Origin of the sequence: Streptomyces bambusae, assembly GCF_020532645.1 — a bacterium.
Classification (GTDB): Bacteria; Actinomycetota; Actinomycetes; order Streptomycetales; family Streptomycetaceae; genus Streptomyces; species Streptomyces bambusae.
In genome coordinates this window covers 1-56,770 of record NZ_JAJAUZ010000036.1, presented here as the reverse complement: position 1 = coordinate 56,770, position 56,770 = coordinate 1, and the positions used below count along the sequence as shown (strand labels likewise).

The 56,770-nt window shown below is 72.6% G+C and carries 49 protein-coding genes, 1 tRNA gene and 1 pseudogene (1 of these 51 cut by a window edge); 25 read left to right on the top strand and 26 right to left on the bottom strand.

All coding sequences use genetic code 11. From position 1 onward, the window contains the following. Together LG634_RS23665 and lgt are read left to right on the top strand one after the other, a co-directional pair. On the top strand, positions 1 to 253 hold the end of the coding sequence (locus LG634_RS23665; RefSeq protein WP_226736007.1) for a DsbA family protein. 530 nt of this gene lie to the left of the window's left edge; 253 of the gene's 783 nt are visible here — the last part of the coding sequence; the start codon falls outside the window, past its left edge; it ends in the stop codon at positions 251 to 253. 98 nt (positions 254 to 351) lie between these two features. Then, a pseudogene (gene lgt / locus LG634_RS23660) lies at positions 352 to 1,401 on the top strand (prolipoprotein diacylglyceryl transferase); the annotation flags it as partial. Positions 1,402 to 1,910: 509 nt separating this feature from the next. Here the strand turns inward: lgt and LG634_RS23655 are convergent. Genes LG634_RS23655 through LG634_RS23625 form a run of 7 tightly spaced genes read right to left on the bottom strand, consistent with a single transcriptional unit; the run spans position 1,911 to position 9,964 of the window. Continuing rightward, positions 1,911 to 2,732 carry an HpcH/HpaI aldolase/citrate lyase family protein gene (locus LG634_RS23655; protein ID WP_226736005.1) on the bottom strand — a complete coding sequence of 274 codons (822 nt, stop codon included), beginning with the start codon at positions 2,730 to 2,732 and terminating at the stop codon, positions 1,911 to 1,913. After that, a complete protein-coding gene (locus tag LG634_RS23650; RefSeq protein ID WP_226736003.1) occupies positions 2,729 to 3,952 on the bottom strand; it encodes a CaiB/BaiF CoA transferase family protein in 1,224 nt (407 codons plus the stop codon). The genes LG634_RS23655 and LG634_RS23650 overlap by 4 nt, the downstream gene beginning before the upstream one ends. Before the next feature lie 59 nt (positions 3,953 to 4,011). Then, entirely contained in the window at positions 4,012 to 4,965 is a 954-nt protein-coding gene (rbsK, locus tag LG634_RS23645) for a ribokinase (RefSeq protein WP_226736002.1), read from the bottom strand. Next, a complete protein-coding gene (locus tag LG634_RS23640) occupies positions 4,962 to 6,413 on the bottom strand; it encodes an ADP-ribosylglycohydrolase family protein (protein WP_226736000.1) in 1,452 nt (483 codons plus the stop codon). The genes rbsK and LG634_RS23640 overlap by 4 nt, the downstream gene beginning before the upstream one ends. After that, positions 6,410 to 7,555: an ADP-ribosylglycohydrolase family protein gene (locus LG634_RS23635; RefSeq protein ID WP_226735998.1), complete on the bottom strand. Its 1,146-nt coding sequence runs from the start codon at positions 7,553 to 7,555 to the stop codon at positions 6,410 to 6,412. Before LG634_RS23635 ends, LG634_RS23640 begins: the two co-directional genes overlap by 4 nt. A gap of 7 nt (positions 7,556 to 7,562) precedes the next feature. After that, positions 7,563 to 8,981 (bottom strand): ADP-ribosylglycohydrolase family protein, encoded by a 1,419-nt coding sequence (locus tag LG634_RS23630; RefSeq protein WP_226735996.1) that lies wholly within the window; start codon positions 8,979 to 8,981, stop codon positions 7,563 to 7,565. Continuing rightward, positions 8,978 to 9,964 carry an ADP-ribosylglycohydrolase family protein gene (locus tag LG634_RS23625; protein ID WP_226736062.1) on the bottom strand — a complete coding sequence of 329 codons (987 nt, stop codon included), beginning with the start codon at positions 9,962 to 9,964 and terminating at the stop codon, positions 8,978 to 8,980. Before LG634_RS23625 ends, LG634_RS23630 begins: the two co-directional genes overlap by 4 nt. Before the next feature lie 237 nt (positions 9,965 to 10,201). Between LG634_RS23625 and LG634_RS23620 the strand changes: the two genes are divergently transcribed. From LG634_RS23620 to LG634_RS23600, 5 genes are all read left to right on the top strand, one after another. Continuing rightward, complete coding sequence (locus tag LG634_RS23620; RefSeq protein ID WP_226735994.1) at positions 10,202 to 10,933, top strand: VIT1/CCC1 transporter family protein; 732 nt, start codon at positions 10,202 to 10,204, stop codon at positions 10,931 to 10,933. 455 nt (positions 10,934 to 11,388) lie between these two features. Beyond that, entirely contained in the window at positions 11,389 to 16,011 is a 4,623-nt protein-coding gene (gltB, locus tag LG634_RS23615) for a glutamate synthase large subunit (protein WP_226735993.1), read from the top strand. Further along, the gene (locus LG634_RS23610) at positions 16,004 to 17,467 is read left to right on the top strand and encodes a glutamate synthase subunit beta (RefSeq protein ID WP_226735991.1); all 1,464 of its coding nucleotides are present in this window, start codon (positions 16,004 to 16,006) and stop codon (positions 17,465 to 17,467) included. Before gltB ends, LG634_RS23610 begins: the two co-directional genes overlap by 8 nt. A gap of 262 nt (positions 17,468 to 17,729) precedes the next feature. Beyond that, on the top strand, positions 17,730 to 18,569 hold the full coding sequence (locus LG634_RS23605) for a helix-turn-helix domain-containing protein (protein WP_226735989.1): 840 nt from the start codon (positions 17,730 to 17,732) through the stop codon (positions 18,567 to 18,569). After that, positions 18,554 to 18,751, top strand: coding sequence for a DUF397 domain-containing protein (locus LG634_RS23600; RefSeq protein ID WP_226735987.1), 198 nt, complete (start codon positions 18,554 to 18,556; stop codon positions 18,749 to 18,751). The genes LG634_RS23605 and LG634_RS23600 overlap by 16 nt, the downstream gene beginning before the upstream one ends. On the opposite strand, the gene LG634_RS23595 is transcribed toward LG634_RS23600, so the two are convergent. The 3 genes from LG634_RS23595 to LG634_RS23585 all read right to left on the bottom strand — a co-directional run bounded on the left by LG634_RS23595 (position 18,735) and on the right by LG634_RS23585 (position 20,765). Continuing rightward, positions 18,735 to 19,277, bottom strand: coding sequence for a GntR family transcriptional regulator (locus LG634_RS23595; protein ID WP_226735985.1), 543 nt, complete (start codon positions 19,275 to 19,277; stop codon positions 18,735 to 18,737). The genes LG634_RS23600 and LG634_RS23595 overlap by 17 nt on opposite strands. A gap of 73 nt (positions 19,278 to 19,350) precedes the next feature. Then, a complete protein-coding gene (locus tag LG634_RS23590; RefSeq protein ID WP_226735983.1) occupies positions 19,351 to 19,860 on the bottom strand; it encodes a pyridoxamine 5'-phosphate oxidase family protein in 510 nt (169 codons plus the stop codon). A gap of 305 nt (positions 19,861 to 20,165) precedes the next feature. Beyond that, entirely contained in the window at positions 20,166 to 20,765 is a 600-nt protein-coding gene (locus LG634_RS23585; protein ID WP_226735981.1) for a PadR family transcriptional regulator, read from the bottom strand. A 101-nt stretch (positions 20,766 to 20,866) separates the two neighbouring features. Between LG634_RS23585 and LG634_RS23580 the strand changes: the two genes are divergently transcribed. Further along, positions 20,867 to 21,607, top strand: coding sequence for an SDR family NAD(P)-dependent oxidoreductase (locus LG634_RS23580; protein WP_226735979.1), 741 nt, complete (start codon positions 20,867 to 20,869; stop codon positions 21,605 to 21,607). A 111-nt stretch (positions 21,608 to 21,718) separates the two neighbouring features. After that, a complete protein-coding gene (locus LG634_RS23575; protein WP_226735977.1) occupies positions 21,719 to 22,723 on the top strand; it encodes a terpene synthase family protein in 1,005 nt (334 codons plus the stop codon). On the opposite strand, the gene LG634_RS23570 is transcribed toward LG634_RS23575, so the two are convergent. From LG634_RS23570 to LG634_RS23555, 4 genes are all read right to left on the bottom strand, one after another. Then, positions 22,705 to 23,211, bottom strand: coding sequence for an HIT family protein (locus LG634_RS23570; protein WP_226735975.1), 507 nt, complete (start codon positions 23,209 to 23,211; stop codon positions 22,705 to 22,707). The two genes, LG634_RS23575 and LG634_RS23570, sit on opposite strands and share 19 nt — an antisense overlap. Next, complete coding sequence (locus LG634_RS23565) at positions 23,208 to 23,954, bottom strand: class I SAM-dependent methyltransferase (protein ID WP_226735973.1); 747 nt, start codon at positions 23,952 to 23,954, stop codon at positions 23,208 to 23,210. Before LG634_RS23565 ends, LG634_RS23570 begins: the two co-directional genes overlap by 4 nt. Positions 23,955 to 24,240: 286 nt before the next feature. Beyond that, positions 24,241 to 25,224, bottom strand: coding sequence for an acyl-CoA dehydrogenase family protein (locus LG634_RS23560; RefSeq protein ID WP_226735971.1), 984 nt, complete (start codon positions 25,222 to 25,224; stop codon positions 24,241 to 24,243). Then, a complete protein-coding gene (locus LG634_RS23555; protein WP_226735969.1) occupies positions 25,224 to 26,369 on the bottom strand; it encodes an acyl-CoA dehydrogenase family protein in 1,146 nt (381 codons plus the stop codon). The genes LG634_RS23560 and LG634_RS23555 overlap by 1 nt, the downstream gene beginning before the upstream one ends. Positions 26,370 to 26,503: 134 nt before the next feature. Here LG634_RS23555 and LG634_RS23550 point away from each other — a divergent pair, with 134 nt between their 5' ends. From LG634_RS23550 to LG634_RS23530, 5 genes are all read left to right on the top strand, one after another. Next, positions 26,504 to 27,331 carry an SDR family oxidoreductase gene (locus LG634_RS23550; protein ID WP_226735967.1) on the top strand — a complete coding sequence of 276 codons (828 nt, stop codon included), beginning with the start codon at positions 26,504 to 26,506 and terminating at the stop codon, positions 27,329 to 27,331. Positions 27,332 to 27,346: 15 nt separating this feature from the next. Then, a complete protein-coding gene (locus tag LG634_RS23545; protein WP_226735965.1) occupies positions 27,347 to 27,958 on the top strand; it encodes a TetR/AcrR family transcriptional regulator in 612 nt (203 codons plus the stop codon). A gap of 106 nt (positions 27,959 to 28,064) precedes the next feature. Beyond that, positions 28,065 to 29,222 carry an acetyl-CoA C-acetyltransferase gene (locus LG634_RS23540; protein ID WP_226735963.1) on the top strand — a complete coding sequence of 386 codons (1,158 nt, stop codon included), beginning with the start codon at positions 28,065 to 28,067 and terminating at the stop codon, positions 29,220 to 29,222. Between the two features lie 196 nt (positions 29,223 to 29,418). Continuing rightward, a complete protein-coding gene (locus tag LG634_RS23535; RefSeq protein WP_226735961.1) occupies positions 29,419 to 29,622 on the top strand; it encodes a cold-shock protein in 204 nt (67 codons plus the stop codon). A gap of 90 nt (positions 29,623 to 29,712) precedes the next feature. Further along, positions 29,713 to 31,227, top strand: coding sequence for a DEAD/DEAH box helicase (locus LG634_RS23530; RefSeq protein WP_226735959.1), 1,515 nt, complete (start codon positions 29,713 to 29,715; stop codon positions 31,225 to 31,227). A 116-nt stretch (positions 31,228 to 31,343) separates the two neighbouring features. Here the strand turns inward: LG634_RS23530 and LG634_RS23525 are convergent, their stop codons facing one another. The 5 genes from LG634_RS23525 to LG634_RS23505 are packed head-to-tail and all read right to left on the bottom strand — an operon-like array spanning position 31,344 to position 35,767. Continuing rightward, on the bottom strand, positions 31,344 to 32,285 hold the full coding sequence (locus tag LG634_RS23525; protein ID WP_226735958.1) for a tyrosine-protein phosphatase: 942 nt from the start codon (positions 32,283 to 32,285) through the stop codon (positions 31,344 to 31,346). Next, the gene (locus LG634_RS23520; protein ID WP_226735956.1) at positions 32,282 to 33,400 is read right to left on the bottom strand and encodes an NAD(P)H-dependent flavin oxidoreductase; all 1,119 of its coding nucleotides are present in this window, start codon (positions 33,398 to 33,400) and stop codon (positions 32,282 to 32,284) included. Before LG634_RS23520 ends, LG634_RS23525 begins: the two co-directional genes overlap by 4 nt. Next, positions 33,400 to 34,173 (bottom strand): CoA-transferase subunit beta, encoded by a 774-nt coding sequence (locus LG634_RS23515; RefSeq protein WP_226735954.1) that lies wholly within the window; start codon positions 34,171 to 34,173, stop codon positions 33,400 to 33,402. Before LG634_RS23515 ends, LG634_RS23520 begins: the two co-directional genes overlap by 1 nt. After that, positions 34,170 to 35,021 (bottom strand): CoA transferase subunit A, encoded by an 852-nt coding sequence (locus tag LG634_RS23510; RefSeq protein ID WP_226735952.1) that lies wholly within the window; start codon positions 35,019 to 35,021, stop codon positions 34,170 to 34,172. The genes LG634_RS23515 and LG634_RS23510 overlap by 4 nt, the downstream gene beginning before the upstream one ends. Continuing rightward, positions 35,018 to 35,767: an enoyl-CoA hydratase family protein gene (locus LG634_RS23505; RefSeq protein WP_226735950.1), complete on the bottom strand. Its 750-nt coding sequence runs from the start codon at positions 35,765 to 35,767 to the stop codon at positions 35,018 to 35,020. Before LG634_RS23505 ends, LG634_RS23510 begins: the two co-directional genes overlap by 4 nt. A 55-nt stretch (positions 35,768 to 35,822) precedes the next feature. Here LG634_RS23505 and LG634_RS23500 point away from each other — a divergent pair, with 55 nt between their 5' ends. The 7 genes from LG634_RS23500 (at position 35,823) to LG634_RS23470 (ending at position 45,161) form a co-directional block, all read left to right on the top strand. Beyond that, entirely contained in the window at positions 35,823 to 36,656 is an 834-nt protein-coding gene (locus LG634_RS23500) for an SDR family oxidoreductase (protein WP_226735948.1), read from the top strand. A 1-nt stretch (position 36,657) separates the two neighbouring features. Further along, a complete protein-coding gene (locus LG634_RS23495; RefSeq protein ID WP_226735946.1) occupies positions 36,658 to 37,569 on the top strand; it encodes an SDR family oxidoreductase in 912 nt (303 codons plus the stop codon). A 285-nt stretch (positions 37,570 to 37,854) separates the two neighbouring features. Next, a complete protein-coding gene (locus LG634_RS23490) occupies positions 37,855 to 38,649 on the top strand; it encodes a serine protease (RefSeq protein WP_226735944.1) in 795 nt (264 codons plus the stop codon). 197 nt (positions 38,650 to 38,846) lie between these two features. After that, complete coding sequence (locus LG634_RS23485) at positions 38,847 to 39,158, top strand: chorismate mutase (RefSeq protein ID WP_226735942.1); 312 nt, start codon at positions 38,847 to 38,849, stop codon at positions 39,156 to 39,158. A 93-nt stretch (positions 39,159 to 39,251) separates the two neighbouring features. Beyond that, positions 39,252 to 41,759, top strand: a complete 2,508-nt coding sequence (gene pepN, locus LG634_RS23480; protein ID WP_226735941.1) for an aminopeptidase N — start codon at positions 39,252 to 39,254, stop codon at positions 41,757 to 41,759. A 595-nt stretch (positions 41,760 to 42,354) separates the two neighbouring features. After that, positions 42,355 to 43,752: a pyridoxal phosphate-dependent decarboxylase family protein gene (locus LG634_RS23475; RefSeq protein WP_226735939.1), complete on the top strand. Its 1,398-nt coding sequence runs from the start codon at positions 42,355 to 42,357 to the stop codon at positions 43,750 to 43,752. After that, positions 43,749 to 45,161, top strand: coding sequence for a lysine N(6)-hydroxylase/L-ornithine N(5)-oxygenase family protein (locus LG634_RS23470; RefSeq protein WP_226735938.1), 1,413 nt, complete (start codon positions 43,749 to 43,751; stop codon positions 45,159 to 45,161). The genes LG634_RS23475 and LG634_RS23470 overlap by 4 nt, the downstream gene beginning before the upstream one ends. Before the next feature lie 27 nt (positions 45,162 to 45,188). On the opposite strand, the gene LG634_RS23465 is transcribed toward LG634_RS23470, so the two are convergent. Further along, a complete protein-coding gene (locus LG634_RS23465) occupies positions 45,189 to 46,985 on the bottom strand; it encodes a bifunctional metallophosphatase/5'-nucleotidase (RefSeq protein WP_226736060.1) in 1,797 nt (598 codons plus the stop codon). A gap of 178 nt (positions 46,986 to 47,163) precedes the next feature. Here LG634_RS23465 and LG634_RS23460 point away from each other — a divergent pair, with 178 nt between their 5' ends. The 3 genes from LG634_RS23460 to LG634_RS23450 all read left to right on the top strand — a co-directional run bounded on the left by LG634_RS23460 (position 47,164) and on the right by LG634_RS23450 (position 50,455). Continuing rightward, positions 47,164 to 47,871 (top strand): SIMPL domain-containing protein, encoded by a 708-nt coding sequence (locus LG634_RS23460; RefSeq protein WP_226735936.1) that lies wholly within the window; start codon positions 47,164 to 47,166, stop codon positions 47,869 to 47,871. 144 nt (positions 47,872 to 48,015) lie between these two features. After that, positions 48,016 to 49,443: a pyruvate kinase gene (pyk, locus tag LG634_RS23455; protein WP_226735934.1), complete on the top strand. Its 1,428-nt coding sequence runs from the start codon at positions 48,016 to 48,018 to the stop codon at positions 49,441 to 49,443. A 199-nt stretch (positions 49,444 to 49,642) separates the two neighbouring features. Further along, the gene (locus tag LG634_RS23450; protein WP_226735932.1) at positions 49,643 to 50,455 is read left to right on the top strand and encodes a glutamate ABC transporter substrate-binding protein; all 813 of its coding nucleotides are present in this window, start codon (positions 49,643 to 49,645) and stop codon (positions 50,453 to 50,455) included. Positions 50,456 to 50,461: 6 nt separating this feature from the next. Here LG634_RS23450 and LG634_RS23445 read toward each other — a convergent pair whose 3' ends face one another. Both LG634_RS23445 and LG634_RS23440 read right to left on the bottom strand, forming a co-directional pair. After that, positions 50,462 to 51,205 (bottom strand): helix-turn-helix domain-containing protein, encoded by a 744-nt coding sequence (locus LG634_RS23445; RefSeq protein ID WP_226735931.1) that lies wholly within the window; start codon positions 51,203 to 51,205, stop codon positions 50,462 to 50,464. A gap of 108 nt (positions 51,206 to 51,313) precedes the next feature. Beyond that, positions 51,314 to 51,388, bottom strand: a tRNA-Leu gene (locus LG634_RS23440). 121 nt (positions 51,389 to 51,509) lie between these two features. On the opposite strand from LG634_RS23440, the gene LG634_RS23435 reads away from it, so the two are divergent. After that, positions 51,510 to 52,142: an ANTAR domain-containing response regulator gene (locus LG634_RS23435; protein ID WP_226736058.1), complete on the top strand. Its 633-nt coding sequence runs from the start codon at positions 51,510 to 51,512 to the stop codon at positions 52,140 to 52,142. Between the two features lie 68 nt (positions 52,143 to 52,210). Here the strand turns inward: LG634_RS23435 and LG634_RS23430 are convergent, their stop codons facing one another. The 4 genes from LG634_RS23430 to LG634_RS23415 are packed head-to-tail and all read right to left on the bottom strand — an operon-like array spanning position 52,211 to position 56,674. Next, on the bottom strand, positions 52,211 to 52,927 hold the full coding sequence (locus tag LG634_RS23430; RefSeq protein WP_226735929.1) for an ABC transporter ATP-binding protein: 717 nt from the start codon (positions 52,925 to 52,927) through the stop codon (positions 52,211 to 52,213). Next, positions 52,924 to 54,021, bottom strand: a complete 1,098-nt coding sequence (locus LG634_RS23425) for an ABC transporter ATP-binding protein (protein ID WP_226736056.1) — start codon at positions 54,019 to 54,021, stop codon at positions 52,924 to 52,926. The genes LG634_RS23430 and LG634_RS23425 overlap by 4 nt, the downstream gene beginning before the upstream one ends. Positions 54,022 to 54,026: 5 nt before the next feature. Next, positions 54,027 to 55,736, bottom strand: coding sequence for a branched-chain amino acid ABC transporter permease (locus LG634_RS23420; RefSeq protein WP_226736054.1), 1,710 nt, complete (start codon positions 55,734 to 55,736; stop codon positions 54,027 to 54,029). 5 nt (positions 55,737 to 55,741) lie between these two features. Then, the gene (locus tag LG634_RS23415; protein WP_226735927.1) at positions 55,742 to 56,674 is read right to left on the bottom strand and encodes a branched-chain amino acid ABC transporter permease; all 933 of its coding nucleotides are present in this window, start codon (positions 56,672 to 56,674) and stop codon (positions 55,742 to 55,744) included. Between the last annotated feature and the right edge of the window lie 96 nt (positions 56,675 to 56,770).

The following is a 56,770-nucleotide window of genomic DNA, read 5'->3' as shown; positions in this document are numbered from 1 at the left end:
CTACGGGAAGGAAGCGCGGCTGCTGAAGCTCGCGGAGAAGGTGCCCGGGCTGAAGACGCCCGCCTTCACCAAGTGCGTCAAGGGCGGCACCCACAACTCCTGGGTCGCCAAGTCGTACGGCGCGTTCCGCGACGGGCAGTTCCGCGGCACCCCCACCGTGCAGCTCGACGGCACGGACATCTTCGCCGACCAGGCCAATCCGCTCACCCCGGAGAAGCTGAAGGCCAAGGTGGAGGCCGGCGCCAAGGGCTGAGCCCCGCCGCGGGCGTGCGCGCCCTGTGTGGATTTGGTTTCACCTTGCCGGGCGGGCTTGCCCTCGCCACGGTCCGGCAAGGTACCGTCGGTGCTGCCATGGAACTTGCCTTCATCCCCAGCCCGTCGACCGGTGTGGTCCACCTCGGACCGATTCCGCTGCGCGGCTACGCGTTCTGCATCATCATCGGCGTCTTCGTCGCCGTCTGGCTCGGCAACAGGCGCTGGATCGCGCGCGGCGGCAAGCCGGGCACGGTCGCCGACATCGCCGTCTGGGCGGTGCCCTTCGGCCTCGTCGGCGGACGCCTCTACCACGTGATCACCGACTACCAGCTGTACTTCAGCGAGGGTGAGAACTGGGTCGACGCCTTCAAGATCTGGGAGGGCGGCCTCGGCATCTGGGGCGCCATCGCCCTCGGGGCGGTCGGCGCCTGGATCGGCTGCCGCCGCCGCGGCATCCCGCTGCCGGCCTGGGCCGACGCGCTGGCCCCCGGCATCGCGCTGGCGCAGGCGATCGGCCGCTGGGGCAACTGGTTCAACCAGGAGCTGTACGGCCGCGCCACCGACGTGCCGTGGGCGCTGGAGATCAGCGAGGGCCCGAACCGGGTCGCCGGCACGTACCACCCCACCTTCCTGTACGAGTCCCTGTGGTGCGTGGGCGTCGCCCTCCTGGTCATCTGGGCCGACCGCCGCTTCAAGCTGGGGCACGGGCGGGCGTTCGCGCTGTACGTCGCGGCCTACTGCGTGGGCCGCGGCTGGATCGAGTACATGCGCGTCGACGAGGCCCACCACATCCTGGGCCTGCGCCTGAACGTGTGGACCGCGATCGTCGTCTTCCTCCTGGCGGTCACCTACTTCGTCCTCTCCGCCCGCCTGCGGCCGGGCCGCGAGGCGGTCGTGGAGCCGGGGGCTGCGGCCGTGGGCGCGGGTGCCGGTGCCGGTGACGTGGAGGTGACTGGGGACGAGGCCGGGTCCGCCGAGGGCGGCGCGTCTGCCGAGGACGGCGGGTCCGCCAAGGGTGGTGCCTCTGCCACGGATGGTGCCTCCGCCAAGGGTGGTGCCTCCGCCAAGGGCGGTGCCTCCGCCACGGATGGTGCCTCCGCCGAGGACGGTGCCTCCCCCAAGGACGGGGAGTCGGTCAAGGCCGGCGCCTCCGCCGAGGCCGGGAAGCCGGCGAAGGTCGCTGCGGCCGCCAAGGGTGGCGCGCAGGCCGAGGGCGGCGCGGCCGCTGAGCCGGCTGTGCCGGGGCAGCCCGCCGAGGGCGACGCCGGAGCGGAGCCGGGCAAGGTCGCGCTGGGCAAGAAGGACGCTCCGGCGGAGGCCGAGAAGTCCTGACGTCCGTCGGACACCGAAGAGGCCGGGCACCCGTGGGGTGCCCGGCCTCTCGCTTTCCCGGAGCCCGCCCTTTCCCCACCCCGTCCCTTCCCGAACCGGGGCTCCGCCCCGGACCCCGTGCCTCAGCCTCCCCCAGCCCCCAGGGGGCTGGAGGCGCCCCCTGGGGAGGCCGGACCTGCCCCGCAGAATCCTGCCCGCGGGCAAAGTCCGGACAGGGGCAAACTCCAGCCCGTCCGGCGTTTGAGGACCGGGGTCCGGGGCGGAGCCCCGATCTCTGAGCCCCGCCGGCGATTGAGGCGCGGGGTCGGGGGCGGAGCCACCGGTCAGCGGTGGCGGGCGGAGAGGGAGAGGACGCGGTGGGCGGCGGCCACGACCGCGGGGTCGACGAAGCGGCCGTCGGGCAGCGCGGACGCACCCGGCGCCGCACGCGCCCGGTCGACGACGGCGCGGGCCGCGTCGACCTCCGCAGCAGAGGGCAGGTAGGCGCGTTCGATGACCGGCAACTGCCGGGGGTGGATCGCGGCCCGTCCCAGAAACCCCAGGACCCGCCCCCGCAGGCAGGACGCCGCCAGCCCGTCGAGGTCGTGGACGTGCGGGTACACCGACTGCGCGGGCGACGGCAGCCCCGCCGCCCGAGCCGCCACCACCACCCGCGACCGCGCCCACCCCAGCCCCTCCTCCGCCAGAACCCCCAGCTCCGCCCCCAGATCCGCCTCGCCCAGCGCCAGCCCCCGTACCGCCGGATGCGCCCGCGCGATCTCGTACGCCCGCTCGATCCCGAGCGCCGATTCCAGCAGCGGGTACAGGCCGGTGCCCCCGGTGCGGTCGGCGACCCGGACCACCTCGCCCGGGTCCGATACCTTCGGCAGCCGCAGCCCGGACACCCCGCGCAGCCCCGACAGCGCCCGGAGGTCCGCCTCCGCCCAAGGAGAGTCCAGCGCGTTCACCCGTACGTGCACCGGCACCGCCGGCCGGGCGGCGAGCAGCTCGGCGGTCGCGGAACGCGCGTACTCCTTGCGGTCCTCGGCGACCGCGTCCTCCAGGTCCACGATCACTACGTCCGCCCCGGACCCGAGCGCCTTCGCCACCACCTCGGTCCGGTCACCGGGCACGTACAGCCAGGTCAGCGGCGGGACCCCGGTCACAGCACCCCTCCCGCCCGCAGCGCGGCCACCTCACCGCGGTCCACGCCCAGCTCCGCCAGCACCGCGTCCGTGTCCGCGCCGTGCGGCCGCCCCGCCCAGCGGATCGCCCCTGGTGTTTCCGACAGCCGGAACAGCACGTTCTGCATCCGGATCGGCCCCAGCTCCGGATCCGGCACCTCCGTCACGGTGTCCAGCGCCTCGAACTGCGGATCCGCCAGCACGTCCCGTACGTCGTACACGGGCGCCACCGCCGCCTCCGCCTCCTCGAACGCCGCGACCACCTCGTCCGCCTTGTGCCGCGCGATCCAGCCGCCGACCGCCTCGTCGAGGACGGCGGCGTGCTGCGCCCGCCCGGCCCCCGAACCGAACCACGGCTCGCCGGCCAGCTCCGGCCGCCCCACCAGCCGCAGCACCCGCTCGGCGACGGACTGGGCGGAGGTGGACACCGCCAGCCAGCGGCCGTCCGCGGACCGGTAGGTGTTGCGGGGAGCGTTGTTGACCGACCGGTTTCCGGTCCGCGGCTGCACGTAGCCGAGCTGGTCGTACCAGAGGGGGTGCGGGCCGAGCACGGTCAGGATCGGCTCGATGATCGCCAGGTCCACCACCTGGCCGCCGCCGTCGGCGGTGCGCGCGGCCAGTGCGGTCATCACCGCGTACGCCGTGGCCAGCGCGGCGATCGAGTCGGCCAGCCCGAACGGCGGCAGGGTCGGCGGCCCCTCCGGCTCCCCGGTCATCGCCGCGAACCCGCTCATCGCCTCGGCGAGCGTGCCGAAACCGGGGCGGCGCGCGTACGGGCCGAACTGGCCGAAGCCGGTGACCCGGGCCAGCACCAGCCGCGGGTTGGCGGCGGACAACTCGGGCCAGCCCAGGCCCCACTTCTCCAGCGTGCCGGGGCGGAAGTTCTCGATCACGACGTCCGCCGAACCGGCCAGCCGCAGCAGCAGTGCCCGGCCCTCGGGGGCGGACAGGTCCAGGGTCATGGTCCGCTTGTTGCGGCCGAGCAGCTTCCACCACAGCCCGATACCGTCCTTGGCCGGGCCGTGACCACGCGACGGATCCGGGCGCCGCGGATGCTCGACCTTGATCACGTCGGCCCCGAAGTCACCGAGCAGGGTAGCCGCGAGCGGCCCGGCGAAGAGGGTGGCGAGATCCAGCACCCGCAGACCGGCCAGCGGGCCGGCGGCCGGAGACGGCTCGGACACGGAGGTCGGCCCGCTCACGTTCGAGAGCGACGCTCCGGTGCGAGAGCGGTGCTCTTCGTGTCGAGCGGAGTCCTTGTTCATGAGCGGTGCTCCGCGGCGAGAGCGTCGATCTCGTTCCGGAGCGGCATGGATGCCGAGGCGCCCGCGCGCTGGACCGACAGGGCCGCTGCCGCGGCGGCCCACGCCAGGGCCGCTCGCATCGGGCGGCCCTCGCCCAGGGCCACCGTCAGGGCGCCCACGAACGTGTCCCCGGCCGCCGTCGTGTCCACCGCGCGGACCCGCGGCGCCGGGACCTTGTACGGTTCCGCCCCGCGCGCCGCGTACAGGCAGCCCGCCGCGCCCAGGGTGATCACCACCTCGGGAACGTCGTGCAGCAGTACCGCCGCAGCCTGCCGGGGGTCGGTGGCGCCGGTGAGGGCGGCCGCCTCGTGCTCGTTGGGGACCAACAGGTCGGTCAGCGCAAGGAGTTCGGCGGGCAGTGGCTGGGCGGGCGCAGGCGTCAGGACGGTGCGCACGCCGTGTGCGCGGGCCGCCCGGGCACCGGCCAGCACGCCCGGCATCGGCAGCTCCAGCTGGAGCAGCAGCGCCCCGGCGCCCGCGATCCGGGCCTCGTCCCCGGCTTCGAGGGCGGTGACCGTGCCGTTCGCACCCGGCACCACCACGATCGCGTTGCCGCCCTCGTCGTCCACCGTGATGTGGGCCGTGCCGCTGGCGCCCTCGACGGTCCGCAGCCCGGACGTGTCCACCCCGGCCTCGGCCAGCACGGCCCGCAGCCGTACTCCGAACGCGTCCGCGCCGACCGCCCCGACCATCGTCACCGCCCCGCCCGAACGCGCCGCGGCCAGCGCCTGGTTGGCGCCCTTGCCGCCCGGGACGGTACGGAACTCCCGGCCCGTGACGGTCTCGCCGCGGCGCGGCGCCTTCGGCACGTACGCGACCAGGTCCATGTTCGCGCTGCCGAGCACGGCGATGCGGGGGGCGCCGGCGGGCGGCCGTACGGGCGCTGCGGCTGTCGGCGTCGGTTGTGTCATCGTGCTGCCGCCTCCTGTGCGGTGAGGGTGGCCAGGGTGTCGAAGCCGATGCCGTCGAACCCCGGGACGGTCGTGGCGAGCCGGTTCCCGAGCGGTGCCGTCCACTGCGCGGGCAGGGCCCGCACCGAACCGGCGAGCAGCCCCGCGAGGGAGCCCGCGGTGGCGCCGTTCGAGTCGGTGTCCCAGCCGCCGGACACCGCCCGGCAGACGGACGCGCCGAAATCCCCGTCGGCGTGGGTGAGGGCGGCCGCGATCAGGGCGGTGTTCGGGACCGCGTGCACCCAGTGGTGGTGCCCGTAGCGGGCGTGCAGGAGGTCCGCGACCCGGTCGAAGTCCTCGTGCAGGGCGGCCGCGTCGATGCCGAAGCGGACCGCTGCCGCCAGCCGGGAGCGGGGCGGCACCACCGCGAGCCCCGACCGCAGCGCCGTGTGCACGTCCGCCGTGCCGGACGCCGCCTCGGCCAGCGCGGCCGCCGCGAACATCGCCGCGTACACGCCGTTCGCGGTGTGCGTCAGGCACGCGTCGCGGTACGCCTGCCGGGCGGCGGCCGCCGGGTCGCCGGGGTTGGTCCAGCCGTGCACGTCGGCGCGGATGAGAGCGCCGATCCACTCGCGGAACGGGTTGTGGTGGGTGGCCGTGTCCGGCGGCTCCAGCCCGAGCAGCAGGTTCCGGTACGCCAGCCGTTCGGCGGTGAACGTACGCCCGGCGGGCAGCTCGTCGAGCCAGACCTGCGCGACGTCGCCGGTGCGGAAGTCCCGGCCGTACCGCTGGAGCAGCCGCAGGCCCAGCAGCGGGTAGTTGAGGTCGTCGTCCTCCGGCGCCCCGTCGATGTTCTCGGCGAGCGAGGTCCCGGCGCTGCGCCGGTTCCACGGATGCGCGGCCAGCACCTCGGCGGGCACCCCGCGTTCCGTGAACCAGCCCCGCAGCGGCCAGTTCCCCGCCGCCCGCCCCAACGCCCGGATCCCGGCCAGCGGCAGCTTCTCCACCGGCTTCCCCAGCACGCACCCGGCCGCCCGCCCCGCCCACGCCGCCTCCAGCCGGTCGACGAGCGCGGTCCCTTCGGCATCCGCCCCCTGCCCCGGCCCGCCCGGTCCGCACCGCCCGGCCTGTCCTGCCACCCCGCCCGGCCGGTCCCGGTCCTCCGCCGCACCCGGCCAGCCCGGGCAAGACGTCTCGATCGCGGTCAGACCGGTCGGTTCCTCCTCGGTCAAGCCGGTGGGCAGGCGGGCCAGTTCGGTCAGGAGGTGCAGGGCCAGGGTGCGCAGTTCGGGTGGGGGAGGAGTGGCCGAGGCGCCGGCGCGGAGGGGGGCCGGGTGGCCGCCGGCGGCGAGCCAGGTGCGGCGCAGCCGGTCGGCGGCCGCCGGGTCGCGGCCGTCCTCCGCCGCCTGCCGCAGCTCGTGCCCGACCAGGTCCTCCGGCTGTGCCCAGGTCAGCCGCAGCGGCGTCACCGGGCGACCGCGATCGCGGCGAACGCCGACTCGTGGGTGCGCCGTCGCCGCAGGTCCCGCTCGAACACCTCGCGGGCGACGGCCGAGAGGGCCGCGGCCGGGGCGTGCAGGTCCAGCCGGCTGGCCTCCGCCACCTGCTTCGACCAGGCCGCCGGCACCACCGACTCGCCGCCCAGCGCCCCGGCCACCGCCCCCGCCATGGTGGCGATCGAGTCGCAGTCCCGGCCGTAGTTGACCGCGCCCAGCACCGCCTGCTCGTATCCGCCGCGGGCGACCAGCAGCATCCCGAGGGCCACCGGCAGCTCTTCGATGGCGTGCAGCCGGGACGGGCGGCGGGCCGCCAGCGACGGGTTGCGGTAGTCCGGGCCGACCGTGTCGAACGGTGCGACCGCCGCCCGCAGGGGCGCCAGCGCCGACTCGAAGTCCCGGTGCCGGACGGCCTCTTCGCAGACCGCCTCGATCGCGGCCCGGGTGCCGTCCTTGGCCAGTTCCAGGGCCGTGTCCACCACGGACTCCGCCGTCGCACCCGGCCGGCAGGCCGCCGCCACCGCCGCCGCGAAGACGCCCGCCGCCTCCCGCCCGTATGAGGACTGGTGCGCGCCGGCGACGTCCAGCGCCTCGGCGTACGCGCCCGCCGGATTGCCCGCGTTGACCAGGCCCACCGGTGCCATGTACATCGCGGCACCGCAGTTGACGATGTTCCCGGTGCCCGCCTCGCGGGGGTCCACGTGCCCGTAGTGCAGCCGGGCCACGATCCACTTCTCGGCGAGGAAGATCCGCTGCAACGGCAGGGCCTCGGCCTCCAGTTCCGGGATCCAGCGCGGCACCGAGATCAGGTCCGGCACCAGGTGGTCGGCGACCGCGTACGCGTCGAGGTGGTCGCGGACCTTCTCGTACACCCGCACCAGGGCGTGCGTCATCAGGGTGTCGTCGGTGACGTGGCCGTCGCCCTTGTGGTACGGCGCGATGGGGCGGGCCGTACGCCAGTCCTCGTGGAACGGGCCGACGATGCCGCGCACCCGGCCGCCGTGCCGTTCGCCGATCTGCTCGGGGGTCCAGCCCTCCACCGGCCCGCCGAGCGCGTCGCCGACGGCAGCCCCGACGAGGGCGCCGGCCGCCCTCTCCTCCAGCGTGAGCGTCATGTCTGAATCATCCCTTGGGTGAGGTGAGCTCCGAGCGCGCGAGCAGCCCGGCGAGTTCGACGAGGTCGGTGCCGGCGAGGCGGGGCAGCACGCAGCCGGACAGGGTGCGGCAGGCTTCGCGCCAGCCGGGCGGCAGGGCGTCGCCGCCGCCGAGCGCGCCGGTCAGGGCGCCGGCGAGGGCGGGGGCCGAGTCGGCGACCCGGGACAGGCAGGCGGCCGCCGGCACCGCCTCGGTGACCCGGCCGCGGGCCGCGGTGGCCAGGGCGAGGGCGACGGGCACGGTCTCGGCGGCGGCGATGCCGTAGCTGTAGACGTGGTCGACGATCTCGTGCTCCAGCGTCGGGACCAGCGCGAACGCGCCGCTGCCCGGCGGCAGGGCGCGGGCCAGCCCGACGGCGTGCCGGCCGTTGCGGCCGATCTCGGTGGTCTCCGGCAGCTGGTCGAGCGCGGCGGCCACGGCCTCGTCGACACCGGCCCCGCCGAGTGCTGCGGCCACGGCCGCGGCCATCGCGCGGGCGCCGTGCACGCCGTCCCCGTCCTGGGTGTAGCGGGCGTCGAACTCGGCGAGTTCGGCGGCCGCCCGGGGGTCCCCGGGGTGCACGACGGCGAGTACGGCGGCCCGCACGCAGGCCGCGTCGTCGAAGTAGTGCGGGTTGTCGTGCCCGGTGGCGGGCGGCCGCAGCCCGGCGGCCAGATTGCCGAGCCCGGCCCGTACGGAGATCCGGGCCCGCAGCGGCAGCACCGCGGACTCCACCTCCGGGGCCCGTTCGGCGGCCGCGGCGATCTCGCTGGCCAGCGCGTTCCAGGCGAGGTCGATCGCGGCCCGCATGCGGCGCGACCGGGACAGGTCGCTCAGCAGCGAACCGGCCGCGGTGAGCACCGACTCGGCGACGAACGCGGCCCACTCCGCGTCGTCGGAGGGGCCCAGCCGGAGCGGCTCGGGCGGCTGGTTCAGCGCGATCGGCACCGGCAGCGTCGTGGTCGCGTTCTGCTCGGCGAAGGTGTCCAGCTCCCGGGTCAGCCGCCGGGTCCACTCGGGCATCCGCGAGGCCCGGTGCCGGGCCGCGGGCCACCCGGCCGCGTCCCCGGCCGCCAGCCCCAGCAGCAGCCCCTCGATCCGCCGCGGCCCGGCGTCGTCGTCCCGCGGCTCCGCGGGCGCCGGCAGCCCGGCCCGGCCGCCCGCCGACGGGCCGGCCCCGCCCTCGGCCGCCCGTACGCCCCCGGGCGCCGGGATCGCCCCCGGGGGCGCCGGGACGGCCCACGGATCCGAGACGGCCCCGGCAGCCGGTACGGCCCCGGGTGCCGCGGAACGGGCGTCGGCCCCGGCCGGCTGCGGCTCGGGGCATCGCGCCCCGGTACGCGCAGCGGCCGGGGAAGGCGTGCCGGTGAGGGGGGCCGTCCCCGGCGGGTCGTGGGGGTCGGTCATCGGGGAGGCTCGCTTTCCGGGGTGAGGAGGTCCGCGATGTCGAGGACGTGGTGGCCGCGCATGGACGGCAGGCAGCTGCCGCGGACCGGGCCGATGGCGGCGGCCCAGGCTTCGGGGATGGCGGCGACGCCGGAGAGGGCGCCGGAGAGGGCGCCGGCGACGGCGGCCGTCGTGTCCGCGTCGCGGCCCATGTTCACGGCCGTCAGCACGGAGTCCGCGAACGCGCCGCGGGCCGCGGCGAAGGCGCCGAACGCCAGCCCCACCGCCTCCGGCGCCAGGTCCGTCCACGGATACCCGCCGATCACCACCGCCGACCGCACCGCCCGCTCCCCGCGCGGCGCCGCCGTCACCGCCCGCCGCAGCGACCGGGCCGTCCACGAGTCGGACGGGATCACCGACAGGGCCGCCGCGACCACCGCGGCCGCACTGCCGCCCGCCATCGCCGCCGCGACCCCCGCAGCGACGGCCTGCCCGCCGTAGATGCCCTCGCCGTCGTGGCTGACGCAGCCGTCGATCGCCACCAGCCGGGCCGCCTCCGCCGGCCGCCCCGCCGCGAACACCCCGAACGGTGCGGCCCGCATGGCCAGTCCGTCGCTCCACGCGTGCCGGTGCTGTGCCGAGATCGGCGCGGCCAGCCCCCGCCGCAGGTTCTCCAGCGTGCCCCGCTCCGAGAATCCGGCCCCGCGGAACGGCCCCTCGTCGAGGTCGGCGATCCAGTGGTGCCAGGCCCGTTCCACGTGCGCGACCGTCAGCGCCGACCCGTGCCGGGCCAGCAACAGGCCCGAGAAGATCGCGTACTCGGTGTCGTCGGTACCCGCCGGATCGTCCGAGACGAACCCTTCGATCCGGCCCCACCGGGCCCGGATCTCCGACGGCTTCATGTTCTCCGCGGGCGCGCCCAGCGCGTCACCCACCGCCAGTCCCAGAAGAGCGCCCCTGGCCCGTTCGAGGAGGACTTGCGGATTGCATGCAATCAGCTCCATGGCGCGCCTCTCCACATCGATGGAACTCATCTTGAGCCCTTGGGGGATTTGTGCCATGACATGAGGTTTGTCGGTGCGTCCGAAACACCCCGGTCACCCGGTCGCCAGCCGTCAAAACCCCAGGTAAGTACGGCCTTCCTTGCTGGCGGCGATCAAAAATCGTGCGTAGTTTCGAGGTGTTGAGGGGGAGCCGGAAGCCTCACGGCCTCCGCATGCACAAAAGGGGAGTAAAGGCACATGTCCATCATCGACATCGAAGCACCGCTGCACGACGCCCACCGCGACAACCACACGCACCGCGATGTGAACGGCGGATGGCTGCGCCCTGCGGTGTTCGGCGCGATGGACGGCCTGGTCTCCAACCTCGCGCTGATGACCGGCGTGGCCGGCGGCGCCGTCGCCCCGCAGACCGTCGTCATCACCGGCCTGGCCGGCCTCGCCGCCGGCGCCTTCTCGATGGCGGCCGGCGAGTACACCTCCGTCGCCTCGCAGCGCGATCTCGTCCTCGCCGAACTCGACGTCGAGCGGCAGCAGTTGCGCAAGCACCCGGTCGACGAAATGGAAGAGCTCGCCGAGCTGTACGTCTCCCGCGGCGTGGAGCCCGCGCTCGCCCGCGAGGTCGCCATGCAGCTGTCCCGCGACCCGGAGCAGGCCCTGGAGATCCACGCCCGGGAGGAACTCGGCATCGACCCCGAGGACCTGCCCTCGCCGATGGTCGCCGCCGTCTCCTCCTTCGGCTCCTTCGCGCTCGGCGCGCTGCTGCCGCTGCTGCCGTACCTGCTCGGTGCGACCGCCCTGTGGCCCGCCGTACTCCTCGCCCTGCTCGGCCTCTTCGCCTGCGGCGCGGTCGTCGCCCGCGTCACCGCCTCCACCTGGTGGTACAGCGGCCTGCGCCAGCTCGCCCTGGGCGGCGCCGCGGCAGCCGTCACGTACGGGATCGGCGCGCTGATCGGGCACGCGGTCGGCTAGCCGGTACGGCCCGTACGGCCGCCCGGCCCGTACGCCGCACCCCTGCGCGGCATCCGGGAGCAATGGGGCGTACCGCGCGCCGACCCGCCCGAAGTGCGGGATCGTGTGACGTACGCCCCGGCCCGGCGGCCCCCGGCGGCCTAGGCCCGACGCCGCGAAAGTGAGACACTATGCAGCGCTCAACATAAGTAGTCCATTACCCGGCTGTTTCAAACACGTGTACGCCGGGCATGAGACGAAGGCGCGCGGGCAAGGGTGCCCGCCTCGCGCCCCCGGACCTCCACACCGCGTTCTGCCTGCTGAAGGTCCCTTTTCCTGCCTCGCGCAGTCCGCATGCTGGAATGCAGTATCCGGTTACCGGGATTGCAGTCATCATGTAACCTGCACGAACTTTCGCAGAGGGCCAACGTCGTCCCTCGGCACTTGCACATGCCACGACGACGACGGGAGAGCCGATGCGTTCCGCATCCATGCACTCCGCGACCGGCCCCAGCACCACCGCCTGGTCGCCCTTGGACGGTCGCCCCGCCCAGCAGGGCCTCTACGACCCGCGCAACGAGAAGGACGCCTGCGGCGTCGGATTCGTGGCGAACCTCACCGGCGAGGCCAGCCACACCCTCGTCGAGCAGGCCCTGACCGTCCTGCGGAACCTCGAGCACCGCGGCGCCACCGGCTCCGAGCCCGACTCGGGCGACGGCGCCGGCATCCTCTCCCAGGTCCCGGACGCCTTCCTCCGCGAGGTCGCCGGATTCGAGCTCCCCGAGGCCGGCGCGTACGCCGTCGGCATCGCCTTCCTGCCCGCCGACGACTCCGCACAGGCCGTCGCGCAGATCGAGGCGATCGCCGCCGAAGAGGGCCTCACCGTCCTCGGCTGGCGCGAGGTCCCCGTCACCCCCGACCTCCTCGGCAACGGCGCCCGCGCCACCATGCCGGCGTTCTCCCAGCTGTTCGTCACGGGGGGCACCTCCCAGGCCGAAGGCTCTGGGGGCGGCAGCACCGGCATCGAGCTGGACCGCAAGGCGTTCGTGCTGCGCAAGCGCGCCGAGCGCGAGGCCGGCGTCTACTTCCCGTCGCTGTCGGCCCGCACCCTCGTCTACAAGGGCATGCTGACCACCGGCCAGCTGGAGCCCTTCTTCCCGGACCTCTCCGACCGCCGCTTCGCATCCGCGGTCGCCCTGGTCCACTCCCGCTTCTCCACCAACACCTTCCCGAGCTGGCCGCTCGCCCACCCGTACCGGTTCGTCGCCCACAACGGCGAGATCAACACGGTCAAGGGCAACCGCAACTGGATGCGCGCCCGCGAGTCCCAGCTCGCCTCGGACCTCTTCGGGAACGCCGAGAACCTGGAGCGGATCTTCCCGATCTGCACCCCGGACGCCTCCGACTCGGCCTCCTTCGACGAGGTGCTGGAACTCCTGCACCTCGGCGGCCGCTCGCTGCCCCACGCGGTGCTGATGATGATCCCCGAGGCGTGGGAGAACCACACCTCCATGGACCCGGCCCGCAAGGCCTTCTACCAGTACCACTCCACGATGATGGAGCCCTGGGACGGCCCGGCCTGCGTCACCTTCACCGACGGCACCCAGGTCGGCGCGGTCCTCGACCGCAACGGCCTGCGCCCCGGCCGCTACTGGGTCACCGACGACGGCCTCGTCGTCCTCGGCTCCGAGGTCGGCGTCCTCGACATCGACCCCGCCAAGGTCGTCCGCAAGGGCCGCCTCCAGCCCGGCAGGATGTTCCTCGTCGACACCGCCCAGAAGCGGATCATCGAGGACGACGAGATCAAGGCCGAGCTGGCCGCCGCCGCCCCGTACGCGGAGTGGCTGGAGACCGGCGAGATCGAGCTGGAAGACCTCCCCGAGCGCGAGCACATCGTGCACACCCACGCCTCGGTCACCCGCCGCCAGCAGACCTTCGGCTACACCGAGGAAGAGCTCAAGGTCATCCTCGCGCCGATGGCCCGCAGCGCCGCCGAGCCGATCGGCTCCATGGGCACCGACTCGCCGATCGCCGCCCTCTCCGAGCGCCCCCGGCTGCTCTTCGACTACTTCACGCAGCTGTTCGCGCAGGTCACCAACCCGCCGCTGGACGCGATCCGCGAAGAGCTGGTCACCTCGCTGCGCTCCCACATCGGCCCGCAGGCCAACCTGCTGGACCCGAGCGCCGCCTCGTGCCGCAACATCATGCTGCCGTTCCCGGTGATCGACAACGACGAGCTGGCCAAGCTCATCCACATCAACGCCGACGGCGACATGCCCGGCATGAAGGCCGTCACGCTCTCCGGCCTCTACCGGGTGAGCGGCGGCGCCCAGGCCCTCGCCGCCCGCCTCGACGAGATCCGCGCCGAGGCCGACGCCGCCATCGAGGGCGGCGCCCGCCTCATCGTCCTCTCCGACCGGCACTCCGACGCCGAGCACGCGCCGATCCCTTCGCTGCTGCTCACCTCGGCCGTCCACCACCACCTCATCCGCACCAAGCAGCGCACCCACGTGGGCCTGCTGGTCGAGGCCGGCGACGTCCGCGAGGTCCACCACGTCGCCCTGCTCATCGGCTACGGCGCCGCCGCGGTCAACCCGTACCTCGCCATGGAGTCCGTCGAGGACCTGCTGCGCGCCGGCACCTTCCTCACGGACGTCGAGCCCGAGCAGGCCATCCGGAACCTGATCTACGCCCTCGGCAAGGGCGTCCTGAAGGTCATGTCCAAGATGGGCATCTCGACCGTCGCGTCCTACCGCGGCGCCCAGGTCTTCGAGGCCGTCGGTCTCGACCAGGCCTTCGTCGACACCTACTTCAACGGCACAGCCACCAAGATCGGCGGCGCCGGTCTGGAGGTCGTCGCCAAGGAGGTCGCCGCCCGCCACGCCAAGGCGTACCCGGCCTCCGGCATCGCCCCGGCGCACCGCGCGCTGGAGATCGGCGGCGAGTACCAGTGGCGCCGCGAGGGCGAGCCGCACCTGTTCGACCCGGACACGGTCTTCCGCCTCCAGCACGCCACCCGCAACCGCCGGTACGACATCTTCAAGAAGTACACGGACCGGGTGAACGAGCAGTCCGAGCGCCTGATGACGCTCCGCGGCCTGTTCGGCTTCAAGAGCGACCGCCCCGCGATCTCCGTGGACGAGGTCGAGCCGGTCTCCGAGATCGTCAAGCGGTTCTCCACCGGCGCCATGTCCTACGGCTCCATCTCGCAGGAGGCCCACGAGACCCTCGCCATCGCCATGAACCGGCTGGGCGCCAAGTCCAACACCGGTGAGGGCGGCGAGGACCCCGAGCGCCTCTACGACCCCGAGCGCCGCTCCGCGATCAAGCAGGTCGCCTCCGGCCGCTTCGGCGTCACCAGCGAGTACCTGGTCAACGCGGACGACATCCAGATCAAGATGGCCCAGGGCGCCAAGCCCGGCGAGGGCGGCCAGCTGCCCGGCCACAAGGTGTACCCGTGGGTCGCCAAGACCCGGCACTCCACCCCGGGCGTCGGCCTGATCTCCCCGCCGCCGCACCACGACATCTACTCCATCGAGGACCTGGCCCAGCTGATCCACGACCTCAAGAACGCCAACCCGGCCGCCCGCATCCACGTGAAGCTGGTGTCCGAGGTCGGCGTCGGAACGGTCGCCGCCGGCGTCTCCAAGGCGCACGCGGACGTGGTCCTCATCTCGGGCCACGACGGCGGTACGGGCGCCTCCCCGCTGACCTCGCTCAAGCACGCGGGCGGCCCCTGGGAGCTCGGCCTCGCCGAGACCCAGCAGACCCTGCTGCTCAACGGCCTGCGCGACCGCATCGTCGTGCAGACCGACGGCCAGCTGAAGACCGGCCGCGACGTGGTCATCGCCGCGCTGCTCGGCGCCGAGGAGTTCGGTTTCGCGACCGCGCCGCTCGTCGTCTCCGGCTGCGTGATGATGCGCGTCTGCCACCTGGACACCTGCCCGGTCGGCATCGCCACCCAGAACCCGGTGCTGCGCGACCGGTTCTCCGGCAAGGCCGAGTACGTCGTCAACTTCTTCGAGTTCATCGCGGAGGAGGTCCGCGAGATCCTCGCCGAGCTGGGCTTCCGCACCGTCGAGGAGGCCGTCGGCCACGCCGAGCTGCTCGACACCACGCAGGCCGTCCGGCACTGGAAGGCCCAGGGCCTCGACCTGGAGCCGCTGTTCCACGTGCCCGAGCTGCCGGAGGGCGCGGTCCGCCACGCCCTCGTCGCCCAGGACCACGGCCTGGAGAAGGCGCTCGACAACGACCTGATCAAGCTGGCCGCCGACGCGCTGGGCGCGGCGTCCGCCGAGGCCGCGCAGCCGGTGCGGGCGCAGGTCGCGATCCGGAACATCAACCGGACCGTCGGCACCATGCTCGGCCACGAGGTCACCAAGAAGTTCGGCGGCGCGGGCCTGCCCGCCGACACCATCGACCTCACCTTCACCGGTTCCGCCGGCCAGTCCTTCGGCGCCTTCCTGCCGAGCGGCGTCACCCTCCGCCTGGAGGGCGACGCCAACGACTACGTCGGCAAGGGCCTGTCCGGCGGCCGCGTGATCGTCCGCCCGGACCGGGGCGCCGACCACCTGGCCGAGTACTCGGTCATCGCGGGCAACACCATCGGCTACGGCGCGACCGGCGGCGAGATGTTCCTGCGCGGCCGCACCGGCGAGCGCTTCTGCGTCCGCAACTCCGGTGCGCTGGTGGTCTCCGAGGGCGTGGGCGACCACGGCTGCGAGTACATGACCGGCGGCCGGGCCGTCGTCCTCGGCGAGACCGGGCGCAACTTCGCGGCCGGCATGTCCGGCGGTGTCGCGTACGTGATCGACCTCAACCGCGACCACGTCAACGCCGGCAACCTGGACGCCGTCGAGGGCCTGTCCGCCGAGGACCGGGAGTGGCTGCACGACGTCGTGCGGCGGCACCACGAGGAGACCGGTTCCACCGTGGCCCGGGCCCTCCTCGACGGGTGGGACACCGAGGTGGCCCGCTTCAGCAAGATCATTCCGACCACGTACAAGGCAGTGCTCGCCGCCAAGGACGCCGCTGAGCGGGCCGGACTCTCGGAGTCCGAGACCACCGAGAAGATGATGGAGGCGGCGACCCATGGCTGACCCGAAGGGCTTCCTCACCACCCCGCGGGAGACCGCCTGCACCCGTCCCGTGGCCGAGCGCCTCAAGGACTGGAACGAGGTCTACGTCCCCGGCTCCCTGCTGCCGATCATCAGCAAGCAGGCCGGCCGGTGCATGGACTGCGGCATCCCGTTCTGCCACAACGGCTGTCCGCTGGGGAACCTGATCCCCGAGTGGAACGACTACGCCTACCGCGAGGACTGGGGTGCGGCGTCGGAGCGGCTGCACGCGACGAACAACTTCCCGGAGTTCACCGGGCGGCTGTGCCCGGCGCCGTGCGAGTCGGCGTGCGTGCTGGGCATCAACCAGCCCGCCGTCACCATCAAGAACGTCGAGGTCTCGATCATCGACCAGGCGTGGGACTCGGGGAACGTCACCCCGCAGCCCCCGGACCGGCTGTCCGGCAAGACGGTCGCCGTCATCGGCTCGGGCCCGGCCGGTCTGGCCGCCGCCCAGCAGCTGACCCGGGCCGGCCACACGGTCGCCGTGTTCGAGCGCGCCGACCGCGTCGGCGGGCTGCTGCGGTACGGCATCCCCGAGTTCAAGATGGAGAAGGTGCACATCAACCGCCGCATCGAGCAGATGCGTGCGGAGGGCACCAAGTTCCGCACCGGGGTCGAGATCGGCCGCGACCTGGACGCCGTACAGCTGCGCAAGCGGTACGACGCGGTGGTCATCGCGGCGGGCGCCACCGTCTCCCGCGACCTGCCGGTCCCGGGCCGCGAGCTGAACGGCATCCACTTCGCGATGGAGTACCTGCCGCTCGCGAACAAGGTGCAGGAGGGCGACTTCGTGGCGCCCCCCATCACGGCCGAGGGCAAGCACGTGGTCGTCATCGGCGGCGGCGACACCGGCGCGGACTGCGTCGGCACCGCCCACCGCCAGGGCGCCGCGTCGGTCACCCAGCTGGAGATCATGCCCCGCCCGAACGAGGAGCGGAACGCGGTCTCGCAGCCCTGGCCGACCTTCCCGATGCTGTACAAGGTCACGTCGGCGCACGAGGAGGGCGGCGAGCGGATCTACTCCGTCTCCACCACCCACTTCGAGGGCGACGAGGACGGCAACGTCCAGTGGCTGCACCTCGTCGAGGTCGAGTTCGTCGACGGCAAGCTGGTCCAGCAGGCCGGCACCGAGCGCAAGATCCCGGCGCAGCTGGTCACGCTGGCCATGGGCTTCACCGGTACGGACCGCTCCAACGGCCTGGTCGAGCAGTTCGGCCTGGAGCTCGACGAGCGCGGCAACATCGCCCGCGACGCGTCGTACGCGACCAACGTCGACGGCGTCTTCGTCGCCGGCGACGCGGGCCGCGGCCAGTCCCTGATCGTCTGGGCCATCGCCGAGGGCCGCTCCGCCGCCCGAGGCGTGGACCGCTACCTCACGGGCACGAGCACCCTCCCGTACCCGATCAAGCCGACGGACCGCTCGCTGACGGTCTGACCCGCCGCCCGGCCCCTCCCCTCCCGGAGGGGCCGGGCGCAACGCACCACCTTGCGGTACCCCTCCCCGCCGGGGAGGACCCCTCATACGGTCCGCACAACGATGTGCGGCACTCCGACACCGCGCCCGCCATGTCCCCGACCAGGGATGGCGGGCGCGGTGGCGTTCCGTAGTCGGTTAGATGCGTTCCGCTGAACCGGCCGACCGTCGGGTACTACGCTCTTCGGGGAGCACGGGCACTGCGGAACCGGGGAGTTGGCTCATGGCCAAGCCGAAGGATCAGGACGACGCCGCGCAGACGCCGGAAGAGTTCGCCCGCGACGAGCTGCGGCGGCACCGGGAGGCGGCCGGGCTTACCCAGGAGGCGCTGGGGAAGCGGATCTTCACGAGTGGCGCCTACGTCGGACAGATGGAGTGCGGCACGCGGCGGCTTCGGCCGGAGATTGCGGAGGCAATCGACAGAGCGCTTGACACCGGTGACTACTTCACCCGCCTGGCCAGGGCGTTCAAGTCCAAGCACATCGAGTACTTCGCCGCGGTGGCCGAGTTGGAGGGCCGCGCAACGGCCACCTACGACTACGCCTGCACGTTGGTCCCCGGGCTGCTCCAGACGGCCGACTACGCGCGGGCAGTAGTGCGGGCCACCAGCCCGACAGCCCTCGCCGAGCGTGTTGACGCGCTGGTCGTGGCTCGCATTGAACGTGCGCGGCTCCTTGGCGATCCGGAGACTCCCCAGGTGTGGGTCGTCCTGCATGAGGCGGTGCTGCGGACGACTGTTGGGGGCGCTGCGGTGATGGCCGCCCAGTTGCAACACATCGCCTCGTACGTCCGGGCCCACCGGATCACTGTGCAGGTGGTGCCGTTCTCGGCGGGGGCTCATGGGGCCTTGGGCTCGCTTCTGCGTATCTTGCAGTTCGCAGATGCGCCGGATGTGGCATATGTGGAAGGACCCCACGCGGGCCAGCTCCTCGACTATCCGGCTCTGGTTCGGCGTCACTGGAGGTCATACGATCTTGCAAGGGCCGCTGCTCTGTCGCCGGAGGTGTCCCTGTCCCTGATCGAGTCGGTGGCGGAGGAGTACGCGAAATGCGCGCAGGCGTGAACGGACCGTCCTGGCGAAAGTCCTCGTACAGCAACGGAGAAGGCGGCGACTGCGTCGAGGTTTCCGACGAGCTTCCCGGGACCGTCCCCGTTCGCGACAGCAAGCTCACCGACAGCCCGGTCCTCGTGTTCCCCGCCGCCGCCTGGTCGCACTTCGTCGGCCAGATCAAGAATCGAGCCTGATCTCGTAGCGTTGCTGGGTGCCGGCGGGCATGAGCATCAGCTCTGCCTGGATCGGGTGGTCGTCCGCGGCGTAGGTGGTGCGGGCGAGGCGGAGGACCGGTTCGCCGGGGCCGAGGTGCAGGGCCCGCTGCTCGTCGGGGCTGGGCATGCGGGCGGTGACGGTCTCCACGACCCGCACGCCCACGTGACCCAGGGAGGCCAGCAGGGTCACGGCGCCGCCGGGGATCTTCGCGGTCCCGGACAGCCGGGTTCCGGCCGCGATGGCGGCCGGGTAGTGGCTGTCCGTCAGCTCGACCGGGCGGCCGTCGAGCTCGATGATGCGGCGCCGGACGACCACCGGCGCGCCCGGGTCCAGGGCGAGGAGGGCGGCGACCTCGGGGGTGGCCGCCTGTTCCCCGGCGTGGATGATGCGCTGAGTGCCGCGGCGGCCCTGGGCGGCCGTTTCCTGGGACCAGGCGTCGGGGCTGCCCGCCGCCTGGGGAGTCACGTACGGAAGCGAGCTTCCGGTCCATCCCGTACCGCTCACCGGGTCCTCCTCTGGTGCACACGCGTCGTCCGGTTCTGCCGCTGTGCACGATATGCGGTCCCAGGAGGGGCGGTCAGGCCTCCTGCGGAGGTTCGTCGTCGTTGCCTCGGTGGAGGGTGTGGAGGGGCGTGCCGGGGTGCCAGGTGGTGATGACGAGGTGGTCGGCTTCGAGCGTCGTGCGGACCACCTCGGTGAGTTCCGTGCGGAAGACGTGGGCGGGGTGGGGGTCGGCGTTCTCCGGGGACTCCTCGGCGAAGCGGTGGAGTTCGGGCGGGTCGGTGAGCTCGATCGCGGTACCGGCGATACGGACGTCGCCGTCCGGCATCGTGTCGTCGGGGCCCGGGTTGGCGTGGACGGCGAAACGAGGGTCGTGGCGCAGGTCGCGGGCCTTGAGGGAGCCGGCCATCATGCCGAGCCAGAGTTCGCCGCCGCGGATCTCCACGTTCAGGCCGCTCACCCGCGGGGAGCCGTCCTTGCGCAGGGTGGCCAGGACGTGGTGCGGGTACAGCCCGAACCGCTCCCTGACCACCGCCGCGAACTCCGGCTCCGCCGCCTCGAACGCTGCCCAGTTGTTCGTCGTCATGCGGTTATGTAAGCGCGGCGGGCGGCGTTGGCGGGTGAGGCGCAGCCGACGCCGACCGCGGGGCTGGGAGAGCCCGTGCGGCGCAAAGATTTGGGGCTCCGCCCCGGACCCCGCGCCTCAAACGCCGGCGGGGCTGGAATGTGCCCGGCGGGGCTGGAATCGCCTCGCGGTATCCAGCCGGCCGGTGAGGGCCGGGCAGGGGGAAATCAAGCCCGTCCGGCGATTGAGGACCGGGGTCCGGGGCGGAGCCTCGAAAACAAGCCCCGCCGGCGTTTGAGGCGCGGGGTCCGGGCGGAGCCCCGGGGTTACGGCTCGGCCGGACCCTCCGGCGCCTCGATGTCCCGGAGCATCGCGTCCGCCAGATCCCGCTCCGCCGCGTAGTACCGCTCCGCCCAGCGGAGGGTGAGGGCCGGGCCGGCCCAGGCCGGTTCGGTGGCGGCGTGGGCGGCATCGAGACGGGCACGGGCGTGCATGCGGTCGGCGTGGTCGCGGTGGTGGGTGAGGACGGCCCGCATCTCGGACGGGTCCAGCAGATGCGCCAGCCAGAGGCGCAGCATCGGGCCGTGCTTGAGGACCGGCGGGTCGACCGGCGTCTCGCGGGCCCAGGCGCGGACCGCCGCAAGGCCCTCGTCCGTGATCCGGTACGTGCGCTTGCCCCGGCTGCCGGACTCCGGCGCGACCAGCCGCGAACGCGCGTACCCGGCCCGCTCCAGCCGCCGCAGCTCCCCGTAGATCTGGCTGAACGACGGGCTCCAGTAGAAGAGGCCCAGCGACGCGTCCGCCCACTTCTTCAGGTCGTAGCCGGACAGCTCCCGGCCGAAGGAGAGCAGCCCCAGGACCGCCCAGCCGGTCACGGGCAGCCCCGCCGCCTCCGCCGCACCCGCCCCGCCCGCCGTGTCTGCCACGCGCGCAGTCTACGGCCGCACGCCGGACCCGGCACGGGCCTTCCGCCCGTAGGCCCGGACTGCTACCTCTATGCCGAACCGGCATACCGGAGGGGGCGGTTGTGGACGCACACGACGGAACGCTCGACGGAAAGGTCGTCGTCATCACCGGCGCCGCACGCGGCCAGGGCGCCGCCGGGGCCCGGGCCTGCGCCGCCGCAGGCGCGCACGTCGTCGTCACCGACGTACGCGAGGACGAGGGCCGGGAGGTCGCCGCAGGACTGGCCGGCCGGGGCCTGTTCGTCGCCCACGACGTCACCGACCCCACCGCCTGGGACACCGTCGTACGCACCGCCGCCGACACCTTCGGCACCCTCTCCGCGCTCGTCAACAACGCCGCCCTCTGGCGCACCGCGCACGTCGAACAGCAGGACCTCGCCGGGTTCGAGGAACTGCTGCGGGTCAACCTGCTCGGCCCCTTCCTCGGCATCCGCGCCGTCACCCCGCTGCTGCGCGCAGCCGGCGGCGGCTCGATCGTCAACATCTCCTCCACCGCAGGCCTCGTCGGCATCCCGCGCCACGCCGCCTACGGCTCCACCAAGTTCGCCCTCCGCGGCCTGACCCGCTCCGCCGCCCTCGACCTCGCCCCCGACGGCATCCGCGTCAACTCCGTGCACCCCGGAGCCGTCGACACCCCGATGGTGGCCTCCGCCGTGGCCGGCCGCGACTGGTCGCACGTACCGCTCGGGCGGATGGGCCGGCCCCCGGAGGTCGCCGCAGTCGTCCGCTTCCTGTGCTCCGACGCCGCCTCCTACATCACCGGCGCCGAGTTCACCGTGGACGGCGGCACCACCGCCGGCTGACCGGGGCCGGCCGGACCGTGTCCCGTGCCCGACCCCGCGGTTGCCGCCACGTTACGCCGCCCTGCCCGCGCGGGTAGAAATCCGGTGGCACAGCGAACCGGGGGGCACGCCATGCAGCACCACGTCCTGTCGCAGCTTCCACCCATCCCGTGCCCGTTCCCCTCGCTCGTCCATCCGGCGGCGGACCTCGCCGAGGCCCATGTCCGCTACTACGGGCGCAGGTTCGGGCTGGTCACCACGCCCGCGTCCGGCGAGCGTTTCGACCGCGCCGGGTACGGGCTGTTCGCGGCCCGCACCTCGCCGACCGCCTGCGACATCGAGCTGCTCGCCGAATGGGCCGCCTGGCTGTTCGTCTTCGACGACGAGTTCGACGAATCGGGCCGCCCGCACGAGCGGGCCCTGCTCGTCGACGAGGTCCGCGACGAGGTCCGTGCCATCCTCACCCCCGACCTCGGCCCGCCGCCGCGCCACCCCCGCAACGCCCTCACCGCCGCCCTCGCCGACATGTGGCCGCGCACCGCCCGCCGCATGACCCACGGCTGGCGGCTGCGGTTCGCCGGCCACCTGTGCGCTTTCGTCGACATCTACCGCACCGAGATCGCCAACCGGCGGTTCGGCGACCCGCCGTCCTTCGAGCACTACCTGCCGTTCCGCCGGGTGATCGGCGCCGTCGACACCTGCTGGGACATGATCGAGGCGGCCCAGGGGGAGAGCCTGCCCGAGGACGTCGTCGGCCACCCGCTGTGCCAGGCGGTGCGGCTCGCCGCCAACGACGTCAGCTGCTGGACCAACGACATCATCTCCCTCAACAAGGAGCACGCCCGCGGAGATATGAACAACATCGTCGCCGTGCTGCGCCACGCCCACGGCCTCGACTGGCCCGAGGCCGCGGAGCGGGCCGCCGGCATGGTCGCCGTCCGCACCCAGGACTACCTGGCCGCCCGCCGCGCGCTCGCCGAGTCGCCGGTCTCCACCGCCCATCTGGAACGCTGCCTGGACGCCATGTCGCACTGGATGGCCGGCAGCCGGATGTGGCACCTGTGGTCCCACCGGTACCGCGACATCGAGCACGCGCCGCCGCTGGAGGACCCGAGCTACTACGACCCGCTGCTCTGACCGTCGCCACCGCTCTGACCGCCGCCGCTGCCCGGGCCCGGCTCCAGGAGCGCGGCCAGGTCGCCGGCGAGGGCGTCGGCCGCCGCGTCGGTCACCTGCTCCGCCGGCGGCCGCTTCAGCAGGCCGAAGACGCGCGGACCGCGGTACTCGGCGGGGTGGTCCGCGGCGCGGGGCACCAGGTGGAAGTGGACGTGGGCGAAGCCCTCCGCCTCCGCGAACTGGACGACGTACGCCTTCGTGCAGCCGGTCACGTCGCGCAGCGCCCGCGCCAGCCGGACCTGCCAGTGGCCCAGGCCCGCCGCCTCCGCGTCGGTGAGGTCGTGGACGGCCGTCACGTGCCGGCGGGGGAGCAGGACCAGCCGGCCGGGGAGGGCGCTGCCGGTGGCGTGGGCCACGCGCCAGTGGGCGTCGTACGCGATGCGCTCGCGCGGCGGGACGGCGGGGAACGCGGCCTCCTGGGCGCAGGTGTGGCAGCCGCGGCCGGTCATCGGACGGCCGTCCGGAGGGTGACGGTGTAGTGCTCCTCGACCTCGCCGGCGGGGAACTGCCGTGTCAGCAGGGCGCGTTCGGCGGCGAGGAAGTCCTCGGTGCCGTCCTGGCCGGGGAGCAGGAAGAGGGAGTGGGTGGCCAGCTTGGCGAGGTGCGCGTCCACGGAGATGCGGCGGGACCAGCGCAGGCGGCGCTGCTCGAACGGTGGGCAGCCGGGCGGGACGGAGTGGTCGGAGACGTACCAGCCGGGGCCGAAGCGCCGGTGCAGGCGGGCGTCCTGGGCGGCGATCCACTCCACGGTGGTGTCGGGCTCGTTCCAGAACAGGGCGAGGACGCCGCCGGGGCGCAGGACGCGCAGGGCCTCCGGGACGGAGCGGTGCGGGTCGGTCCAGTGGAAGGACTGGGCGTACGTGACGAAGTCGGCGCAGGCGTCTGCGAGGGGCAGGCGGTTGCCGTCGCCGCGCACGAGGGGGACGCGGGGGAGGCGGCGGTGGAACTCCTCGGCCATGGCGTGGCCGGGTTCCACGCCGATGACGTGGGCGCCGCGGGCGTGGAGGAGGGCGGTGGCGATGCCGGTGCCGGCGCCGACGTCCGCGACGCGGGCGCCGGTCAGGGTGCGGCCGGCCTGCTGCTCCAGGAGGTCGAAGAGGGTCGCGGGGTAGGGCGGGCGGTACGTGCCGTAGCGGGTGGCGGCGCGGTCGAAGGCCCGGGCCCGGGCGGGGGTGCCGGAAGGATGCGTCATCGGTCCATCCTGGCCGCTGCGGGCCCGTCGGGCGCCGCCATGCCGTCCGGCCGTCCGGATTTCACCACCGCCCCTCCCTGCGGGGTCTTTCCCCTACCCGCCCCTTCCCGAACCTGGGGCTCCGCCCCAGACCCCGCGCCTCAAACTCCCCCAGCCCCAGGGGGCTGGGAGGTGCCCCCTGGCGGTGCTGGATTTCGCTCCGCCGGATCCGGCACACGAGCCGGATGCGCTCGGCAAAGACAAGCCCGTCCGGCGCTTGAGGCGCGGGGTTCGGGGCGGAGCCCCGTCAAGCGGGCAGCACTGTTGCGCGGCAGGCGGAGGGCGTGCCCCAGGCATCGCGGAGCGGGCGGGCCTTGCGGAGCCACAGGGAGAGGTCCAACTCGTCCGTGTAGCCGATCGCGCCGTGCAGCTGGAGGGCGGTACGAGCCGTCCGGTACACGGCTTCGCCGGCCGACAACTTGGCCGCGGCCACCTCCGCCGCACCGGGCGAGACCGCCGCCGCCCACACCAGCGGACGGGCGAACTCCACCCCCAGCAGCGTGTCCGCGAGGCGGTGTTTGACCGCCTGGAAGGAACCCACCGGCGCCCCGAACTGGCGCCGCTCCCGCACGTACGCCACCGTACGGGCCAGCAGCGCCTCGCCCACCCCCAGGCACTGCGCCGCCGTCAGCAGCCGCGCCCACCGCCCCGCCTCCGCGGCGGCCGCCGCCACCGGCGCACCGGCGGCCAGGAGCTCCCCGCCCGGTTCCGGCCAAAACAGCCGCCGGGCCGGATCCGTGGAGGCCAGCGGCGCACCCCCGGCGGGGGAGAGGTACAGCTCGTCGCGGGCCGTCACCGTGAACCGCCACGCCGCCGCATCCGCGTCCAGCGCGTACGGGCCGCCGCCCGGCAGGGTCAGCGTGGCCAGGGCCGTCCCCGCCGCCAGCTCCGGCAGGAACCGCTTCGCCGGCCCGTCCACCCCCGCCGCCGCCAGTGCCCCCAGCAGCACCGAAGCCGCCGCCCCCTCCACCAGCGGCCCCGGCACCGCATGCCGCCCCAGCTCGGTGAAGGCGACCGCCGCCGCCACCGGCAGCGGCCCCAGCCCCTCGTACCGCTCCGGCACCGCCAGCGCGAACATCCCCGTGTCCGCCAGCTTCGCGAACAGCGCCCGGCCCGGCCCGTGGTCACCGCGCGACCAGGCCCGTACGGCATCCGGGACGGCCGCCGCCGACAGCAGCGCGTCGAGCGAGCGGGCGAACGCCGACTCCTCGTCGGAAGGCAGGAAGTGCATCAGCGGCGGCCCTTCGGGAGGCCGAGCAGCCGCTCGGCGATGATGTCGCGCTGGATCTCGTTCGTACCCGCGTACACCGGGCCGGCCAGGGAGAACACCCACGGCTCCGCCCACGGCCCGTCGGCCGGCTCCGCCTCCGCCCCCAGCAGGTCCAGCGCCGTCTCGTGCAGGGCGATGTCGTACTCCGACCAGAACACCTTGTTCAGGCTGGACTCGGCCCCCAGCTCCCCGCCCGCCGCCACCCGCGCCGCACTCGCCCACGTGAACAGCCGGTACGCCTGCGCCCCCACCACCGCGTCCGCCACCCGGTCCCGCAGCGCGGTGTCCGCCGGATCGGCCCGCTCCCGCCACAGCGCCACCAGCCGGTCCGCCGCGGCCAGGAACCGCCCCGGCGACCGCAGCGTCAGCCCCCGCTCGTTGCCCGTCGCCGACATCGCGATCCGCCAGCCCTGCCCCGGCTCCCCGATCACGTCCGCATCCGGCACGAACACCCCGTCCAGGAACAGCTCCGCGAACGCCGGCTTCCCGTCCAGCCGCCCGATGGGCCGTACGGTCACCCCCGGCGCCCGCAGGTCGAACATCAGGTACGTCAGGCCCTGGTGCGGCTTCGGCGCCTCCGGGTCCGACCGGAAGATCCCGAACGCCCGGTCCGCGAACGCCGCCCGCGAGGACCACGTCTTCTGCCCCGACAGCAGCCAGCCGCCGTCCGTCCGCACCGCCCGCGACCGCAGCGCCGCCAGGTCCGACCCCGCCTCCGGCTCCGACCACGCCTGCGCCCACACCACCTCGCCGCGGGCCATCGGCGGCAGCACCCGGGCCCGCTGCTCCTCCGTACCGTGGTCGAAGAGGGTGGGGGCCAGCAGGCTGATGCCGTTCTGCGAGACCCGGCCCGGTGCGCCGGCCGCCCAGTACTCCTCCTCGAACACCAGCCAGTGCGCGAGGTCCACCGCCCGCCCGCCGTACCGCTCCGGCCACGACACCGCCGACCAGCGGTCCGCCGCGAGCCGCGCCTCCCACTCCCGGTGCGCCGCGAACCCGTCCGCGGTCTCCAGCGAGGGCAGCGGCACGGGCGGCACGTGCGCCCGCAGCCAGGCCCGGGCCGCGGCCCGGAACTCCTCCTGCTCCGGCGTGTGCGTGAGGTCCACGAGCCGTTCGCCTCCTTTGCGCGGGCGCGGGGACACCGCGGCCACCCTTCCCTAACAAGTGTTTGGTAGATTAACGTACGGCCCCGGCGGCGTCGAGGACCCGGCCGCCGCACCCGCCCCCAGGAGGCACGGACATGGAGCCACCGACGACCGCCCCGTCCGCCCCGGCACCCACCCCGGCGACCGGCCCCGCACCCGTACCCGGGCACGGCCTGCTCGACGGCCGCACCGCCGTCATCACCGCCGCCGCCGGCGCCGGCATCGGCGGCGCCACCGCCCGCCGGTTCCTGGAGGAAGGAGCCCGGATCGTCATCGGCGACTCCCACGCCCGCCGCCTCAAGGAGACCGAAGCGGCCCTCGCCGCCGAGTTCGGCGCCGACCGGGTCGCCGCCCTGCCCTGCGACGTCACCGACGAAGCCCAGGTCCAGGCCCTCTTCGACCTCGCCGAACACACCCACGGCCGCCTCGACGCCGTCGTCAACAACGCCGGACTCGGCGGCACCGCACCCCTCGCCGACATGACCGACGAGCAGTGGACCAAGGTCCTCGACGTCACCCTGAACGGCACCTTCCGCTGCACCCGCGCCGCCCTCCGCCGCCTCCGCACCACCGGCACCGGCGGAGTGGTCGTCAACAACGCCTCCGTCGTCGGCTGGCGCGCCCAGACCGGGCAGGCCCACTACGCGGCCGCCAAGGCCGGCGTGATGGCCCTGACCCGCTGCGCCGCCCTGGAGGCCGCCGAGTTCGGGGTCCGCGTCAACGCCGTCGCCCCCAGCCTCGCCATGCACCCGCACCTGGTGAAGGTCACCACCCCGGAACTGCTCGCCGAACTCACCGCCCGCGAGGCCTTCGGCCGGCACGCCGAACCCTGGGAGGTCGCCAACGTCATCGTGTTCCTCAGCAGCGGCTACTCCTCGTACATGACGGGCGAGACGGTCTCCGTCAGCAGCCAGCACGCCTGAGGACACAATGGCCGTGTGCCCACGAAGAAGAAGCCCCAGGTGACCGCCACCCCCGAGCGCCGCCGCGAACTCCTCGGCACCGCCGCCGAGGTGTTCGCCGCCCAGGGCTACAACGCCACCACCGTCCGCAAGATCGCCGACGCGGCCGGCATGCTCGCCGGCAGCCTCTACTACCACTTCGATTCCAAGGAATCGATGCTCGACGAGATCCTCTCCGGGTTCCTCACCGAGCTGTGGGACGGCTACGACGCCGTCCTCGCGGCCGGGCTCGGCCCCCGCGAGACCATCGAGGCCCTCGTCACCGAGTCCTTCCGCGAGATCGACCGGCACCGCGCCGCCGTCGCGATCTACCAGAAGGAATCCCGGCACCTGTCCGCACAGCCCCGCTTCCAGTACCTCTCCGACTCCCAGCAGAAGTTCGAGAAGGCCTGGCTCGGCACCCTGGAACGCGGGGTCGCCGCCCAGGTCTTCCGGGCCGACCTGGACATCCGCCTCACCTACCGGTTCGTCCGCGACACCGTCTGGGTCGCCGCGTCCTGGTACCGGCCCGGCGGACAGCACAGCCCCGACGAGATCGCCCGCCAGTACCTGTCGATGGTCCTGGACGGCATCGCGGTCCGTACGTAGGACCGCTGCGGCCGGTGCCCGACCGGACGGCCGATCCCGCCGGGGTCCCAGCCCGGCGCGCGCAGCCCGCTGCCCGCGCCCCCGAGGACACCCAGGAGCAGCAGCCATGCCCGAGGCCTACATCGTCGAAGCGGTCCGCACCCCCGTCGGCCGACGGGGCGGCGGACTCGCCGCCGTCCATCCCGCGGACCTCGGCGCCCACGTGCTGACCGCCCTCGTCACCCGCTCCGGCATCGACCCGGCCGCCGTCGAGGACGTCGTCTTCGGCTGCCTCGACACCGTCGGCCCGCAGGCCGGGGACATCGCCCGCACCGCCTGGCTCGCCGCCGGACTGCCCGAGGAGGTCCCCGGCGTCACCGTCGACCGGCAGTGCGGCTCCTCCCAGCAGGCCGTCCACTTCGCCGCCCAAGCCGTGCTCTCCGGCACCCAGGACCTCGTCGTCGCCGGCGGCACCCAGAACATGTCGATGATCCCCATCGCCTTCGCCTCCCGGCAGGCCGCAGAACCCCTCGGCCTCACCGAAGGCCCGTACGCGGGCAGCGCCGGCTGGCGGGCCCGCTACGGCGACGCGCCCGTCAACCAGTTCCACGGCGCCCAGCTCATCGCCGAGAAGTGGGGCATCAGCCGCCGCGACATGGAGGAGTTCGCCCTCCGCTCGCACCGGCGGGCGGTCCGCGCCCTCGACGAGGGCCGCTTCACCCGGGAGACCGTCCCGTACGGCGAGGTCACCGCCGACGAGGGGCCGCGCCGCGACACCACCGCCGAGAAGATGGCAGCCCTGAAGCCCGTCGTGCCCGGCGGCACGATCACCGCCGCCGTCTCCTCCCAGGTCTCCGACGGCGCCGCCGCCATGCTCCTCGCCTCCGAGCGCGCCGTCCGCGAGCACGGCCTCACCCCGCGGGCCCGCATCCGCCACCTGTCCGTCCGCGGCGAGGACCCCATCCGGATGCTGTCCGCACCCATCCCGGCCACCGCCCACGCCCTCAAGAAGGCCGGCATGACCCTTGACGACATCGACCTCGTCGAGATCAACGAGGCCTTCGCCCCCGTCGTCCTCGCCTGGCTCAAGGAGACCGGCGCCGACCCGGACAAGGTCAACGTCAACGGCGGCGCCATCGCGCTCGGCCACCCGCTGGGCGCCACCGGCGTCAAGCTCATGACCACCCTCCTGCACGAGCTGGAGCGCACCGGCGGCCGGTACGGGCTCCAGACCATGTGCGAAGGCGGCGGACAGGCGAACGTCACGATCATCGAACGGCTCTGAGCCGGCCCCGACCGGCCGCCGGGGGCCTGCTCGCAGGACCCCGGCGCACCCCGGGCTCATCATGTGCTAGCTTGGAGGGGTTGCAGTTGTGGTACCCATGAACTTTATGCGCGCCTGACGGGAATGATCCGCAGGCGCTTTTATTGTTTTCCGGCATTCTCCGGATGGGGCCCCTCACCTTGTTATGGAGATTGTTATGGCCAACGGCACCGTGAAGTGGTTCAACTCGGAGAAGGGCTTCGGCTTCATCGAGCAGGAGGGTGGCGGCCCGGACGTCTTCGCCCACTACTCGAACATCGCCACCCAGGGCTTCCGTGAGCTCCACGAGGGCCAGAAGGTGACCTTCGACGTCACGCAGGGCCAGAAGGGCCCCCAGGCGGAGAACATCCTCCCCGCCTGATCGCTCATCGCAGAACCGGGGCCCGCACCTCTCGGTGCGGGCCCCGGTTTGCGCTGTTTGTCTGACCGCCACTCAGGAGGGCGTCTCCGCATGACCAGCTCCAGCTCCGCCCGTGCCCCCCGCCGGCCCGGCCGCAACCGGGGCGCCGCCCAGGGGCGCCCGAAGGCCGCCGCCGGCCGCCCCAAGGCCGTGGCACGGCCCCAGGAATTCACCATGCCGGAGACCCTGACGCCCGCCCTGCCCCCGGTCGCCTCCTTCGAGGACCTGGACATGCCGGCCGCGCTGCTGAAGACCCTCGCAGCCCAGGACGTCACCGAGCCCTTCCCGATCCAGGCCGCCACCCTCCCGAACTCCCTCGCCGGCCGCGACCTGCTCGGCCGCGGCCGCACCGGATCCGGCAAGACCCTCGCCTTCGGGCTGGCGCTGCTCGCCCGTACCGCCGGCCGCCGCGCCGAGCCGCGCGCCCCGCTGGCCCTGGTCCTCGTCCCGACCCGCGAGCTCGCCCAGCAGGTCACCGACGCGCTCAGCCCGTACGCGACCTCCGTCCAGCTGCGGATCGCGACCGTCGTCGGCGGCATGTCGATCAACCGGCAGTCCGCCGCCCTCGGCCGCGGGGCCGAGGTGCTCGTCGCCACGCCCGGCCGGCTCAAGGACCTCATCGACCGCGGCGACGTCACCCTCTCCCAGGTCGCGATCACGGTCCTCGACGAGGCCGACCAGATGACCGACATGGGTTTCCTGCCGCAGGTCACCGCACTGCTGAAGCAGGTGCAGGAGGGCGGGCAGCGGCTGCTGTTCTCCGCGACGCTCGACAAGAACGTCGACAAGCTCGTCAAGCAGTTCCTGGTGGACCCCGTCACGCACTCGGTGGACCCGTCCGCCGGAGCCGTCGTGACCATGGAGCACCACGTGCTGTACGTGCTCGACGAGACCGACAAGAAGGCCGTCACCACCCGGATCGCCGCGCGCGACGGCCGCGTGATCATGTTCCTGGACACCAAGCGGTCGGTGGACCGGCTGGTCAAGCGGCTGCTCGCCAGCGGCGTACGGGCCTCCGGCCTGCACGGCGGGCGGTCCCAGCCGCAGCGCAACCGGACGCTCGACCAGTTCAAGAACGGTCAGGTCACCGCGCTGATCGCGACCAACGTCGCGGCGCGCGGCATCCACATCGACGACCTCGACCTCGTCGTCAACGTGGACCCGCCGACCGACCACAAGGACTACCTGCACCGGGGCGGGCGTACGGCCCGTGCGGGCGAGTCGGGCAGCGTCGTCACGCTGGTCCTGCCGGACCAGAAGCGGGACATGGGCCGGCTGATGTCCGACGCGGGCATCAGCCCGCGGACCGCGCAGATCCGGTCCTCGGACGAGGAGCTGGCGCGGCTGACGGGCGCCCGCGAGCCGTCCGGCGTGCCGGTCGTCATAGACGTGCCGCAGCCGGCCGCGCCGGCGAAGCCGAAGTCGAAGCCGGGGTCGCGCTCGCGCCGGGGTTCCGGCGCCGCCAAGCCGGAGGCGACGGGCGGCACCCGCACCCGCCGTCCCCGCGCCGCCGGCACCACCACCCCGCAGCCCCGCCGTCAGGGATCCGGCCGCCGCCCGTCCTGACCCCGGGGCCTGAAGTGCCCCGCCGGGTCGGCCGTCACACGCCGACCCGGCGGGCAGAATCCGGCCCCGCCGGCGATCGAGGCGCGGGGGTCCGGGGCCGGATCCCCCGGGGAGCCCTAGCGGACCAGGCGCGACTGGAGGCGGGACAGGGTCGCCAGATCCAGGCCCAGCCCGTCGCGGAGGTACGCGTAGAACGTGCCGTACGAGGCCGCCAGTTGGGACGTCGCCGCGTCCAGATAGTCCTGGCGGACTTCCTGGAGCGGGATCAGGAGGTCGGGGTTCTGCATGCGCCCGGACTGGCGCAGCCCCTCCCGGACCCGCGCGTCATACGCCGCCCGGAACCCGTTCGACGCCAGGTAGTCCTGCGCCGCCGTCGCCTCCGGAACCGCCAGCGCCCGCAGCAGCACGTACGACAGCCACCCCGTCCGGTCCTTCCCCGACGTGCAGTGGAACAGCAGCGGCCCCGACCCGTCCGCCAGATCCCGCAGCGTCGCGGCGAACTGCGCCCGGTTCCCGGCGTCCGTGACGAACGTGCGGTAGATGTCCCGCATGTACGCCTCGGCCTTGCCATTGCCCAGCATCGCCTCCTGCTTCGCCGGATCGCCCGCCGAGATCACCTGGACCAGCGTCCCGAACAGCCCCAGATCGCTCACCGGACGCGAGGTCGCCGCCAGCCCGCCCGGCAGCCGGTCCGCGCCGTCGTACTGCACCTCCATCGGGATCCGGAAGTCGACCACCTTCCGCAGCCCCAGCCCCGCCAGGGTGGCGACGTCGGCGTCCGTCACCTTGCCGAGCGCGTCCGACCGGTACACCAGCCCCTGCCGCACCTGCCCCCCGGTGTACGTCCGGTACCCGCCCAGGTCGCGTACGTTGACCGCCCCCTGCAGCGGTATCTGCCGGATCGCAGCGGTGCCGTACCCGGCCGCCGCCGCGTCACCGGCCGCAGCCGGCCGCAGCGGCGCGGCCGCCGCCCCCGCCGGCACCACCGCAACGGCCAGCGCGGCGAGCACCGCCCCGGCCACCCCCGCCCGCAGTCCCGCTCTTCGCACACGGCTCATGTCTCATGCCTCCTTGGCAGCCCGTCCATTGCCTGCTGTGCCTCGGCCATCACCCGGGCGACCAGCTCCGCACACGACGGAAGGTCTTCGATCACGCCCGCGACCTGGCCGGATGCCATGATTCCGAGGTCCGTACGGCCCTCGACCATGGACGCTTTGAGGAGCATCGGGGTGTTCGCGGCGAGCAGGACCTGGCTCCAGGACAGGTCCTTGCCGTGCTTCATCGCGAGCCCGTCGCGCACCATCTGCGACCAGCCCGTCCCGGAGATCCGGCGGAACGCGGCCGCGTGCCGCACCGCCCGCAGCAGCGACGCCGCCCGCCCGGACCGTTCCAGGGACGCCACCAGCTCGGTCCGCAGCATCCGGTGCGGCAGTCCGTCCACCGCCGTCGTCACCGTCACGTCCTTCACCGACGCCGCCAGGTACCGGGCCTTGACCGCGTCCGGCACCGTCGAGTCCGACGTCAGCAGGAACCGCGTCCCCATCGCGACCCCCGCCGCCCCGTACGCCAGCGCCGCCACCAGCCCCCGCCCGTCGTGGAAGCCGCCCGCCGCCACCACCGGGATGTCCACGGCGTCCACCACCTGCGGCAGCAGCACGGTCGTCGCCACCTCCCCGGTGTGCCCGCCGCCCTCCCCGCCCTGCACCACCACCGCATCCGCGCCCCACGCCGCGACCTTCTCCGCGTGCCGGCGCGCCCCGACCGACGGGATCACCACCACCCCCGCGTCCTTGAGCCGCGCGATCAGCTCCCGCGACGGCGCCAGCGCGAACGACGCGACCCGCACCCCCTCGTCGACCACGATCCGCACCCGCTCCGCCGCATCGGCGGCGTCCGCCCGCAGGTTCACCCCGAACGGCGCGTCCGTACGCGACTTCACCTCGCGCACCGCCGACCGCAGCTGCGCCGGCGTCATCGTCGCGGAGGCCAGCACGCCCAGCGCCCCGGCGTTCGCCGCCGCCGACACCAGCCGGGGGCCGGCCACCCAGCCCATCCCGGTCTGCACGACCGGGTGCACGACCCCGACCAGCTTGGTGAACGCCGTCTCGACCACGGGCACCGGCGGCCCGCCCGGCCCGCCCGCCCCGCCCGTTCCGCCCGGCCCGCCCGCCATCAGGCCGGCACCTCACGCTCGCGCAGCCCCTGCGGGTCGACCACCTCGCGGATCAGCCGAAGCTCGTCCGCCGCGGGCTCCCGCGTGAGGGGCACCTGCGCACCGATGACGAGGTCGAACCCGGTCGCCGCCACCACCTCGGCCACATCCACCCCCGGGTGCACCGACACCAGCCGCATCCGCCGGTCCGGCGTCTCGAAGTCGAACACCCCCAGATTGCTGACCACCCGCGGCAGCCGGTGGTACCGGGCACCCTGCGGCCCCAGCCCGGCCGCCCGGTCGTACCCCACCCCGCACACCAGGTCGACCCGGTCCACGAACACCCGGGGCGAATGCCGCGGGATCCAGTAACTCACCGGATTGTTCAGGGTGTTCGCCGGCGCCCCCCGGACCCCCAGCAGCTGCCGGGACGGCCGCTCCCAGGACCCGATGCACGAGATGTTCTGGTTTCCGTACCGGTCGATCTGGCTGGCGCCCATCATCACGTGCCGCCGGCCGCCGGTGACCATCGCCAGGTGCCGCCGGTACGGCAGCCAGCCCTCGACCGTGCCGTCGAGCCCGACCAGAATCGCCTCGCCGTCGGTCAGCAGCAGGTCCGGGGCGAAGGTCCGCTTGGCCAGGCGGGCGCCGAACGACGGGATCAGCCCCATCGGACTGGCCAGCACCTCGCCGTCACCCCGCCAGGCCTCGGCGCACGCCACCACGCAGTACTCGGCCCGGGTCACGGGCGGCAGGGCCGCGGACCCCTCGGCCGCGGACGGAAGAACGGTCACTTCTGCTCCTCGTGCCAGGCGCGGACGGCGGACTGGTAGGCGTGCTCGCCCGGCCCGGACAGGAACCGGCCGGCGAACTCCGCCCACGGGGTGGTGGCGTACAGCTTCTGGAAGGCCTCGTCCCGGCCGTGGTCGGGCGCGCAGGACGTGAAGTGCGCCCCGTTCGGCGCCTCGACGACGCCGGTGACGCTGTGCCGGCTCACCAGCAGGGTCTGCGGGGCCGCGTCCTTCGTCAGCTCGGCCGTCTCCACGACCTGCTCGCACGACAGGTACGCGGCGTCGGCGGCCTCGCAGAACAGGTCGTCGAAGTACGGGTCGGGGCCCAGGTACTGGCCGTTGCCGAGCCGGTCGGCCCGGTTGACGTGGACCAGCGCCGCGTCCAGGCGCAGCGCGGGCGCCGCCACGAACTCCTCCCCGTCCTCGTACGGAGAGGTGACGGTGCGCAGCTGCGGGTTGACCCGCAGCACGTCTGAGCCGAGAGCGGCGCGTACGGGGAGGAACGGCAGCCGGTTCGCGGCCGCGTGCAGCCCCCACATGAACATCGCCTCGTCCAGCTCGGTCAGCTCGAACGCGCCGCGTTCCCGGGCCGCCCTGAAGTGCGGTTCCAGCGGGATCGAGTCGAGCGTCGCGAACGGGGCGACCAGCCGGCGGATCCGGCCCGCGGCCGCCAGCATCCCGACGTCCGGACCGCCGTACGACACGACGGTGAGATCGGTGATCTCGGTGCGGAGCAGTGCTCTCACCAGGGCCATCGGCTTGCGCCGCGAGCCCCAGCCGCCGATCCCGAGTGTCATGCCGCTCGCCAGCCGCCCGACGGCTTCGTCGGCGCTCATGGTCTTGTCGGTCACGCGTCCTGCCCCTTCCCGAACGTGTCGCGGATCCGGTCGGCGGCCCCGCTGAGATTCGCCTCGAAGGTGAAGCCCTGCTCGAAGCGGTAGCTGCGCCGCACGTCCACCGGGTCGATGCCGTTGATGGCCGCTTTGGCCAGCCGGATCAGGGAGCCGTCCTTCTGTGCGATCTCCGCCGCCAGTCCCAGCGCCGCCCCCGCCAGCTCCGCCCGCGGCACCACCCGCCACACCGACCCGTGCGCGTGCAGCTCGGCGGCCGTCGCCGTACGGGAGGTGTAGTACAGGGCGCGCATCAGGTGCGGAGGGACCAGCCGGGCCAGGTGGGTGGCGGCACCGAGCGCCCCGCGGTCCAGCTCCGGCAGCCCGAACACGGCGTCCTCGCTCGCCACGATCGCGTCCGCATTGCCGACCAGCCCGATCCCGCCGCCCAGGCAGAAGCCCTGCACGGCGGCCACCACCGGCACCTCGCAGTCGTACACCGCGGCGAACGCCTCGGCGCAGCCCCGGTTCGCGCCGAGCAGCGCGCCGTGCCCGGGGTCGCGCTGGATCTCCTTGATGTCGACCCCGGCGTTGAAGCCGCGGCCCGCGGCGGCCAGCACCACGCACCGCACCTCGGGGTCGCGGCCGGCGGCGCGGACCGCGTCGGCCAGGTCGTACCAGCCCTGCACGGGAAGGGCGTTGACGGGCGGGAAGTCGACGGTGACGAGCGCGACGCCCTTGTCCGGGCGGGAGGTGGAGACACCCATGAGAGGATCAGCTACCTTTCCACCAAACATTTGTTAGGCGGGAAGGTAGCAGCCCATGGAGCTGGACGGGAGGGTCGCCGTCGTGACCGGCGGCACCCGGGGCGTCGGCGCCGGCATCGCCCGGGCGTTCCTCGCCGCGGGCGCCGAGGTCGTCGTCTGCGCCCGCAGACCCCCGGACGAACCGGTCGCCGCCGGCGGCCGCACCGCCGTCCACCTGGCCGTCGACCTGCGCGAACCCGAGGCCGTCGACGACCTTTTCCGGGAGGTCGCAGACCGCCACGGCCGCCTCGACTGCCTGGTCAACAACGCCGGCGGCACCCCGTACCGGCTGCTCGGCGAGGGCGGCGCGCGCCGGCACGCCCGGGTGGTCGAACTCAACCTGGTCGCCCCGCTGACGGCCTCGCTGGCCGCCTACCCGTACCTGCGGGAGGCCCGCGGCTCGGTCCTGATGATCGGCAGCGTCAGCGGCACCCGCCCGTCCCCGGGCACCGCCGCCTACGGCGCCGCGAAGGCCGGACTGGAGGGCCTGGCCCGCTCGATGGCCGTCGAGTGGGCCCCGCAGGTCCGGGTGAACACCCTGGTCCTGGGCATGGTGCGGACCGAACTCGCGCACCTGCACTACGGGGACGAGGCGGGGGTGGCGGCGGTCGCCGCGACCGTTCCGCTGGGGCGGCTGGCCGAACCGGCCGACGTGGGGGAGGCTGCCGTGTTCCTCGCCTCCGACCGGGCCGGCTACCTCAGCGGGTCGAGCCTGCTGGTCCACGGCGGCGGCGAACGCCCGGCGTTCCTGGCGGCCGCGAACCCCGACCGAACCGACCGCTCCGACCGAACCGATCGCACCGGCCGCGGCGGGCCGGATCCCGCCGGCGGCGAGCCGAAGGAGAGCTGACATGAAAATGGCCGAAGGCCGGGTCGTGATCGTGACCGGCGCGGGCCGAGGCCTGGGCCGCGCCCACGCGCTGGCGTTCGCGGCCGAGGGCGCCCGGGTGGTCGTCAACGACCTGGGCGTGGGCCTCGACGGGGCCGCCGCCGGCGACAGTCCGGCCGGGCAGGTCGCCGCCGAGATCAGGGCGCAGGGCGGCGAGGCGGTCGCCCACGGCGGGGACATCGCCACCGCCGCGGGCGCCGCCTCACTGGTGGCCTGCGCCGTCGACGCCTTCGGGCGCCTCGACACGCTGGTCAACAACGCCGGGTTCCTGCGCGACCGGATGCTCGTCAACCTGGACGAGGACGACTGGGACGCCGTCGTACGGGTCCACCTGCGCGGCCACTTCCTGCCGTTGCGGGAGGCCGTACGGCACTGGCGCGGCGAGGCGAAGGCGGGCCGCGCGGTGCGGGCGCGGGTCGTGAACACCTCGTCCGGGGCCGGGCTGCTCGGCTCGGTCGGCCAGGGCAGCTACAGCGCGGCGAAGGCCGGCATCCTCGGCCTGACCCTGGTGGCCGCCGCCGAGACCGCCCGCTACGGCGTCCAGGTCAACGCGATCGCCCCGGCCGCCCGTACCCGGATGACCGAGCAGACCTTCGCCGAGACGATGGCCGCGCCGGCCGAGGAGGGCGCCTTTGACGCGATGGCACCCGGGAACGTGTCCCCGCTGGTGGTCTGGCTGGGCTCGGACGCCTCCGCGGGAGTGACCGGCCGCGTCTTCGAGACGGAGGGCGGGCGGCTGACCGTCATGGAGGGCTGGCGGCCGGGACCCACCGCCGACAAGGGCGCCCGCTGGACGCCGGAGGAGGCCGGCCGGGCCGCCGCCGCCCTCCTCGCCACGTCCGAGCCGCCGCTGCCGGTGTACGGCGCGCGCTGACGGGGCCGTCCCGCCGCCGGACAGGGTCCGGGCCCGGCCCCCTGGCGGGAGGTCGGGCCCGGATCCGTGTTTCGTGCGACACGGTCTTCCTACCCACTCCGGTGCCGCTCCGAACCGCCGCGACCCGATCGGGTTATACGGAAGTCCACCGGGCGGCCGCGTGGGATTGGCCGAAAACACCGTCTTGTCGGCCATCGGCCAGGGGTGTGACATGTACACGTCAGGTGTCGGCCGTCTCCGGCATCCGAACACACGCACAGCCAACCCCCCACGAAAGGCAGTGTGTTGAACACCTCCACGAAGAAGAAGAGCGCTGCACGCTTCCTCAAGCGCACCCTCGCCGCCGGCGCCGTGGCCCTCGCCGCCGTCAGCCTCCAGCCCGCCGGCGCGAACGCCGCCCCCGCACCCGTCGTCGGCGGCACCCGGGCCGCGCAGGGCGAGTTCCCCTTCATGGTCCGGCTCTCCATGGGCTGCGGCGGCGCGCTCTACACCCAGCAGATCGTCCTCACCGCCGCCCACTGCGTCGGCGCCTCCGGCAACAACACCTCCATCACCGCCACCGCCGGCGTCGTCGACCTCAACAGCTCCAGCGCGATCAAGGTCAAGTCCACCAAGGTGCTCCGCGCACCCGGCTACAACGGCTCCGGCAAGGACTGGGCACTGATCAAGCTCGCCCAGCCGATCAACCTGCCGACCCTGAAGATCGCCGAAACCACGGCGTACAACAACGGCACCTTCACCGTCGCCGGCTGGGGCGCCACCCGCGAGGGCGGCAGCCAGCAGCGCTACCTCATGAAGGCCACCGTCCCGTTCGTCTCCGACGCGGACTGCCAGGCGGCCTACAGCGGCGACATCATCCCCTCCGAGGAGATCTGCGCCGGACGCCTGAACGTCGGCGGCGTCGACACCTGCCAGGGCGACTCCGGCGGGCCCATGTTCCGCCGCGACAACGCCGGCGCGTGGATCCAGGTCGGCATCGTCAGCTGGGGCATCGGCTGCGCCCGCCCCGACTACCCCGGCGTCTACACGGAGGTCTCCACCTTCGCCGCCGCCATCAAGTCGGCCGCGGCCGGCATGTAGCCCCCCGGACAGGCTTGGACGTGCCCCGCGGAATCCATCCGCGGGGCACATCCGTTGCGGCGGGACCCTGCCCGGCACACCCGACCCGGCGGGGCAGGGCGCGGAGGCCCGGGGGCCGAGCCCCCGAAGGCCGGAATCCGTCTCACCCACCGGCCGCCACACAAGCCGACCCGCCGCGCCGAGTACGCTCGGGACCCATGACGACCAGCGACATCGACGAGAACGTGCGTGCCGAACTGGCCCGGCTCAGGGACAGCATCGACAACATCGACGCGGCCGTGGTCCACATGCTCGCCGAACGGTTCAAGGCCACCCAGCAGGTCGGCCACCTCAAGGCCAAGCACCACCTCCCGGCCGCCGACCCCGGCCGCGAAGCCAGCCAGATCGCCCGCCTGCGCCAGCTCGCCGAGAGCGCCAAGCTCGACCCCGCCTTCGCCGAGAAGCTCCTCAACTTCATCATCGCCGAGGTCATCCGCCACCACGAGACCATCGCCGCCAACGAGGAGTAGCCGCGCCCGGGCCGTCCGGGACCCCCCAGGTCCCGGACACCACCCCCGCACACCCCCTACGGCAGACGGCCCCCCATCAGGCAGCATGGGGCCATGTCCGCACTGACGCGCAACGAAGCGCAGCTCCGAGCCCAGCTCCTCGACGTCCACCACTACGCGATCGACCTCGATCTCACCACCGGCGACGAGACCTTCGGCTCCACCACCGTCATCCGCTTCACCGCCCGGAGCGACGGAGACACATTCGTGGAGCTGAAACCGGAAAAGCTGCACTCCGCCGCCCTCGACGGACACCCACTCGACCCCGCCGCCCTCGACGGCAACCGGCTCCCCCTCACCGGCCTCACCGCCGGCCCCCACGAGCTGCGCATCGAAACCCGCATGCACTACTCCCGCACCGGCGAGGGCATGCACCGCTTCACCGACCCCACCGACGGCGAGACGTACGTCTACACCCAGCTCTTCCTCGACGACGTCCAGCGTGTCTTCGCCGCCTTCGACCAGCCCGACCTCAAGGCCGTCTTCGCGATCACCGCCACCGCCCCCGCCGGCTGGACCGTCCTCGCCAACGGCATCACCGAGCAGACCGGTGTCCGCGCCGACGGCTCCGTTACCTGGCGCGCCGCCGAGACCCCGGTCATCTCCACCTACCTCGCCGCCGTCGCCGCCGGCCCCTGGCACAGCATCCGCACCGAGCACGCCGGCCTGCCCTTCGGCATCCACTGCCGCCGCTCCCTCGCCCCCCACCTCGACGCGGACGCCGACGAAATCCTCGGCATCACCAAGGACTGCTTCGACCGCTACCACGAGAAGTTCACCGAGCCCTACCCGTTCGACTCGTACGACCAGGCCTTCGTCCCCGAGTTCAACGCCGGCGCCATGGAGAACCCCGGCCTCGTCACCTTCCGCGACGAGTTCGTCTACCGCTCCGCCGTCACCGACACCGAGCGACAGACCCGCGCCATGGTCATCGCCCACGAAATGGCCCACATGTGGTTCGGCGACCTCGTCACCCTCCGCTGGTGGGACGACATCTGGCTCAACGAGTCCTTCGCCGAGTACATGGGCTACCAGACCCTCACCGAAGCCACCCGCTTCACCGACACCTGGACCGACTTCGGCATCGTCCGCAAGGCCTGGGGCTACGACGCCGACCAGCGGCCCTCCACCCACCCCGTCGCCCCCGCCCCCGAAGACGTACCCGACAGCGCCTCCGCGCTCCTCAACTTCGACGGCATCTCCTACGCCAAGGGCGCCTCCGCCCTCCGCCAGCTCGTCGCCTGGCTCGGCGAAACCGACTTCCTGGCCGGCATCAACACCCACTTCGCCCGCCACCGCTTCGGCAACGCCTCCCTCGCCGACTTCGTCGACTCCCTCGCCGCCCACACCGACCGCGACGTCCACGCCTGGGCCGACGCCTGGCTGCGCACCACCGGCGCCGACACCCTCACCCCGCGCATCGAGGAAGCCGCCGGCGGCTGGACCCTGACCGTCGCCCGCGACGGCAGCCGCCCCCACCACGTCACCGTCGGCACCTACGACCTGGTCCCCGGCGGCAACGGCCGGCTGGAGGAGACCGACCGCATCGCCGTCGACCTGCCCAGCAGCGAGGTCGTCTCCTCGGTCGGCGCCCGCCCCGCGCTCCTCGTCGTCAACGACGGCGACCTCACCTACGCCAAGGTCCGCCTCGACGAGCACTCCCGCACCGCCGCCCTCACCCACCTCTCCGGCATCCCCGAGCCGCTGACCCGCGCCGTCGTCTGGAACTCGCTGCGCGACATGGTCCGCGACGGCGAACTCGACCCGGCCGCCTACCTGGAGACCGCCAACACCCACCTCCCGGTGGAGAGCGACCTCGCCATCGTGCAGGGCGTCCTCGGCTTCGCCCGCACCCAGATCGCCGACCGGTACGTGCCCGCCGCCGACCGGTCCGCCGCCCTCGCCGTCGTCACCTCCGCCGCCCGCGCGCTGATCCGGCGCACCGAGGACGGCGAGGCACCCGGGCTGCGGCTGAGCGCCGTACGCAGCTTCATCGACAGCGCCACCCAGCCCGACACCATCGCCGCCTGGCTCGCCGACGGCACCGTCGGCGGCGGCCCCGAGCTCGACCCCGAACTGCGCTGGCGCATCCTCGGCCGGCTCAGCGTCCTCGGCGCCGTCGGCGAGGACGAGATCGCCGCCGAACTCGACCGCGACCCCACCGCCGCCGGCCAGGAAGGCGCCGCCCGCTGCCGCGCCGCGCTGCCCGACCCCGCCGCCAAGCAGGCCGCCTGGGACCGCATGTTCGCCCAGGACGAGCTGTCCAACTACCTCTTCACCGCCACCGCCCAGGGCTTCTGGCAGCCGGAGCAAGCCGACCTCGTCCAGCCGTACGTCGAACGCTTCTACGAGGACGCCGTCGAGCTCGCCGGCCGCCGCGGCCCCGCCATGGCCGAGGCCGCCGGCCGCCACGCCTTCCCCGCGTACGCCATCGACGACCACGCCCTCCAGACCGGCCGCACCTGTCTGGACACCGCCGACATGATCCCCGCCCTCCGCCGCAAGCTCGTCGACCAGCTCGACGACCTCGCCCGAGCCCTCCGCGTCCGCACCAAGAACTAGACACCGCCCACCCGGCCCGCACGCTCCGCGCGCGGCCGGAGCGCCCGATCGGCTCCGCTGCGAGGGCGTTCCGGCCGCACGCCGGCCGCAGGCACCGGGTGCTCCGGCCCGGTCCGGCGTGCAGGGTCGGGCAGGCCCTGCCCGCCGCCATCGCCGCATCATCCGCCGCGTCCGGCCGGACCCCACGAGGGGACCCGCCAGGCGCGGCCGCGTTCCCGGCCCGCCCGATCGGCTCCGCTGCGAGGGCGTTCCGGCCGCACACCGGCCGCACGCGCCGGGTGCTCCGGCCCGGTCCGGCGTGCAGGGCCGGGCAGGCCCTGCCCGCCGCCATCGCCGCACCATCCGCCGCGTCCGGCCGGACCCCCCGCAGGGGGCCCGCCGGGCGCGGCCGCGTTCGCGGCCCGCAACCCCCGGCACGCACACCCCACCACCCCCGCCCGCACCACCCGCAGCCGTCATGCACATGGCCGGAAATTGCCCCTCCCGGCACCCCCGACGGTTACCCCATTCGGCCCTGATCGTTGACCAGCACGGGCACCACGACCCGCCACCCACGCGGGCCCGACCCCGCACACGAAAAGCACCGAGGACACCCATGACAGCCCCGCCCGGCCCCCACCCGCACCTCCCGCCCCTCGCCGGCGGAACCACCGGGGCCACGGCCCTCCGCCCCCTCCTCGACACCGTCCTCGACGCCCTCACCACCGGCGCCCGCGCCCGCAGCGGACCCCTCCCACCCGGCGGCCCCGACACCGTCACCGAACGCCTCACCACCACCCTCGGCAGCGACCTCCTCCCCAGCCACGGCACCGGCGACCACGAAGCCCTCCACACCCTCGTCCACGCCCTCGCCGAAGGCGCCGCCGACCCCGCCGACCCCCGCTGCCTCGCCCACCTCCACTGCCCGCCCCTCGCCGTCGCCGCAGCCGCCGACCTCGCCGCCTCCAGCCTCAACCCCTCACTCGACTCCTGGGACCAGGCCCCCGCCGCCACCGCCCTCGAAACCCTCCTCACCCGCACCCTCGCCCGCGAGCTCTACGACACCCCCCACCCCGACGCCCTCACCACCACCGGCGGCACCGAAGCCAACCAGCTCGCCCTCCTCCTCGCCCGCGAACACCACGGCCCCGTCACCCTCGTCCACGGCGCCAACGCCCACCACTCCCTGCCCCGCGCCGCCTGGCTCCTCGGCCTCCCCACCCCCCTCACCCTCCCCACCCCCCACGGCACCCTCGACCCCGCCACCCTCGACGACGCCCTCACCCGCCACCCCGGCCCCACCCTCGTCGCCGCCACCGCCGGCACCACCGACGCCGGCCTCATCGACCCCCTCCCCGCCATCGCCGCCGTCTGCGCCCGCCACCACACCCCCCTCCACGTCGACGCCGCCTACGGCGGCCTCCTCACCCTCAGCCCCCGCCACCGCCACCTCCTCGACGGCCTCCAACACGCCCACACCATCACCCTCGACCTGCACAAACTCGGCTGGCAGCCCGCCGCCGCCGGCCTCCTCGCCGTACCCGACCACCGACAGCTCACCCCCCTCCACCACCAGGCCGACTACCTCAACGCCACCGACGACACCGAAGCCGGCCTCCCCGACCTCCTCGGCCGCTCCCTGCGCACCACCCGCCGCGCCGACGTCCTCAAAACCGCCGTCACCCTCCGCGCCCTCGGCCGCACCGGACTCGCCGACCTCATCGACCGCACCCTCGCCACCGCCCGCACCCTCGCCGACCTCATCGACGCCCACCCCCGCTTCGAACTCCACGCCCACCCCACCATCAGCACCGTCCTCTTCCGCCCCACCGGCCTCCCCGACCCCGCCGTCGCCGAACTCCGCCGCACCCTCCTCCACGACGGCCGCGCCGTCCTCGGCCGCACCACCGCCGACGGCCGCCTCTGGCTCAAGGCCACCCTCCTCAACCCCCACACCACCACCGACGACCTCACCCACCTCCTCACCCTCCTGGAAGGCAGCACCCACCGATGAGCGCCCAGCCCGACACCCCCCATGACCTCGTAGGAATCGGCATCGGGCCCTTCAACCTGTCCCTCGCCGCCCTCGCCCACGGCCTGCCCCACGGCCCCCGCGACGGCGGCCTCGCCACCGCCTTCTACGACCAGCGCCCCGCCTTCCACTGGCACCCCGGCCTGCTCCTCGACGGCGCCACCCTCCAGGTCCCGTTCCTCGCCGACCTCGTCACCCTCGCCGACCCCGCCAGCCACTGGAGCTTCCTCAACTACCTCCGGCACCGCGAACGGCTCTACCCCTTCTACTTCGCCGAGCGCTTCCACATCCACCGCACCGAATACGACGCCTACTGCCGCTGGGTCGCCGACAGCCTCCCCGGCCTCCACTTCGGCCACCAGATCGACGCCGTCCGCTGGAACCCCGAACGCGACCTCTTCGAAGTCGACTTCACCCAGCTCGACGCCGACGGCGAAGCCGAAGCCCTCGGCCGCACCCACGCCCGCAACCTCGTCCTCGGCATCGGCACCGCCCCCTGGGTCCCCGAACCCCTCCGCCCCCTCGCCGACGCCCCCACCGTCCCCGTCATCCACTCCGCCGACTACCTCCACCACCGCGAACGCATCCTCGCCGCCGAACACGTCACCGTCATCGGCTCAGGACAGTCCGGCGCCGAAGTCTTCCTCGACCTCCTCCGCGCCCGCCCCGCCGGCCGCGAACGCCTCACCTGGCTCGCCCGCACCCCCTCCTTCGCCCCCATGGAGTACTCGAAGCTCGGCCTCGAACACTTCACCCCCGACTACACCCGCTACTTCCACGCCCTCCCCGAAGCCGTACGCGACCGCCTCGTCCCCGCCCAATGGCAACTCCACAAGGGCATCGACACCGACACCATCACCGCCATCCACGACGAGCTCTACCGCCGCACCCTCCACGGCACCTGGCCCGACACCGTCCTCACCCCCGGCGTCAGCGTCCGCACCGCCGGCCGCGTCGCCACCACCAAGGTCGAACTCCACCTCGAACACACCGACCAGGGCACCCGCTCCCGCCTCACCACCGACGCCGTCGTCCTCGCCACCGGCTACCGCGAACGCCCCCTCACCCCCCTCCTCGCCGGACTCGACCCCTACCTCCGCAAGGACTCCGCCGGCCGCCCCCGCATCGACGACCGCTACCGCATGCACCTCGACCCCACCGTCACCGGCTCCGTCTTCGTCCAGAACGGCGAACGCCACACCCACGGCGTCGGCGCCCCCGACCTCGGCCTCGCCGCCTGGCGCAGCGCCACGATCCTCAACACCCTCACCGGCAAGGAGCCCTACCCCCTGCCCGACCGCACCGCCTTCACCACCTTCGGAATCGCAGAACGGGAGCAGAGCCGGACACGCACGCCCGGACCCCTGCTCCCGCTCGTCGAACACCCCTGACCCAGGGGCAGCACCACTACACCGGCACTAGAACACCGGCACACCCGCTCGCGTCAGCCGCCAGTCCACCGACGCGAACTGCGCCGGATCCACCGTCCCCTTCGCCTTCACCCAGCTGATGATCGTGTTACGTATCTCGTCCGAGTTCGCCCACAGCTGCCGGGCCTGCGGCACGTGCGGGAAGTTGCCACCGCCCGAGGCCCGGTAGTTGTTCACCGCCAGCACGAACTGCGCCTGCGGATCCACCGGCTTCCCCCCGAACGACAGCCCCGAAATCCGCGACCCCTTCGGCTGCGCGATGTCGATGTCGTACGACAGCCCGTACACCGCGTCGTTGTTGTAGTCCGGCGTACCCTCCGCATTCGTCAGCGCCGCCGGATCCACCGGCGCACCCGGCGCCGTCTGCACGAAGTACTTCGCCGAGTACTCCAGGTACTCCTTCAGCTGCGCACCCGTCACCAGACGCGCCTCCAGCGTGTTCTCGAACGGATACAGCCCCGCCGCATCCCGGATCGTCACCTGCCCGGACGGGATCGACGCCGTCCGCGAGAAGCACGACGCCTGCGACAGCACCGGCAGCGCCGCCCACTCCGTACCCGCCAGCGCCGACCGCACCGTCTCCGCCTGCACGTGATTGATCAGATCGATGATCGGCACGTCCTTCACCGGACCCTCCGCCGACACCATCGCCTGCGTCGACGTACCGATCACCTGGTTCACGTACGCCACCACCTTGCGGTGCTCGTCCGACAGCAGCCCCGTGATCTTCGGGTCCTCCGCCACCGTGTTCGAGTTCAGCACCTTCGCCGACACCTTCGCCACGTGCCACCGGCCCCGCGAGAACGACATCTCGAAGTCGAACAGCGTCAGCCGCTGCCCCCACTTCAACGGCTCCGACAGCACGACCTCCTTGCCGGTCGCCTTGTTCGCCACCCGGTACTCCGGGATCTCCGTGTGCGCATGACCCACCAGGATCGCGTCGATCCCCGGCACCTGCTCCGCCACCAGCGCCGCCGCGTTCTCCACGTACGGCAGCTGATCACCGTACGACGACGTACCCGACGAACCCGAGTGCGCCGACACGATCACCACGTCCGCACCCATCGACCGCAGCCGCGGCACGTACTTCGCCGCCTGCTCCTCCAGACCCGGGAACGTCATCTTCCCCTGCACGTTCGCCTTGTCCCACAGCGCGATCCCCGGATTCGTCAGACCCAGCACCGCCACCTTCACATCCGGACCGAACGGCGTACACAACCGGTGCATGCTGAACGGCGGAAACGCCGGCCGCAGCGTTCGCGCATCCAGCGCATTCGCCCCCAGCAGCGGGAAATCACACTGCTCCTCGAACTTCCGCAGCACCGGAATCCCGTAATTGAACTCGTGGTTCCCCAGCGCCGCCGCGTCGTACCCGATCGCATTCATCGCCTGCGCCATCGGATGCACCGGACCACGCCGCGCCGTGATCGGATCCACCTTCGCGTAGTAATACGACAGCTGCGTGCCCTGGATCGTGTCACCCGCATCGATCAGCAGCGTGTTCCGCCGCCCCTTCTCCGCCCGCACCTGGTCCACCAGCGTCGAGATCTTCGCCAGACCCACATCGTTGTGCGCCTTGTCGTCGAACTCCTTGTCCGTGAAGTAGTCCCAGTTGAAGACGTTCCCGTGCAGATCGGTCGTCCCCATCACCGTGAACGCATACGTACGCGGCCGCGCCCGCTCCCCGGCCGCCGCAGCAGCCGGCGAAGCCGCAGCCCCGCCCACCGCCACCGCGGCACCGGTCACGGCCGACGTACCCAGAAACGTCCGACGATCGAACGGCATGTCATCTCCCTCGTGAGGCTCCAACAACACGCGCGCGGCCACCCCGGCAAGGTCCGCACCGGGCAACCGACACAACGCGCGTAGATTCTGACCCACCGACATCCGGCCACAACACCCCCGGCCCGGAATCGCCCCCGTGACCCCCCACACTCCGCCCCCCGGTGCCACAGTGGACCGCATGACCACCGACACCCCGCACCCCGCCCCCTACGGCACCCCCCAGACCCCCCGCGTCGCCGTCCGCGGCGAAGCCCGCATCGAAGTCGACCCCGAAATCGCCCGCCTCGGCATCACCGTCAGCGCCCGCGGCACCGACCGCCGCACCGCCCTCGACGACCTCACCCGCCGCAACACCACCGTCATCGACCTCGTCAAAAGCTACGGAGAAGCCGTCGAAAAACTCGAAACCGGCACCTTCTCCATCACCCCCGAACTCACCCGCCACGGCCGCGGCGAACGCATCCGCGCCTACCACGGCCGCGTCCACCTCACCGCCGAACTCACCGACTTCACCGCCCTCGGCGAACTCACCACCCGCCTCGCCGACCTCGACCTCACCAGCGTCGACGGCCCCTGGTGGGCCCTGCGCCCCGACTCACCCGCCCACGGCGAAGCCCGCCGCCAAGCCGTCCGCGAAGCCGTCCAGCGCGCCCGCGAATACGCCCAGGCCCTCGGCGCCGAACTCGAAGCCCTCCTCGAACTCGCCGACCTCGGCGCCGAATCCCCCGAGCCCTACACCATGGCCGCCGCACCCGCCGGAATGATGCGCTCCATGGCCTACGCCCAAGACGCCGAACTCGCCCCCGCCCTCGACCTCGAACCCCAGCGCCAGACCGTCCACGCCGCCGTCAACGCACGCTTCACCATGACCCCGCCCCGGCTCTGAAGACCCTCCGCGGCCCACCGGGGGTGCTCATCAGAGCACCCCCGCCCACCATTCGAGAGTTGTCAACACCCTTTCACCAAAAGGTTGTTGAGCAGTCACCCCGAAGCCGGCCACTACTGATCGGTAGCCCCATACGCTCGGCCCATGCGCCGAGCAAAAATCGTCTGCACCCTGGGCCCCGCCACCGACACGTACGACCAGATCAAAGCCCTCGTCGAAGCCGGCATGGACATCGCCCGCTTCAACCTCAGCCACGGCACCCACGCCGACCACGAAGAGCGCTACCAGCGCGTCCGAAAAGCCTCCGACGAAACCGGCCGCAGCGTCGGCATCCTCGCCGATCTTCAAGGCCCGAAGATCCGCCTCGGCCAGTTCCGCGAAGGCCCCGTACTCCTTGAACGCGGCGACACCTTCACCATCACCGTCGAAGACACCCACGGCGACCGCCACACCTGCGGCACCACCTACACCGGCCTCGCCGCCGACGTCACCCCCGGCGAACTCATCCTCGTCGACGACGGCCGCGTCACCCTCGAAGTCACCGACGTCGACGGACCCCGCGTCCGCACCCGCGTCATCGAAGGCGGCATGGTCTCCGACCACAAGGGACTCAACCTCCCCGGCGTCGCCGTCTCCGTCCCCGCCCTCTCCGACAAGGACATCGAAGACCTCCGCTGGGCCCTGCGCACCGGCGCCGACGTCATCGCCCTCTCCTTCGTCCGCACCGCCCGCGACATCGAGGACGTCCACCGCATCATGGACGAGGAAGGCCGCCGCCTCCCGGTCATCGCAAAGATCGAAAAGCCGCAGGCCGTCGAGAACATCGACGACATCGTCGCCGCCTTCGACGGCATCATGGTCGCCCGCGGCGACCTCGGCGTCGAAATGCCGCTCGAACAGGTCCCCATCGTCCAGAAGCGCGCCATCAAACTCGCCAAGCGCAACGCCAAGCCGGTCATCGTCGCCACCCAGATGCTCGACTCGATGATCGACAACTCCCGGCCCACCCGCGCCGAAGCCTCCGACGTCGCCAACGCCATCATCGACGGCACCGACGCCGTCATGCTCTCCGGCGAGACCAGCGTCGGAAAGTACCCCGTCGAAACCGTCCGCACCATGAGCCGGATCGTCGAAGCCGCCGAGGAAGACCTCCTCGCCAAGGGCCTCCCCGCCCTCACCGAACGCAGCAAGCCCCGCACCCAGGGTGGCGCCGTCGCCCGCGCCGCCGCCGAAATGGGCGACTTCCTCGGCGCCAAGTACCTCGTCGCCTTCACCCAGAGCGGCGACACCGCCCGCCGCCTCTCCCGCTACCGCTCACCCATCCCGCTCCTCGCCTTCACCCCCGACCCCGCCACCCGCTCCCAGCTCAACCTCACCTGGGGCGTCGAGACCTTCCTCGGCCCGCACGTCGACTCCACCGACGCGATGGTCGCCCAGGTCGACGAGGAGCTCCTGCGGATCGGGCGCTGCGCACCCGGCGACGTCGTCGTCATCACCGCCGGCTCCCCGCCCGGCGTGACCGGCTCCACCAACCTGGTGCGCGTCCACCACATCGGGGACGCCGTCCGCTGAACGGCGGCACCGCGTGCGATACAGTGGATCTTCCGGTGGTCTAAACCAATCACCGGAAGATCTCCGGCGGAACCGGATCGTTATCCTCAAGTTTTGCTCAACTCTGATGACTCCGCGCGGACCCGCTCCATAGGTTCCTTTGCAGCCGAGGAAGACCTGCACTTCCTTCTCGACGCTGAACCAAAGGAACTCCCCCCTGATGAAGGTCTCCCGAGCCGGCCTCTGCGCTGCCGTCCTCGTCCTCTCCCTGACGGCCACCGCCTGCGGCGAAGGCGGTGGCGACGAGCAGGAGAAGATCTCGGTCGGCATCAAGTTCGACCAGCCCGGCCTCGGCTTCAAGAACGCCGACGACACCTTCTCCGGCTTCGACGTCGACGTGGCCCGCTACGTGGCCAAGGAGCTGGGCTACGAGCCCTCGCAGATCGAGTTCAAGCAGGTCACCAGCCTCGACCGGGAACTGCTCCTCCAGTACGGCGAGGTCGACTACGTCGTCGCCAGCTACTCCATCACCGAGAAGCGCAAGGCCAAGGTCGACTTCGCAGGCCCGTACTTCACCGCCCACCAGGACCTGATGGTCCGCTCGGGCGACAAGAACATCAAGGAAGCGTCCGACCTCAACAGCAAGCGCCTCTGCTCGGTCACCGGCTCCACCTCGGCCCAGAACGTCAAGGAGAAGCTGGCCCCGAAGGCCGCGCTGATGGAGCTGGGCAACTACTCCGAGTGCGCCGTCGCCCTCAAGGACACGTACCTCGACGCGATGACGACCGACGACTCGATCCTCGCCGGCTTCGCCGCCCAGAAGAAGTACCAGGGCCAGTTCCGCCTGATCGGCCTGAACCTCAGCACCGAGAACTACGGCATCGGCATCAAGAAGGGCAAGACCGACCTCCGCGACAAGATCAACGCGGCCCTGAAGAAGATGGTCCAGGACGGCGCCTGGACCAAGGCGGTCGAAACCAACTTCGGCCCCGCCGCCTACAAGAACGACCCGGCCCCGTCCATCACGGGCTAGCGGCAGCTAGTACTTCGGTCCCACGTGGGCGTCCATCAATGCGGTGGACGCCCTCTTGGCGATGGAGACGTTGAGTGGGTCGCTGCCCCGCGCCAGGATCGTCCACTCCACTCCCACCTTCGTGAGGGTGTCCGTGCACAGCTTCCGGATGTCGTCCGACTTGTTGGTGAAGAAGTAGCGCGGATACTCGTACCGCTTCTCGCCGCGCCGGGTCCAGTTCACGATCCGGCACCCGTCGGAGTGGATGAGACCCCGGATGAACGCCCAGGGGTGGGCGTCGACCAGGTTCTGCTGCCACCCGTCGAGCACGATGCGGCGGTCGTGCTTCCGGCCCGGGCCGTGCTGGGGGAACAGGCAGGTCCAGTGGCGACCGTAGCTCGTGACGTTGACGCAGCCCTGTCGCTGCAACACGTACACCTTGTTCTCCGGTCGCACGGCCCGGATTGCCCGTCGGCACTCGTCGATGAGGCCGGGCCACGCGTCCGCACAAGCGATCCGTAAGTAGTGACCGCCGCGCGGGTGTCGACTGATGCATCCGTCACCGAGGTAGAGGCCGAGCAGATAGACGTATGCCTCTCGATCAGCGGGCGCGGTGCAGTCCGTTGCCCGGATGCGGGGGAGCGGCTCGATGCGGTGCTGCCATGAACGGATCGCGGCCCTGGAGATGCCGGTTTCCTTGCTGACGGAATTCAGGCTGCGGCCCTGCGCCACGAGGTTCAGGGCATGCCTGCGGGTCGTGAGGTCGTACATATGGCCGAGACTGCAGAATTGTGGACATTCGGATGTCTGCAAGAGCGTGAGTTCACCTGAAAGGCGGAATCTCGCCTGGCCTGGCGTGACCTTGGAATTCGAGGAAGGTGCCCCAGGTGGGATTCGAACCCACACTGTCCGCTGTTTGAGAGCGGCCTCTCTGACCAGTTGGAGTACTGGGGCCTAAGAAACGAAGGCTGATGGTAGCCCTGTGTGAGACCACCTTACAGGAGGTGGGTAGGCTCGGGGGAGCAGTTCAGCCCCGCCTTGAGGAGCCCCCGTGACCGCCGCCGAGCCCGAGCGCATGCCCGTCGACGCCGAGCAGCCGCATGTCCCGCCGTTGACGACGCGGGTCGTCATCGCCGAGGACGAGGCGCTGATCCGCCTCGATCTCAAGGAGATGCTGGAGGAGGAGGGCTACTCCGTCGTCGGCGAGGCGGGGGACGGGCAGACGGCCGTGGAGCTGGCCCGGGAGCACCGGCCGGATCTGGTGATCCTGGACGTGAAGATGCCGGTGCTGGACGGGATCTCGGCGGCGGAGAAGATCGCGGGGGAGTCGATCGCCCCGGTGCTGATGCTGACCGCGTTCTCGCAGCGGGACCTGGTGGAGCGGGCCCGTGACGCGGGTGCGATGGCGTACCTGGTGAAGCCGTTCAGCAAGAGTGACGTGGTGCCGGCGATCGAGATGGCGGTGTCGCGGTTCGCGGAGCTGAAGGCGCTGGAGCAGGAGGTCGCGGACCTCTCGCAGCGGCTGGAGACGCGGAAGCTGGTGGACCGGGCGAAGAGCGTGCTGCAGACGCAGTACGGGCTGTCGGAGCCGGCGGCGTTCCGGTGGATCCAGAAGACGTCGATGGACCGCCGGATGTCGATGCAGCAGGTCGCGGAGGCGGTCATCGAGGACGCCGAGGAGAAGAAGAACGCCGCGAAGCAGCAGTAGCGGTACACGTACGGCGAAGGGCCCGCCTCCCCCGAGGGAGGCGGGCCCTTGCGTGTGGGGCGGGTGGATCAGTCCTCGCCGAGGTACGCCTTGCGGACGTCCTCGTTGTGGAGCAGGTCCTGCCCGGTGCCGGAGAGGACGACCTTGCCGACCTCCATGACGTGGGCGTGGTCGGCGAGCGAGAGCGCGGCCTGGGCGTTCTGCTCGACGAGGAGGATGGTCATGCCGGCGGCCTTGAGGTCGGCGATGGTCGACATGATCTTCTGCATCATGAGGGGGGAGAGGCCCATGGAGGGCTCGTCCAGCATGAGCAGCTTGGGCTGGGACATGAGGGCCCGGCCCATGGCGAGCATCTGCTGCTCGCCGCCGGAGAGGGTGCCGGCGGCCTGCTTGCGGCGTTCCCCGAGGATGGGGAACATCTCGTAGGCGCGCTGGATGTCCTTCTCGATGCCGTCCTTGTCGCTGCGGAGGAAGGCTCCGAGCTGGAGGTTTTCGGCGATCGTCAGCCGGGGGAAGATGTGGCGTCCCTCGGGGGAGTGGGCGAGGCCCAGGGAGACGATCTTGTGGGCGGGGACGGCGTTGAGGGGCTGGCCGTCGAAGGTGATGCTGCCCGAGCGCGGCTTGATGAGGCCGGAGAGGGTGCGGAGGGTGGTGGTCTTGCCGGCGCCGTTGGTGCCGACGAGGCAGACGATTTCGCCCTCGTTGACCTCGAAGGAGATCCCCTTGACGGCTTCGATCTTGCCGTAGGCGACTTTGAGGTCCTCGACCTTGAGCAGTGCGGTCACTTGGCCTCTCCTTCCTTGTCCGTGCTGGTGGTGCTGTCCGGGGTGTCGTCGCCGGGGTCGGCGGCGGGGGCCTCGGGGGTGGTGTCGGCGGGCTCGTCGGCGGGGGTGTCCTCGTCGGAGCCGGCCTCTTCGGTCTCGCTCTCGGCGGCCGCCTCGGTGGCGGTCTCGGCGGGAGGCGCGGCCTCGGGCTCGGCTTCGGCTTCGGCCTCGGCGGGAGCCTCGGCCTTCGCGGGAGCGTCGGCCTCGGTGGAAGCCTCCGCCGCCGCGTGGGCTTCGGCGGCCTCGACCTCGGCGACCTCGGCGGCGCCGGGGTCGCCCTCGAACGGGGTGCCGAGGTAGGCGGCGATGACGCGCTCGTCGCCCTGGACCTCGGACGGGCTGCCCTCGATCAGCTTCTCGCCCTGGACGAGGCAGGCCACCCGGTCGCAGAGGTTGAAGATGAAGCGCATGTCGTGCTCGATGACGAGGACGGCGATGCCCATGTCCCGGATGGCGAAGATGAGCTCTTCGGCCGCGCGGGTCTCCTGCGGGTTCATGCCGGCGGTGGGCTCGTCGAGGAGCAGCAGGCCGGGGTCGCTGGCGAGGGCGCGGGCGATCTCCAGCTTGCGCTGCTCGCCGTAGGGGAGGTTCTTCGCGAGGTGTTCGGCCTTGTGGGAGAGGCCGATGAACTCGAGGAGTTCCATGGCGCGCTTCTCGGAGGCGGCTTCGGCTGCCTTGAAGCCGGGGCCGCGGAGGAGGGCGGACCAGAGGCCTTCCTTGGTGCGGGTGTGGCGTCCGACGAGGACGTTCTCCAGCACGGTCATGTTGGCGAAGAGCCGGATGTTCTGGAAGGTGCGGGCGATGCCGGCCTTGGTGACCAGGTGCGGCTTGGGCGGCAGGACCGTGCCCTTGTAGCTGACGGTGCCCTCGGTGGGCACGTACAGGCCGGTGAGGCAGTTGAAGAAGGTGGTCTTGCCGGCGCCGTTGGGGCCGATGAGGCCGACGATCTCGCCGGAGTTGACCTTGAGGTCGACGGAGCGGACGGCGGTGAGGCCGCCGAAGCGCATGGTGACGCCGCTCGCTTCGAGGACGGTCTGGGTGGTGGTGGTCGTCATGGTGTTCACGCACCAGCCTTGGCGGTGGCCAGGTCCGTGGGGGCCTGGTCAGCGGTGTCGTCGTGGTACTCCAGCTGCGCGCGCTTGTTGGCGATGAGGCCTTCGGGGCGGAAGCGCATCAGGATGATGAGGGCGATGCCGAAGCCGAGGAGCTGGTAGTCCTGGAGGAACTGCAGCTTGGCCGGGATCAGGAAGAGCAGTGCGGCGCCGAGGATGGGGCCGCGGATGGTGCCCATGCCGCCGAGGATGACCGCGGCGAGCAGGAAGGCGGAGTTCGGGGGCACGGGGCCGGCGAACTGGTACATCTCGGGGACCACGGTGTGCTGGACGTGGGCCTGGACGGTGCCGGCGAGGCCGGCGAGGGTGGCGCCGAGGGCGAAGGCGATGAGCTTGACGCGGAAGCCGTTGATGCCCATGGCGGTGGCGGCGGTTTCGTCTTCGCGGATGGCGACCCAGGCGCGGCCGATGCGGCTGTTGCCGGCGCGGCTGAACACGGTGACGACGAGGACCATCGCCAGCAGCATCAGGAAGTAGTAGTTGGCGTAGGAGCCGAGGGTGATGCCGAGGATGGTGTGGGGCTCGCCGAAGTTGTATCCGAAGATCTCCAGGTCGGGGATGTTCGGGATGCCGTTCGGGCCGTTGGTGATCTGCGGGCCGGAGACGCCGTCGAGGTTGCCCATGGCGATGCGGAAGATTTCTCCGAAGCCGAGGGTGACGATGGCGAGGTAGTCGCCGCGCAGGCGGAGGGTGGGGGCGCCGATGACGACGCCGAACACCAGGGAGACGATCGCGCCGAGGATGACGGCGACGCCGAAGGGGAGGTGGATGTCGAACGCGGAGGCGGTCGTTCCGGAGACGAGGGCGGCGGTGTAGGCGCCGACGCCGAGGAAGGCGACGTATCCGAGGTCGAGCAGTCCGGCGAGGCCGACGACGACGTTGAGGCCGAGGGCGACGGTCGCGAAGATGATGATGTTGACCGCGATGAGCGTGTAGGTGTCGCCGCTCTGCTGCGTGAAGGGGAACGCCAGGGCCGCGACGAAGGCGGCGGAGACGGTCACCACGCGGTTGTTCGCGGTGATCGTGCTCAGTCGGTCCATGAGGCCGGACTTGACGAGCGCGAGGAAGACGAAGACGACGGTGATGAGGTACGCGATGAAGAGCTGCGGCTCTTTGTCGTCGGTGTCGATGCCGAAGGTGATCACGTAGAGGCCGATGGCGAAGGCCGCGACGATGATCAGGATTTCGGCCCAGGAGGGGAGCTGCTTGGCGGGGGCCGCCTTGCGGGTGTCGTCGGCGATGAAGTACGCGGCGACGGCGGAGAGGGCGGAGCCGACGAGGGCGACGTAGGCGCCGGGGTCGAGGTGGACGAGGCCGCCGAGTTCGACGGTGATCGCGATCACGGTGAACCAGGTGGTGGCGGCGGTGCCGAGGGCGAGCAGCCAGAGTGCCTTGCGGGTGCCGGCGGGGGCGATCCAGGCGAGTTGCTTGGTGCCGAGGGCGGCGAGGGCGTGAACGGCGGTGAGGATGGCGCCGATCAGGGTGAGGAACTGGAGGCTGGCCGGGCTGCCGTAGATGGTGAGGTTGCCCGGGAAGTTCTCGGTGTAGGTCCAGGCGAGGAAGGTGCTGACCGCGGTGATGAGGGTGCCGCCGAGGACGGCGTAGAGCTTCTGGTTGCGGGAGCTGTCGCCGGTGGTGGGGAGGGTGGTGTCGGTCATGGTGCTCACGCCCTGTCCGCGACGCGCTCGCCGAGCAGGCCTTGTGGCCGGACGAGGAGGACGACGATGAGGAGAACGAAGGCCCAGACGTTGGACCAGGCGCCGCCGCCGAGCTGCTGCATGCCCGGGATTTCGGCTATGTAGGCGATCGACAGGGTCTCGGCGAGGCCGAGGACGACGCCGCCGACCATGGCGCCGTAGATGTTGCCGATGCCGCCGAGGACGGCTGCGGTGAACGCCTTGAGGCCGAGGATGAAGCCCATCTCGAAGCCGATCTGGCCCTTGTCGAGGCCGTAGGCGACGGCGGCGACGGCGGCGAACGCGGCACCGATGGCGAAGGCCATGGTGATGATGCGGTCGGTGTTGATGCCCATGAGCTTGGCGGTGTCGGGGTCCTGGGCGGTGGCCTGCATGGCGCGGCCGCTGCGGGACTTGGAGACGAAGACGCCGAGGGCGAGCATGCAGAGCGGGGCCAGCACGAGTATGAACGCGTCGGAGCGCTGGATCAGCAGGTTGTCGCCGATCTTGAAGGCTTCGCCGGTGAACTCCGGGAAGGTGCGCTTGTCCTTCGCGTCGGGGTAGAAGCCCCAGACGAGCTGCTGGAGGGCGATCGAGAGGCCGATCGCCGTGATGAGGGGTGCGAGTCGCGGGGCGTTGCGCAGCGGGCGGTACGCGAAGCGTTCCGCGGCGGTTGCGACGGCTACGGAGGCGATCGCGCCACCGATGATCATGACCGGGATGGCCACCAGGAGGGTGGTCCCCTCGGGGAGCATGAGGAACGTGGTGAGGGCGCCGAAGCCCCCGATCATGAAGATCTCGCCGTGGGCGAAGTTGATGAGCTGGACGATGCCGTAGACCATGGTGTACCCGATGGCGATGAGGCCATAAAGGGCACCGAGGGCCAGGCCGTCGGCCAGCTGTTGCGGCAGTTCGTGCACCGCAGGGCCTCCGATGAGCGTGTCGGATAAGAGTCCGGGCGGGGGGGGGGGGTGGGCCCCCCCCCGGGGGGGGTGGGGTGGTGTGTCACACGCCGG

Excerpts from the sequence above, each read along its gene's own strand:
- rbsK (WP_226736002.1), bottom strand. The coding sequence starts at position 4,965 with ATGACACAACCGACGCCGACAGCCGCAGCGCCCGTACGGCCGCCCGCC.
- LG634_RS23635 (WP_226735998.1), bottom strand. The coding sequence starts at position 7,555 with ATGACGCTCACGCTGGAGGAGAGGGCGGCCGGCGCCCTCGTCGGGGCT.
- LG634_RS23630 (WP_226735996.1), bottom strand. The coding sequence starts at position 8,981 with ATGACCGACCCCCACGACCCGCCGGGGACGGCCCCCCTCACCGGCACG.
- LG634_RS23625 (WP_226736062.1), bottom strand. The coding sequence starts at position 9,964 with ATGGAGCTGATTGCATGCAATCCGCAAGTCCTCCTCGAACGGGCCAGG.
- LG634_RS23620 (WP_226735994.1), top strand. The coding sequence starts at position 10,202 with ATGTCCATCATCGACATCGAAGCACCGCTGCACGACGCCCACCGCGAC.
- gltB (WP_226735993.1), top strand. The coding sequence starts at position 11,389 with ATGCGTTCCGCATCCATGCACTCCGCGACCGGCCCCAGCACCACCGCC.
- LG634_RS23610 (WP_226735991.1), top strand. The coding sequence starts at position 16,004 with ATGGCTGACCCGAAGGGCTTCCTCACCACCCCGCGGGAGACCGCCTGC.
- LG634_RS23605 (WP_226735989.1), top strand. The coding sequence starts at position 17,730 with ATGGCCAAGCCGAAGGATCAGGACGACGCCGCGCAGACGCCGGAAGAG.
- LG634_RS23600 (WP_226735987.1), top strand. The coding sequence starts at position 18,554 with ATGCGCGCAGGCGTGAACGGACCGTCCTGGCGAAAGTCCTCGTACAGC.
- LG634_RS23590 (WP_226735983.1), bottom strand. The coding sequence starts at position 19,860 with ATGACGACGAACAACTGGGCAGCGTTCGAGGCGGCGGAGCCGGAGTTC.
- LG634_RS23575 (WP_226735977.1), top strand. The coding sequence starts at position 21,719 with ATGCAGCACCACGTCCTGTCGCAGCTTCCACCCATCCCGTGCCCGTTC.
- LG634_RS23570 (WP_226735975.1), bottom strand. The coding sequence starts at position 23,211 with ATGACCGGCCGCGGCTGCCACACCTGCGCCCAGGAGGCCGCGTTCCCC.
- LG634_RS23565 (WP_226735973.1), bottom strand. The coding sequence starts at position 23,954 with ATGACGCATCCTTCCGGCACCCCCGCCCGGGCCCGGGCCTTCGACCGC.
- LG634_RS23560 (WP_226735971.1), bottom strand. The coding sequence starts at position 25,224 with ATGCACTTCCTGCCTTCCGACGAGGAGTCGGCGTTCGCCCGCTCGCTC.
- LG634_RS23550 (WP_226735967.1), top strand. The coding sequence starts at position 26,504 with ATGGAGCCACCGACGACCGCCCCGTCCGCCCCGGCACCCACCCCGGCG.
- LG634_RS23540 (WP_226735963.1), top strand. The coding sequence starts at position 28,065 with ATGCCCGAGGCCTACATCGTCGAAGCGGTCCGCACCCCCGTCGGCCGA.
- LG634_RS23535 (WP_226735961.1), top strand. The coding sequence starts at position 29,419 with ATGGCCAACGGCACCGTGAAGTGGTTCAACTCGGAGAAGGGCTTCGGC.
- LG634_RS23530 (WP_226735959.1), top strand. The coding sequence starts at position 29,713 with ATGACCAGCTCCAGCTCCGCCCGTGCCCCCCGCCGGCCCGGCCGCAAC.
- LG634_RS23525 (WP_226735958.1), bottom strand. The coding sequence starts at position 32,285 with ATGAGCCGTGTGCGAAGAGCGGGACTGCGGGCGGGGGTGGCCGGGGCG.
- LG634_RS23520 (WP_226735956.1), bottom strand. The coding sequence starts at position 33,400 with ATGGCGGGCGGGCCGGGCGGAACGGGCGGGGCGGGCGGGCCGGGCGGG.
- LG634_RS23505 (WP_226735950.1), bottom strand. The coding sequence starts at position 35,767 with ATGGGTGTCTCCACCTCCCGCCCGGACAAGGGCGTCGCGCTCGTCACC.
- LG634_RS23500 (WP_226735948.1), top strand. The coding sequence starts at position 35,823 with ATGGAGCTGGACGGGAGGGTCGCCGTCGTGACCGGCGGCACCCGGGGC.
- LG634_RS23495 (WP_226735946.1), top strand. The coding sequence starts at position 36,658 with ATGAAAATGGCCGAAGGCCGGGTCGTGATCGTGACCGGCGCGGGCCGA.
- LG634_RS23485 (WP_226735942.1), top strand. The coding sequence starts at position 38,847 with ATGACGACCAGCGACATCGACGAGAACGTGCGTGCCGAACTGGCCCGG.
- pepN (WP_226735941.1), top strand. The coding sequence starts at position 39,252 with ATGTCCGCACTGACGCGCAACGAAGCGCAGCTCCGAGCCCAGCTCCTC.
- LG634_RS23475 (WP_226735939.1), top strand. The coding sequence starts at position 42,355 with ATGACAGCCCCGCCCGGCCCCCACCCGCACCTCCCGCCCCTCGCCGGC.
- LG634_RS23470 (WP_226735938.1), top strand. The coding sequence starts at position 43,749 with ATGAGCGCCCAGCCCGACACCCCCCATGACCTCGTAGGAATCGGCATC.
- LG634_RS23465 (WP_226736060.1), bottom strand. The coding sequence starts at position 46,985 with ATGCCGTTCGATCGTCGGACGTTTCTGGGTACGTCGGCCGTGACCGGT.
- LG634_RS23460 (WP_226735936.1), top strand. The coding sequence starts at position 47,164 with ATGACCACCGACACCCCGCACCCCGCCCCCTACGGCACCCCCCAGACC.
- pyk (WP_226735934.1), top strand. The coding sequence starts at position 48,016 with ATGCGCCGAGCAAAAATCGTCTGCACCCTGGGCCCCGCCACCGACACG.
- LG634_RS23450 (WP_226735932.1), top strand. The coding sequence starts at position 49,643 with ATGAAGGTCTCCCGAGCCGGCCTCTGCGCTGCCGTCCTCGTCCTCTCC.
- LG634_RS23445 (WP_226735931.1), bottom strand. The coding sequence starts at position 51,205 with ATGTACGACCTCACGACCCGCAGGCATGCCCTGAACCTCGTGGCGCAG.
- LG634_RS23435 (WP_226736058.1), top strand. The coding sequence starts at position 51,510 with ATGCCCGTCGACGCCGAGCAGCCGCATGTCCCGCCGTTGACGACGCGG.
- LG634_RS23425 (WP_226736056.1), bottom strand. The coding sequence starts at position 54,021 with ATGACGACCACCACCACCCAGACCGTCCTCGAAGCGAGCGGCGTCACC.
- LG634_RS23420 (WP_226736054.1), bottom strand. The coding sequence starts at position 55,736 with ATGACCGACACCACCCTCCCCACCACCGGCGACAGCTCCCGCAACCAG.